Here is a 57,671-nt window from a genome sequence, read left to right as displayed (position 1 = left end):
CGCTCGATGGCGATGCTGGGCCAGGTGCAGGCGATGATCCTGCCCGCCGCGCCGCCTGCCGAGCAGATTCTCGCCCGTCAGGCCGAGAAAATCGTGGAAAACAAGCCGATCCTCGACGAAATCGCCAAGGATCCCTTCGGCGAAATCCCCGGAAACATCGTGGAACTGCTGGGCAAGATGAAGCCGGTGCCGGTGGTGCTCGACGGTTTCGTCGGTGCCCGTTTTTCGCAAAGCCCGGTGGGTGATGCAGTCTATCTCGACAAGCCGATGATCGTTGCCCTGCACAATGAGTTGGCCCGCGATCGCAACACAGGCGATTTCACGACACAGGCTGCGCTCGATATCGTCTCGAGCGGCGTCGCCGTCGATGCTCTCTCCGGCGTCGAGCCCTTCAAGGCGCGACTGGTTCAGGGTGTCCACGACACGCTGACCGAGGCGCTGGCTTTGGGCGGTGGCGGTCCGGATGTGATCAATGCGGCGATTGCCTTCGAACAGGACCAATACGGGTGGACGCTCATCCGCGATAAGGCCGATCCGCAGCTTGCGAGCCTTGATCCGGATTTTGCAGCACGCCTTGAGGCCGATCTCTCTTCCGGTGCCTTGGTGCTCGTGCCGCCCAAGGCCGAAAAGGGCAGGGAGGTGTGGTGGAAGATCGATCCGCGCACCGGCGAAACACTGGGTTATGGTCCCAAGGGATGGGGCACGTCGCTGGTGGAATATGCCTTCGTGCTGGTGATCAAGACGCTTTTGTCGCAAATCGCCTGCATGGCTTCGACAGCCGCCATCGATGCCGGCATGAATGCCTTCGAGACGGGCAATCCGAACCTTCCGAAGAACTGGAACGAGGTGAAGGAGGGGGCCAAGAAATATGCGAAGACCTGTGTCTCCCAAGCCATGCTGGCGCAGTTGACCGGCATTTCCACGACCTTCCTGATGAATGGTGCCTCCAGTCTCAATAGGGCCATCGAAGGCGGCTTGCGCAGCCGGTACGGCACCGATCCCTATTGGGAGGCACGCAAAGGTGGCGGCCAAGGCCTCGGCGGTGTTGGTCCGCCGCCTCCTGCTGGTGGTGCAGGTGGACCTCCAGCGGGCCCACCGGGTGGTCCTCCGCCGGGCAACGGTGGGAAAGAACCGCCCGGTGGGCCGCCTCCAGGTTCTGGTCCTCCCGAAGAGCCTGCGCCGGGCAGCGGACGCGTCTCCGAAGCCGAGGCTCAAGCTGCACATGAAAGGGCTGTCGACGCGCAGAAGCGGGCCTATGACGCGAAGGCTCGAATGGACGCAAACCCGTCGCCCGAAAACAGACAGGCATATGAAGATGCAATGCGCAACTATGATGCCGCCATGCAAGAGCGCCTGAATGCCTGGTCACGCTCCGGCAGCGATGGCTATCCGCCGCAAATGCCAACGCCCTCCAATGGGATCAGCCCCAAGGCACAAACCGGCATCAACCCGGCTGCAAACGACGGAAAGGGGCAGGAGGCAAAGGCACCCGGCGATCCGGCATCCGGTGCGCGTCCTGACGTCGGCCCGGATATTCCGCGCGGCTTGCCACCCAAGCCGGATGGCTATCAGTATGGGCAGAAGGACATCGACGAATGGACGGCCAGGGCAGCCGAGGCGAACAGGCGTGCGGCGGAGGCTGGTAGCCGCTATGAAGCGAACCCAACGCCCGAGAACCAGGCGGCGTATGAGCAGGCCCTGAATAACCTTGGCAATGCCGAGCAAAATCGCCTCGAAGCCTGGTCGAAGGGCGGAAGAAAAGGCGATCTGTCGAGCGCCCCGCCGCCGAGCCCTGCGCCTTCGAGTTCTGGCAGCAGCGGTGTCGATCCGTTTGGAAAAACCGGTGTGCAAAGCACGCAGCCCGATGGCAAACCGAACCCCGCGGTTCAGCCGACGGCACCGATGCCCGCAACCGGCAATTCTGCATCCGGTGCGGGTCCTGACGTTGGTCCGGATATTCCGCGCGGCTTGCCACCCAAGCCGGACGGCTATCAGTACGGGCAGAAGGACATCGACGAATGGACGGCCAGGGCCGCCGAGGCGAACAGGCGGGCGGCTGAGGCTGGTAGCCGCTACGAAGCGAACCCAACGCCCGAGAACCAGGCGGCGTATGAGCAGGCTTTGAACAACCTGGGCAATGCCGAGCAAAATCGCCTCGAAGCCTGGTCGAAGGGCGGAAGAAAGGGCGATCTGTCGAGCGCCCCGCCGCCGAGCCCTGCGCCTTCGAGTTCTGGCAGCAGTGGTGTCGATCCGTTTGAAAAAACCGGTGTGCAAAGCACGCAGCCCGATGGCAAACCGAACCCTGCGGTCCAGCCGACGCTGCCACTGCCCGCGACCGGCGGGTCGGGTGGTGCGTCCACCGTTGATCCACTCGGCCAGACCGGTGTGCAGACCACGCAGCCCGACGGCCGCCCGAACCCCGCACTGCAGCCAACACTTCCCCTTCCGGCCAGCGGTAGCGGAGAAGTTGGGTCCTCCATGGTCGACCCACTCGGCCAGACAGGCCTGCAGCAAAAGTTGCCGGATGGCCGCCCCAATCCGGCGCTTGCCAACACTGTTCCCGGAACAGCCGGCGGGTTCGGCGGGGCCGGTGCCGGCGCGGGTGATGTCCTGTCTCCAGCGGCCAATTCCGTGCCGCCGGCGGGCTTGCCGCAACCGGCTCCATCAAGCGGAAAGACGAATCCCGGCCTCGGGCTGGGTGCGACGCAGGGCTACAACAATCTGCTTCTCGGTCTCTCCGGTCTTGGTTCGGCCGTCAAGCCTTAGGCCTTGCGTCTTGGGAATACAGTCGGCTTGCCTTCGACAGGTCGCCCACTGACCCGATTGCAGATTTCCTCTGCAATCGGGTCCTAGAGGATTTCAGGCGAAAACGGAGTCGCCTTCAATGCCCTATGTCTTTGTTTTCACGCAATTCCGGACGCAAAACCGCTTCGCACTTTTGCTGGATTTGCTCTAGTGGTTCGGGTGGACTGATGGCTGGAGCAGGCGGTGGACGTGCTCGGATGGTCGACGGGCGAACGCCTGAGGTTTCCAGCGAAAACCTGGCGATCGAAAAGGACTATTTGTCCAGGACTTCCGATGTTTATCTCGATCTGGTCTTTCGTGGCAGGTCGTAGGGACGCAATTCCTGCGGATTATCTCGGAGGTATTGAAGCAGGTGCCGGCGTTTCTCCTGCCCTCGAACACCCTGGCTATCACGCGGTTCCGCCAGGGAGCCGAATATCAGGGGGGCGGCAGACAGGGCGCGATCAAAGATCACTCTCCAACTGCGCTTCAGGGTATGAGGCGAAATCGACAACTCCGATGCCAGATCGCCATCCGACAACCCCTCCAGGGCAAGGTGCAGGATGCGGCGCTCGGAAGGGGAGAACCCGATCTGCGGCGGGACGAATTGAAACAGCATGGTGGCTGGGGAATTCGGAAAGAGCGGCATCGTCTCCGAGCGCTCCATGACCATCGCCACACGCCCCACATCCTGGCCTGGCTCCGGATCGAAGTGGGCAAGGGCGCGCATTCCCGAGCGCAGGAACATTTCAGCAATCGGTGCCGGATCCTCCCGCATCAAACGCAGCAATTTGTACCCTTGGTGGCAGGAAACGAAATGGCCGATAGCCCGCGTCAGAAGCGGCGGGAGCAAGGGTGACTGCGGTGAAAGCGAGTAGGAAAAGCCGAGAATGAACAGATTGAGGCCATCGCCAGCATTGGCTCGGCCAATCTCGGACGGTGTCAGAAACGCGGTTGATCCCGTCAATGCGCGTTGAAGAAGAAGTGCGGGAAAGTTTGCCCGAGGTTCAGCGAGCCAAGAACGCGTGGTTGCTTCGTCGATAAAGGCGGATAGGCCAGTTGCGCCTAACAGCCAGCCGCCATCCGGTTGTTGGAGCTCGATACAGCCGGTTCGGATCGCTTCTGCATCAATCAACCGCGCGAAAGTCGCTGTATTGGAAGCTGCCAGCGCCCCGAAGATGGGATCCGTCGATGCGAGCAATGCTGCAATTGCGGCCGCATCCTGCGGCTTTCCCATGCGGGCGCGTATATTGACCTGCAAAGCGTGATCTGTGCGTTCCAGTCCCAAGGTCGTTTCCTCTTCCGTGAGCCAGGCGCGATGGTGCGCGAGTGCTGTCACTTGCGCGTCCGAATTTTGACAGATGCACATCCGGTTTTTGATATTTGAAACGCCAAAATCAATTTTTACGGAGCGCTTCCGTCGGACTGCAGCCATAGGCGGTGCGAAACGCGGAATAGAAAGCGGACATGCTTTCAAATCCACAATCGGCCGCGACATCCACCACTCGACGCGGCATCGCGGTCGGATCAGAGAGCATGGCATAGGCGCGCGCCAGACGCGCCTCGCGAATGAAGCGCCCGATCGACGAGCCACGTCGGCCGAACAATTGACGCACGGCGCTCGGCGAAATGCACAGCGCCCGCGCAACATGGGTCTCGTTCAGTCCAGGTTCCGTCAAATTCCGTTTGATGAACTGTTGCGCCTGGTGGAACCGCGCGTCCTGCAGGGCCGTTCCTTCGCGGATTTGCTCATGGCCCGGGCGACTCGCCCCGATCGCGAGTGCTGCGAGTTCTGCCAACTGGTCGCCAATTCGGTCTGCAAGTCGAAAATCCGGATCATTCTCAAGTGTCAGCAGCGACTGGGCATAGCAGCGAAACAGTCGGCAGGCGGGATCGTCCATGGTCAGTTTGCGGATATGTCCCAGCGCGTCGGGTCCCACCAGCGCCATGAGTTTGCGGCGCGGCAAGGCCACCGCCAGGACTTCCCCAACCTGCGTCGAATGGGAGATCAGGCGTTCTGCGGTTGAATGCAAAATCGCATCCCCGCCGCGTGCGGTGATGCAGATGCCCCGCTGTTCATAGATCAATTCGGAGCCGGGGGCCGGCATCGATATCATGACGAGATCGAGGCCGTTGCGGTTGTCGGACATGGAAAAGCGGGACAGTCCCTGATCGAAGAGGGTGGCACATGCCTCCGGCAGGGAAATATTGGAAAAGCTTCGCACCCGGTTGGCATCTTCGATGGTCAGGTCCGAGTAGTCATGGCCTATCATGCGGCCATAGGCGTCGCACAGTTCATGGAAGCCCAGTCCCGCCTCTTTGGCGTCCATGGCGGTCTTGGCGCGGAATGGCAGAACCATGCACACATCTCCGGATGTCCGACCATGACGGGCCGCCGAGGCGCCGCCAAAGACCATCCGGAAAGTATAGACAATGCAGATACACTTGCAACGGCGTCAAAGGCGAGGCGGAGGCCGTCACTCTTCCATAAGGAGCAGGCGATACCGTTGCATTTCGTCGTTATTCAGAAGAACGTCATCGGCGCAACGGTTCGACTTCAGCGCCCGCCATCTGCCGTGCCGTCGTTCCAGGAGGGCTTCGACAACGCCGTCGCGGGGATCCTGCTCGCATTCGCCCCAATCGGTGGCAGAAACCGGACCGCCTCCATTACGCATGCGGACCTGGCCGCGAAAGAACGCGTGTTCGCCATCCGACCGCAGCAATTCGACCACGAAGACGATCGGAATGCGATCATTGAGATCGGCATTGGCTTCGCGTACTGCATCAAGGATGGCCCGACGTTCGGCCCCCTTTCCGACATCGTGGACATTGCCGCGTTCGGCGGCGGACAATCGGCCGAATTGCGGCGGATCGGCAAAATCGGCGATATCCTGTGCGGTCCAATAATTTCGGGTTTCGCAGATCTCCGACGGAATGGTCGCGCCGCGGCTGTCGAGGTCGAACCAGCGCTGCGTGTCCTTGTCATAGGTGAACTGGATCTGCATGTCGGCGGCAGCGTTCGGTCGCTCGCAGACCCGCAGATCCGGCCCGAAGCCATGTCCGCCGGGGGGCAGCAGGCGGAACTCGACGACTGCTTCGGGCGATCCGTCGTCTGGATTGCGATATCGATGATAGCCGACAATCTCGAACCCGTATTCCTGTGGCGGTGGTTGTCGCGCGAAAAAGGTTGCAAGCAGTGCTGCAGGGCAGGGGCGTTCGCCCAGTCGATCCTCCACGGGGCCAGGGCGATAGGGTGGCATGCGGGGTTCGCATTCCATTGCAGCCTGCGCGGCGCCACAGCCGACAAGAAGACATACAACTGCAATCATTCCAGCCAATTTCATGACGTATCTCGCAGATGGATTACAGGCACTGGGCGCAAGACACTCAGTGTGATGGACGACGGACAAGCAGAACGACAATCAGACAGAGCAGGGAGGAACCTGCGGCAATCAGGCAGAGAGAAAGCGGATATAGGCCTCGCACGAGACCGGCAGCATAAAGGGGCGCCAACAGGGCAAGCGCGCAAGCGGCGCCACCGAACGCGGCGGCCAGCAAACGACCCGCCGGTTTCACTCCTTGCCGCATGAGCCACGTGTCCAGTGATGCCACCAGCAAGGCGGGACCGAGACCGAGGACATAGGCGGGCGCAAGCGTGGCGAGCAGCAAGGGCAAGGTCCAGGGCGCCGCGCCGGCCAGCCACAACGTGGCAATGCCACCGATTGGTGGTCCGAGGATTGCGAAGATCCAGGCGCTGGATCGCGACGGTCGCAAAGAGATGCCTTTCCATGAGGCCCGGGGCCTTCCAACGGGTTCGGGCATTGGCAAATTCATCTTGCGTGTCAGCCAATACAGACAGGCGTCGCGGAACCGGATTGGCCGATTGCCCAGACCGGGACGAACCGCGAGGTTCTGAACGTCGCACCCCATCCGAATTATCCTCAGCCTCTCCTGGGCAAAAGGCTAGGGCGGCTCAGTGTTCGTCGCAACACCTCTTTTAGGGCACATATGCGGGGTGTCGAACGCGCGCCGCAGCCGATGTCGCAGGCACGTTCGGACGGCAGCGTCTTCGGTTGACGCGTCAGCCCTGTCCCGGTTGCGGTTCTTGCTGGTTCTCGTTCAGTTCATATCGCCGTGGTTGCGTCGAGATGGCTCGTGAGGCGAGTGCGACGGCGCGGCCAAGGCTTACAGCGGGGGAGTGGCCGAGGCTGCGGCCGGAGAGATAGCCGGCATTGAAGACGTCACCCGCACCGATGGTGTCGATGACATCGACCTTCGGAGCGTTGACCCAGCGAAGGCCGCCGCCAACGTCGAGGACCAGTGCTCCGCGGCTGCCGCACTTCACCACGGTCTCGGCGTCCGGCGGCTGCAGGGCATGGATCGCGCGGGCGGCCGCTTCCGGGGTGTCGGCGCCGCTCAGATGCATGGCCTCGGTCTCGTTGAGGAGGACGCAGCGGCTCTTTGAGGCGAGATTTTGGAGAAACGAGCGGGTCTGGGCGCTGAACCCGCCGGTCGGCCAGCCTGGGTCGACGGCAATTGTCGCGCCACGGGCGTTTGCTGCCCGGATCAAGAGATCATAGTCGGCCATCAGACGCTCGGTCTGAAAGGCACCGGAGAGGAGCACTGTGCCTCCGTCGATATCGACCGTGTCCAATTGGCCAATGACGTCGTCGGCGGAAAGGTGCGGCAGATGTCCGCGTGTCGTGAAGAAGGTGCGCTCGCTGTCCGGATGGGTGATGCCGACGGTCAGCGTGGTCCGGGCGGGGCATTTGATCAGTCGGCAGGTCTCCGGCGCAAAGGCCTGTTCCAGTATCGTGCCGAAGGTATCCGACCCGACCGAGCCGATGAATGTGTGCGGATGCCCTAGCGTCTGCAATGCCAGCGCCGTGTTGCCGGCGGATCCGCCGACACGTACCTCGTCCTGATCGACAAAGACCTCCGTGCCGACTTCGGGCCAGGTTGCCGGGCCAATGATGATGTCGATGTTGAGATTGCCGATCACAACGAGGGGCTTCGGGGGAGGCGTCTGCATCGGATAACTCAGTTTCGTGCCGCCTCGATGATGGCCTTGAAGAGGGCGAGATCGGGCGCCGATTCCGCCGGTGGCGTGCGGTTCTCGCCGCCTGCTGTAACGGCAGCGTGAAATGCGCGCAATTCCACGTCGAAGGGATCCTGATGGAATGGTCCGAGCCGCGTCAAGCTGTTTCCGTTTTCCGTCGATGTCTGGATGTCGAGCGTCATGGGCAGGTTGCGGATATACGGGGTCGGGTATTCGAAGGCGATGCGCTTCCAGCGTGTGTTGATTTCGAAGCCCGCCTCGAAGCGCACGACATCGCCGATCATGCATTCATAAAGAGCGGTGAAATGGCCATAGTCGAGAAGGGCCGTAATCTGCGTTCCCCCCTGCTTGATGCTGACCGCACGCACGGCTTTCGGCGGACCGAACAGATCACGCATGGCCGAGAGCGAGTGGGAGGACAGCCCCGTCAGCACGGTATAGGCTGTTCTTAGTTCCGCCGGAGTGTCGGGGCCGAGGACGCTGTCCAGCATCTGCTTGCGCAGTGCTCCGCCCGCCGCCAGCATCTCCTGGGGCAGGTCGTTCTCAGGCGTCACGACGCCGTCGGTCTGGCGGAAATACCAGGGACCCTCGCAGATGACGTCGCGGACACGCACATAGGTGATTTCGTCCAGCGCCGGCAGGTTTGCTTTCGCCTCGAGGAAGGCTGGTGCGAAGCGACGCATATAGCCGACCATCGCCACCTTGCCGGATGCTTCGGCGGTTTCGCTGAGCGATTGAAGGTCGCCGAGTTCCAGGCAGCAGGGTTTTTCAATCAGGACATGCTTGCCGGCTTTCAGCGCTGCGCGTGCGTCGCGCCCGTGAAACTGATCCGGGCTAAGCACCATCACCGCGTCAATGTCGGAGGCGGCGAACATGGCCTCCGCCGTGTCATACACTGTCTCGATGCCCCAGCGGGCACTGATCGCCTTGCTGACGGAAGGAGAGGGATCATAGGCGCCCGCCAGCGTATAGAGGTCGCCGAGCCGCTGCAAAATGGGAAGATGGATGAGCTGCGCGACTTCGCCGAGCCCAAGCAGGCCTAACCTGATCATGATCGAAATTTCCTATTCCTGAAGACGGTTGGGAAGCGGGTCGGACCGCTTTCACCTCGTGAGCCTCAAATAAATACGTAAGAAGGATTTTATCAAGATAAATTTCGGATTCATGGCCCCACTTTTCATGTTTTAGAATTCTCTTTTGATCTCGTTGACGTGTGGATTTCGTTCGAATTGCAAGAAAATTCATCGAAATCAGGGGTATGCAGTCGAAGAAGCGTTTTCGCTCTTTAAACCGTCCGACGGATCGAATATGGTAACAGCCGGTAATTAAAATCTCGGAGATGATGATGAAACTGGCAACGGCACCGGATGCGTGGGGTGTGTGGTATGCGGATGATCCACGACAGACGCCGTGGGAGCGGTACCTGGACGAGGTTCGGGATTCCGGCTTCACCGCCACCGAAACAGGCCCGTGGGGCTATCTGCCGACAGACCCTGCGCGTTTGACCGATGCCCTGTCGGCGCGGGGTCTCAGCATCTGCGGTTCGGCCTTGGTTCACCTTCTGGCGCCGACCGATGCCATGCAGAGTTTGCGCCCGAGACTGGAGCAGACCTGCGGCCTGCTGAAGGCTGTCGGTGCGGAATGGGTGGTGCTGATGGATGACAGCGACCTGCCCCCGCCGGGCAAGGACAGGGCGCTGTCGGCGGAGAACTGGCGGACCATGATTGCCAACGTTACCGAGGCGGCTCGTTATGTCACGGAAGAGCACGGCCTCTCGTTCGTCTTTCATCCTCATGTTGGTTCTGGCGTTGAAACCGAAGCCGAGGTGGTTCGCCTGCTGGATGAGACCCCTGCGGAACTGGTTGGTCTCTGCTTCGATTTTGGCCATCATGCATATACGGGTGCCGATGCCGTGTCGTTCATGAAGCGCTATGCCGATCGGATTCCCTATTACCATTTCAAGAATGTCGATCCGGTTCTCTTGGAGAAGATCCACCGGGAGAACATCGATTTCATCACGGGTTTCCAGTCTGGCGTGATGTGTGAGCTGGACAAGGGTATGGTTGATTTCCGCACGGTTGTGGATTTTCTCAGATCACGCGACTATGGGGGCTATGTGGTGTATGAGCAGGACATGTATCCTTGCCCGCCGGATAAGCCTTTGCCGATCGCCAAGCGCAATCGGGAAGCCTTGAAGGCTCTGGGGCTTTGATCGGCGGGAAGCGGTTGATATGGCGAATTTGAATCAGACCGGGGCAAGCTCCGGTCCGAGTTCGGACGAAGGCGAGGCACGTATTGCAGGCAGCCGTATCGAGGATGCCCGCATTCACAACCGGCGCCTCGTCTTCGAGACGATTTTTCAACGCGGCCCGATCAGCCGGGTCGAGATCGCCTCGATCATCGGGTTGAAACCGCAGACCATTTCGTCGATCACCCGCGAACTGCTCGAGCAGGGCCTGATCGTGGAAGCCGGGCGGTCGTCCGGCATGCGCGGCCAGCCGCAGATCTACCTGGAGCCGAATGCGGAAGCCGGTTTCTCGATCGGCGTCCATCTCGACCAGAATTTTTGTAACATCCTGGTGTTCGACCTGACCCGCAAGGAGCGGGCCCGGCGCATCGCGCGTGTCGATACCAGCGATCCGGCTGCTGCCGTTCGTGAGCTTGCGACGGTATTGCCGAACCTGCTCGCCGAACATGGCCTGCCGGCGCAGCATGTCTGGGGTGTCGGGTTGGTGTTGCCGACCTTCGGATCGGCTGGGGACGAATTCGATTTCTCCATGCGGCACTGGCAGGCGTGGCGGGACTTTCCCTTTGCGGACGAACTTCAGCGGCTGACGGGATTTCCGGTGCTCGTGGAGAATGATGCGACGGCCGCGGCCATTGGTGAACGCATTCACAGGCCGGACACGCAGGAAGCAACCTTCGTATACTACTACATAGGCCACGGCTCCGGCGCCGGCCTGATCATTGACGGTTACCCCTACAAGGGCGTGGGGGGCGCTGCCGGTGAGATCGGTCTGCTTCCTTTTGCCGGCCTCGGTGGATCGCAGACCTGGCCGGAAACGCCGGATGAAACGACGGCGCAGGGCGGGTTGATTTCCATCGGCGGGCTTGGCCTCGCCTGCGGGCTTGGCCTCAATCCGGAGCCGGAGCAAATACTCAATCTGCTTGCCATCAGGGACCACAGATTGATGGACTGGCTCGCCTCGGCTGCGCGGCTGATGCGTGATGTCGTCGCGATCATTGAAGTCATGTATGATCCGGCCTTCATCGCTGTCGGTGGTGCTTTGCCGCAACCGCTGATCGAGCGGTTGGTTGACCGTGCCTATCCGCTTCGCCCGACTCCGGCGGCCCGGCACGATCGTGTCCATCCGCGCCTTGTGACGGCAAGGCTCAGCGAAGATGCCGCCGTCACGGGGGCTGCCATGCTGCCGATCTTCGTCAACACCAGCCACAATTTCCGCCATCTCTATATTCGGCAAAATCTCGCAGACGTGCGGCCGTTCGAGATTTCCAGCGGGGGCGTGTGACGAGACGGACTTCTGCGCGCCTGCGGATTGCGACCGCGCGCAGGTCGGCCTTCATGTCGGCCTGACTGTGACGTCTGGGGAATCTGCGCAGATGTGCCGGGTCAGGCGTCGTCAGACCGGAATACGACCCGATCATCGCGGAAAATCTGGTAGCGGACAACGGACAGCGACAGGGTGGCGCCCTCCGCAATCGACGCCGTCTTCGGGGCTTGTACCTTCCATTGAAGGCCGTTCAAGGACGCGGTCACCTTGATGAACGAGCCATAGTTGACGATGCGGATAATGTTTGCCGCCGCTGCCGTATCGGCTTTGCCCAGAACGATATCTTCCGGTCGTACGGCCAATGTCGCAGGTCCCTCCGGCAAAGGGGCCGGCAGTGAAATGCCGCCGATGTCAACGAAACCGTTCGAAACGGTCACCGGCACCATGTTCATGTCACCGATAAAACCAGCGACGAAGGGGGTCGCCGGCGTGGCGTAGATCTCGCCCGGCGTGCCGACCTGTTCGATGCGCCCCATGCTCATCACCACGATGCGGTCGGCGACGGACAGCGCTTCATCCTGACCGTGGGTGACAAAGACGGTGGTGATGCCGAGGGTCTTCTGGATCTGGCGCACTTCCTCGCGCAACCGGTCGCGGAGATGTTGGTCGAGGCTGGCGAAGGGCTCGTCCATCAGCAGGATCTTCGGCTCCAGAACGACGCAACGGGCAATGGCGACGCGTTGGCGCTGGCCGCCCGAAAGCTGGCTCGGCCGACGGTTGGCATAGTCCTGAAGACCGACAAGGGAGAGCCCTGCTTCCACCTTGCGGCGGATATCCGCCTTGCTGAAGCCGCGCAGCTTGAGGCCGAAGGCAATGTTCTCGAAAACGCTCATATGCTGCCAAAGGGCGTGGCTCTGGAACACCATGGCCGTTGGCCGCTTCTCTGGCGGGTCGAAGGCGACATCGACGCCATCGATCAAGACCTTGCCCGCAGTCGGCGTCTCGAAGCCGCCGATGATCCTCAGCAAGGTTGACTTGCCGGAGCCGGACGGACCGAGAAGGCAGACCAGTTCGCCATCACCGATCTTGAGCGACAGCGGCTCGATGGCGGTCACGATGCTGTAGGTCTTCGTGACGTCGATGAGATCAAGCGTGGACATGGATCATGAGCCTTGAGAGGAAAGAATGAACATCAGCCACCGAGGCCCTTGGCAAAGGCGTCGCCGCCGATCACGCGCCGGGCCAGAAGGATGGCGACCAGCGAGGGAACCCATAACATCACAGAGAGCACTGCGCCGTATTGCACGACGAGTTGGTTGTTGATCATCGACATCATCAGCAGCGGCATGGTGCGGATGCGCGGCGCGCCAACCAGCCAGGCGCCTTCTGTTTCGTAGAAGGTCCAGACGAAGGTCATCAGAAGGGCGGCTGCGATCGTCGGAAACGCCTGGGGAAGCGTGATGTGCCAGAAGACACGCAAGGGCGAAGCACCGACATCCCGCGCGGCTTCCTCCGTTTCGCGCGGTATGGCGCGGAAGGCGGCGCTCGGCAGCCAGATCATCAGCAGCAGGGTGTTGAGAAACTGGATGATGACGACGCCCTGGAAGGTACCGACCAGGTCGAGGGTCAGGAATAAGACGGCGATCGAGACGATGAGCGCGAAACGCGGAAACGCATTGGCCATCAGGAAGGACATCATGAAGGCCGACTTGCCGGGGAAGTCCATGCGCGCAAAGGCGTAGGCAGCGGGCAGGCAGATCACCGCAGACAGCACTGTCACCGTCGTCGATAGCTGGATCGAGGTGACAAAGGCCTGCCAGACCTCCGGACGGGACACAAGCTGCTCCCAGAACCGCAATCCCCATCGTGTCGGAAGCACCGAGGGGTAGAACCATTGCTCGGCGAATGCCCAGAGGAAGACGGTTGCGACCGGCAGCACGATAAAGAAGACGAGAAAGATCAGAATCAACGGTCCGAAGACGTCATTGCGCCGGTTCGTGAACATATCAGCGCTCCTCTTTGCGCGCGGCCAGCGAGCGTATGTAGACCAGACCGGCGAGCGAGCAGATCAGAAAAGTGATCGTCGCCTGAGTTGCCGCCTGCAGGGGATCTCGGACCGAAACGAAGGTGCGCAGCATGAACGGGCCCATCATTTCCGGGTTGGTCGGTCCGAGCATGAAAGGCATCAGGACCTGGCCGAAGAAGCCCAGGAAATTGAGGGCCGAGACGATCAGGATCGAATGGCTGATCTGAGGCAGGATAATCGAGCGGAAGAGCCGCAGCCTGCTCGCGCCGACATCCTTGGCCGCCTCAATCGAGGCATCCGAAATCGTTGACAGTCCGGAAATCAGGATCAGCAGCGTCATCGGCATGCCGTCCCAGATCAGCCCGATCACCGGCCCCCAGGGGGTCGTGATCGGGGAGGCATAGTGGGTGAAGCCGATAGAGGCGAGCAGGCTCTGCAGCCATCCATTCGGCCCGAGATAGCGGATGAGCGCGTAGCAGATAATGATGCCGGGCACGAACATCGGAAAGAGTGCGAGGCCCTGGATCAAAGCTGCGAGCCAGCCCTTGGTGAAGCGCATGTAAAGAGCGATCGGCAGGTTCACGGCGATGATCAAGACCAGAGCCGCAACTGTCGTCCACAGCGTGCGAAACAGGTTTGCAAGGCTGTAGGGGTCGGTGAAGAAAAAGACATAACTCGAGAAGTCCAGTCCCACCCCACCTTCGGGACGCTGGTGAAAGAGCGTCCCGAAAATAGCAAGGGCGGCGGGATAGAACAGAAAGATGACGATCGCCATCACGGGAATGGCGATGAAGCCGTAACCCAGCCAGTCGATCTTGTCCGTCTTGTTCGTCCCGGCCATGACCAGTCCTTATCGCGCAATGTCGGAGGCGACGTTGCGATACCAGCCTTCGAAAAGCTTTGGCTCCCAGGTGCCGGGGAAGACCGGGATGGACTTTGGAGCCACCTTCGAGAACTTCTCCTGGAGTTCCTTGGACAGGTTTTCCCAGCCGATGGAGGGGAAGCCGCCAAGATCGGTGACGACCTTTTCCTGGACTTCGGCCGAAATGATGTAATCGCAGAGCTTGATCGCAGTGTCCTTGTTCAGGGCGACGCTCGGCACGACGACGCCGGAGAAGCCGCCGGTGAAGGCCAGATCCTGCAATTGCGCAACGGCGGTCGTTTCCGGAACCACGCCCTGGCTCATCGCCTGCAACGCCATGTCCGACCACGCAACCGTCATCGAAATCGCGCCGGAAGCGAGAAGCTGGATGGAAGCGGTGTTCCCGGATGTGTATTCGCCACCGTTGAACAAGGCCGGCTTGATCTCCTGGAGGAGCGGCCAGAGCTTCTCGAACATCGGGTTGGCGTATTCATCCGTGTAGTTTTCCGGGAGGAAGAGTTCCGGCTTCTTGCCGGTGACTTCCTGCAGGGCGCGTTCCACGAAGCAGGCACCGGAATCGCCGAGGTCGGGGCGAGCATAGGCGAATTTGCCGGGATTGGCCTTGATCCACTCGATAAGCGCCGGGAAGGAGGTGGGCACGTCCTTCACCAGGTCTGCATTGTACATCAGCACGACCTGCGAACCGCGATAGGGCAGCAGGAAGGGCGACTGCATGGTGACCGGATTGACCTTGGCATAATTGGACAGGCCAGCGGTTTCGAAGTTTACCCAAAGACCGGCTTCGATGGATCCGGCCGGATAGAAGGGGGAGGTTGCCTCAAGCAGGTCGACCTGAGGATCCTTCTTGGCCTGGAACGCGGCCATGGCGCGATCGGCCAGAGCGTTGACGCCGGAGCCGCCGCCGCCTGGCACCAGGTTCAGCGTTACGCCGCTGTTGGCGGCCTCGAAGCCGGGCTTGATGACGTTCGTCCAGAAGTCAATGATATTGGTGTCCGAGTTGAAGAAGATATCGAGGACACCCTCGGCAGCCTCTGCGACGGTCACCTTGAAGCCGCCGGCGGCAGCGATGGCGACGCCCGCTGCGGAAAATTTCAGGAAGTCGCGTCTGTCCATGCTGGTCGGTAAAGTCATGAAAATCCTCCTTTTGTACCGGCCATCTGCAGTTTTTCTTGCAGCATGGCCTCGTTCCCACACTCCAGGGAATGTGACGTTACCGCCTTTTCCCCCGTTCCCTTTTAAATACTTATTGTGAATTATATTGGAGCTGTCAAGCAGGCCATCTGTTCGTGGCGGATGCCGCAAAAGGGTGATGTGGTGGGGTGCCGGCTTTGAGAAGATGCGGCGATATCGCAGGGCAGGAGGTCGGATTTCACGCTACACGCAGTTCTGAAAGCTTGCTTTCTCTGGCATTAAACGTATGAATAAAAACAGACTTTTCGAAATATCCTGCTTTCATCTTCTGCGGTGGGAAGCACAAGGATGGCATGGTCGGCCGCGTGGGAGAGCTTGCACCACGGCGAGCGACGTGTTTAATCATCGAAAGGGATTAAATAATCCGGCGCTATGCCGGCCCACGGAGACATCTTGATGAAATCCTATCGCGATCGCCAGCGCAACCTTGAGCAGCTTTCCCGCCACATGGAGGTCTGGGCCGACGAATTGGGGGCCTTCGAAACTCGCGCCTTTCAGCCGCTGGGGCCTATAAGAGAAGTCTCCCCCGCGGGTGGCGAGGCTGTGGTTGCGACCGGCGATGGTTGGGCGGATCGGTTTGGTGTGCATCGTTTCCTTCTCGATGGGCCGGTTACCTTGCCCGAGGGGCCGGGTGTGGAGCTGCGCCTCGATTTCGGGGGTGAAACGCTCATCCGCCTGCTGGATGGTGAGGGGCGGGTGATCGACAGCTTTGCCGGGAACGAGCGCCACAAGCGTTTCGACGCCCCCCGGGGTGTGGCCTTTACGATTGAAGCGCAGTCTGTCGCGCGCGGTCTGTTCGGTGTGCCAAACCGTCTGCCGGTGCTCCGGGAGGCGGCGGTGCATTTCTTCCATCCAGAGGTGAGGGCATTGCGGCGCCGGATCGAGGTGTTGCGCAATACAGCCGATACCGTACGCGACAAGGCACTGGCGCGCGCCCTTTTCGAAGCGGGGGAGATTGCGCTTGCGGGCTTGCGGCTGCCGACCGCCACATCAGAGGTCGGTCCGCGTCTCGCCAGCCGTAACTGGACGCTCGACATCTGGGAAAGGAGCTTTGAGCCGACGGATCAGCCGGCCCCCGTCGGTGAGGCGGCTCTGGCGACGGTGGTCGCCGCAACCGTCAAGCTCGATGCTTTGCTGGCGGATCTGCGTCGCGCCTATCCCAAGCAGGGCAAGGTGCTTGCCACCGGTCATGCCCATATCGACTATGCCTGGCTTTGGCCTCAACCGGAGACCGTGCGCAAGATCAATCGCACCTTCGCCAGCGTCAATTCGCTGATGGAGAAGCACCCGGATTTCCGCTTCCTTCAATCCTCGGCGCTATATTATCGTCATATCGAGGAAGAGGACCCTGCGCTCTTCGAGCAGGTCCGCGCCCGGATCGCCGAAGGGCGGTGGGAGGTGATCGGCGGCATGTGGGTGGAGTGTGACACCAACATGCCTTCCGCCGAGGCTTTCCTGCGGCAGTTCATCCACGGGCGGCGGTATTTTCGCGACAGGTTTTCGATCGAAAGCAAGGTAGCGTGGTTGCCCGACACCTTCGGCTTCACGGCGGCCATGCCGCAGATCATGCTCCATGCCGGTGTCGACAAGATGGTGACCATCAAGGTCTCCTGGAACGAGACCAACAAGCTGGATGACAGCCTGTTCCATTGGCAGGGCAATGACGGTTCGCGTGTTCTGGTCCACACGTTCGATGCCTATGACAATGACGGCTACAACATGCTGATGACGCCTGCAGCCCTTCAGGAGGTCTGGGACAAACATTCCGCCAAGGACATGACGGATGCGGTGATCGCCTCCTATGGATGGGGGGATGGCGGCGGCGGCCCTGATCCCGACCAGATCGAGAGCATCCCGATCATCAATTCGATGCCGGCCATCCCACACATCGAGCACGCGGCCATCGAGCCTTATATCGAAATGCTTGCCGAGCAGGCGAAGTCGCTGGCCGTGCCGGTCTGGGCCGGCGAATTGTACCTTGAATATCATCGTGCGACTTTGACGACCCAGGGGCGCACGAAGCAGCTCAACCGTCTTGCCGAATATGGTCTGGTTGCTGCAGAGGCCGCAAGCGTGATCGACCGGCTCGACGGGGGAGATGCGGCCATGCCGGATCTGTCGGCGGACTGGCAAATGATGTTGCGGAACCAGTTCCATGACATCCTGCCCGGTTCGTCCATCCGGGAGGTCTATGAGCAGACTGAACCGGAACTGGAGGCGGTTGTCGCCCGTGCCGCAGCGGTGGTGACGGATCGCCTTTCGGCGATGGCGGCGCGACGCTCTGGAGCGGATGAAGGCCTGCTTGTCGCCAATCTCTCCGGGTCTTCAAAGTCGGGATTCCAGATCGCAAGCGCCGATACGCTTCCGGCATCGCTGGCACCCCAGGCAACGGAGGACGGGTTCGTTGCCGCGATAGACCAGTCGCTGTCGCCGCTTTCCCTTGGTTTCGTCTCGAAGCCTTCCGCGCGCACGGCCAAAGCCAGTGTCGAGGGCGATTGTTTCCGACTGGAAAATGACTTCGTCACCGTCCGGCTCGACGCACATGGGCGCATCGAAAGCCTTTTCGACAAGGCGTCCGGACGTGAACTCATGGCGGGGCCGGGCAATCGGCTTCTGCTCTACCGGAACGACCTGCCGCGCAACTTCGATGCCTGGGACATCGAGCCGGGTTTTGAACTCGGGGAAGAAGAATGGTTGTCGCTGGATGGCATGACCATCAGCGCTGATGGTCCTCATCTGGCCGAGATCAAGATCACCCGGAGTCATTCGGCCAGCCGTATCGTCCAGCGCCTGCGTCTCTGGTCCAACGCGCCGCGGCTCGAGATCGTCACGGATCTCGACTGGCACGACCGGCGCACCTATTTGCGGACTGCATTCCCGGTGACAGTTCATGCCGACGAAGCCGTGTATGATCAGGCTGTCGGTGTCACTCGCAGACCGACCCACGCCAACACGAGTTGGCAACGGGCGCAGTTCGAGGGAAGTGCCCATCGATTTGTTTCAATGTCCGAAACGGATTGGGGGGCGGCGCTGCTTTCCGCCGACAAGTATGGGTTCTCGGCACGCAACAATGTGTTGACGCTGAGCCTCGTGCGCGGACCAACCTATCCCGACATGCTCGCCGACGAGGGGCATCACCGCTTCACCTATGCCATCATGCCCCATGATGGCCGGTGGTGGAGCGAAACCGTGCAGGCGCAGGCGGATCTGGTGGCAGACCCACTGCGCTTCGTGCCTGCGAGCAGCGATGGTCCATACGAAATCCGCCCCGTGACCTTTGCCGGCCAGCAGGCCCGGTTCCACGCGCTGAAACCGTCTGACGAGGGCGAGAATTATGTTCTCAGACTTTCCGAGGCCGCTGGACGGCGCGGGCCTTTCCGGCTTGAGGCTCCCGGCACGCCGATCGCCGTCGATGCAATGGAAGAACCTCTGGAAAATGGTCGCCCGGCGATCGAACGTCCGTTTGGCCTCTCCAGCTTCCGCTTCGGTTGACGGAGGTCAGGTCCGACAGGAGCGCTCGAAGGCGCATTCGTGAGGCTCTTCGCCACAACGAGCCTGGATCGCCCGCGTTGATGGGGCGGTCCAGACAATATGGAAATACCTGAATATGGCAAACCATTACTATGATCTTCGCTCCGAGGGTGAGGGCTGAGTTAGTATAGCTGTTGGCCTCGCCCGGTGCTCGTCCAGAGCAGACAAGCGTCCTGAACAATCAATCTTGCCCGATGGGTCACTGGCTGGATCTGAAGTCGATCACTTCAGTCGGATCGCTTCCGCGCGCGCGAACGCCGTTTTGTTCAGTCTGGAAATCGCCCCCGGAAACTACGGCAGAAACCTAAGTAATCAGATGCCCCTCAAGACTATCATCCAGGTCTCGTTGGAGGTTGTCATGCCGGAATTGGCTCGCTTTCCAGACTTTGGTGCCGAACGGGGTGGCTGCCCGCCAGCGATCCGACTGGCTGGTCATCCGTCCCGGGCTCTCCTCCTCCAGATCATCTGCGCACCGCGTCCGCTTGGCATTGTTCGTGCTGCCGTGGGGCGTCTGCAGCCTTTTCTTTCAAAAATGGAGGGAAGTCTTTCTCAGTGATGGCGCGGCCCGATAGGGAAAAGTCGGGGGGATTCCGCGTGCAAAGAACGAACGCCGCAAGAATAAGTGGTGTCGATGCATAACAAATATCCAAGCAAGTGCAGGTCAGCCGACAGCTTGACGGTCTGATACTGCGCGTAACAAAAAGGGGAATATCAATGAAAAGATCCTTCGTCACGGCGCTCGGTACGTCCATGCTTGTCTTGATGGCAGGTGTTGCGAATGCCGCCACCATCGCGCCGCCAGCCAATCTGACAACCAGTGGCAAGCTGACCTTCTGCGCAGAATTCGGCAATCCGCCGCTCGGCTTCTACGATGACCAGCAAAAGCTGACGGGCTTCGAAATCGAACTGGGTAGTGAACTCGCCAAGCGGATGGGGCTTGAAGCCTCCTGGAAGGAAGTTGCCTTCAGCGCCATCATTCCCGCCCTTATGGCGAAACAGTGCGACGCTATCCTGTCGCAGCTCTTCGACAAGCCGGAGCGCCGGGAAGTCGTCGATTTCATCAACTACATGTATTCCAGCCAGTCGCTGCTGGTTTCCAAGGGCAATCCCAAGAACGTCAAGGGACTGGCTGATCTTTCGGGTCTGAAGGTGGCCGTCGGGAACGGCACCACGATCCAGAGCCTGCTCGATGAACAGAACAAGCAGTTCAAGGATGCCGGCAAGCCTGAAATCAACGTCGTCGTTTTCCCGAAGGATGCGGATGCCCGGCAGGCACTGCAGATCGGACAGGTCGACGTCTACGGCACGACACTGGAGACGGCCGCCTTCTTCTTCCATACGGCCGGACAGGTCTTTGATGTGGCGGGCGAGCCCTTCAACAAGATCAAAACCGGCATGGCGTTCCGCAAGGGTGAGGCCGACACTCTCGACCCGATCCAGAAGGCGTTCTCCTCGATGAAGGAGGACGGCAGCTACGTCAAACTGCTCGAGAAATGGGAGCTGGGTGGCGACGTGATCGAATAGGACGTTGCCATGAATTTCGACCTGAGCATCTTCTGGGAATATCTCCTGAGGCCGAGTTCGGTTTATCTGCACGGTCTCTGGTTGACCTTGAGCGTCAGCGTCATTGCTCAGGCTTTCGGCACGGCGCTGGGCTTGTTCATCGCACTGGCGCAGATTTCCAAGTTCAGCGCGCTGCGCGTGCCCGCACGAGTTTTCGTGTGGGCATTCCGCGGCACGCCTTTGCTGGTCCAGATCGTCTTCATCTATACGGGCCTTGCTGCCGCAAACCTGTTTCGCTTCGAAGATATCGATCTCGGCCTGTTCATCCTGCCTGGAAACATCCAGGCAGGCATTCTTGCCCTGACCCTCAATGAAGCGGCCTATATGGCTGAGATCATCCGTGCCGGTATCGGATCGGTGGGGGTCGGTCAGACCGAAGCGTCGAAGTCGCTCGGGATGACCTATCCGCTCTACATGCGTCGCATCATCCTGCCTCAGGCGGCGCGGGTGGTCATTCCCCCGCTCGGAAACGAGTTCAATGCCATGCTGAAGAACACGACTCTTCTCAGCGTCATCGGGGTGCCTGAACTTCTTCTTGCGACACAGATGGTCACTTCGGTCACCTTCCGGGTGTTCGAGCTGTATCTGGTCGTCGCCTGCTACTTCCTGACCCTGACCACGCTTTGGGGTTTCGTCCAGCAACGCATCGAGCGCAGGTTCGGTGATCCAGCGGCGCGGGTTGTGGCCCAGCAGTCACCATCCATCTTCCGCAAGATGTTCGGACTTGGCGAGGGAAGGGAAACACGATGACGGATCAGGTTACCAATAAACAGGCGCCTATCGTGCGGGTCAGCGGTGTCGAGAAACGCTTCGGGGACCTTCAGGTGCTGAAAGGCATCGATCTCGATGTCTACAAAGGTGAGGTCATCGTGATCGTGGGCTCGTCCGGGTCGGGCAAAACCACGTTCATTCGCTGCATAAACCATCTGGAGAAGATCCAGGGCGGCCGCATCGAGGTGAATGGTCATCTGATCGGATATCGCGAACGCAATGGCCGGTTGGTGGAGGACGCCGAGAGCAACATCGCGCGTCAACGCTGTGAAATCGGCATGGTTTTTCAGCTCTTTCACCTGTTTCCGCACCTGACGGCGCTGGAGAATATCATCGAAGCGCCGGTTCATGTTCGTAAGGTGCCGCGGACCGAAGCGATCGAGACAGCGCGTACCCTGCTCGCCCGCGTGGGTCTTGCCGACAAGGCAAATGCCTATCCCGCGCAGTTGTCCGGTGGCCAGCAGCAACGTGTTGCCATTGCGCGGGCGCTCGCAATGCGCCCGTCGGTCATGCTGTTCGACGAGCCGACGAGCGCACTCGATCCGGAGATGATCGGCGAAGTTCTCGATGTGATGAAGGAACTGGCCCGGGAAGGCATGACGATGATTGTCGTCAGCCATGAGATGGGGTTTGCGAGGGAGGTCGCAAACCGTGTGATCATGATGCACGAAGGACGCATCATCGAAGACGCGCCGCCGGAGACGTTCTTCACCGCGCCAAAGCATGAGCGGACGGCGGCCTTCCTGTCGCGCGTCATCGGCAAAAGAGACCATTGAGGGCGCTGCGGTCGTTCTTGGTCTGCAGTGTCCGGGGCTTTACCCCGGGCGCTGCGGCCGGGACGGCTGGCCCATCATGAAACGACAGACGCGCTTGGGCGCCGGACCGGAACGCGGTCGGCCTCAAGGGCAATAAGGATATCATCATGAGAGATTTACAACTTCCCGGCCGATCTCCCGCCATGGCGATGAACGGCATGGCTGCCACACACAACCCGCATGCCACGCGCGTTGCCATCGAGGTCCTGCGCAGTGGCGGGGCTGCGATCGACGCTGCCGTTGCCGCTGCTGCGGTGCTCGCCGTGGTGGAGCCGCAGCAGACCGGGATCGGTGGGGACTGCTTCGTCCTCATGGCCAAGAACGGGACGGGCGACATAATCGGCTACAACGGTTCCGGTCGAACGCCGCGCGGCCTGCCGACGACGGGACTTGCTCCCGAAGGGGCGACACAGATCGAGGATTGCAGCCCGCATTCCGTGACCATCCCTGGTGCCATCGATGCCTGGACCCGGCTCGTGGCCGATCACGGCCGCAAGGAGATCGGCGAACTCCTTCAGCCTGCCATTGATTTTGCCCGCAATGGGTTCCCCGTTCATCCGCGGGTTGCCCATGACTGGGTCGAGGATGCGCCCCGGCTTCGGCGCGATCCCAATGCCGCCCGCATCTTTCTGCCGAATGATCGTCCACTGCGGGCCGGCGAGGTTTTCCGCAATCCGGGTCTCGCCGATGCGCTGAGCCTGATTGCGAAAAATGGGCGTGACGGGTTCTACAAGGGCCCGGTGGCCAAGGAGATCGTGAATTACCTGAGAGGCCTCGGTGGCTACCACACTCTGGAGGATTTCGAGACGGCGGAAGGCGAGTATGTCACGCCCGTGCGCACGACCTATCGGGACATGGAGGTTTGCCAGATTCCTCCGAACAACCAAGGTATCACGGCACTGTTGATGCTGAATATCCTGGAAGGTTTCGATCTTTCCGCGATGGAGCCTATGAGTGCCGAGCGGCTGCATCTCGAAGTCGAGGCGGGGCGGCTGGCTTACCGGGACCGTGACGCCTTCGTCTGCGACACGCGGCATGCCGCGTATCCCTTCGACGAGATTTTGTCGAAGGACTATGCAGCGCGGCTGCGTGCCGAGATTAGCCCCGACCGTTTTGCGACGCATCTGCCTCCGCCACTGATGCGCAAATCGGACACCGTTTATCTCACCGTCGTCGACAAGGATCGAAACTGCGTGAGCTTCATCAATTCAGTCTATTGGGGATTTGGCTCAACCAGGGTTGCTCCGACCTTCGGGATCACGCTGCAAAACCGGGGCATGGGCTTCTCGCTCGATCCCAGCCATCCGAATGCCGTTGGTCCCGGCAAGCGCCCCTTGCACACCATCATGCCGGGCATGGCCCTGAAAAACGGACGGCCCTGGCTCGTCTACGGCGTCATGGGTGGCGACTACCAACCGTTTGGCCACACGCATGTGCTGACCGGGGTTGCCGATTTCGGTCTCGATCCGCAGGCGGCGATCGACCAGGCGCGCATCTTCCACACAATGGGGGAGACAGTGGTCGAGCGCGGCATTCCCAAAGACACTGTCGAGCAGTTGCGACAGATGGGGCACACGATCGTGGAGGCGCCGGAGCCTCACGGCGGTGGGCAGATGATCATGATCGACTGGGACCAAGGCGTTTTGATCGGCGGGTCTGACAGTCGCATGGATGGTTGTGCCCTGGGCTACTAAGGCCGCGATCCGCAAAGCGAGGTTATGGCGCGGCCATCCGGGCCATCGCATCTCCAACATTGTTCCTGGCGGTGGCTCAGAGGGTTCGCCAGGAGCAGCGCATCCGGGCGGACCGGCATGTTCAGCAGAACGGGGATGAACACACACCCGTGCAGGTATCCGTTCCCATCTGTCGTAGCGTGCGCGGTCTTTTCGATCCGCCTCCGTGGTTATTCCGTGTCACAGAAGCGCCTGCTCATGGCGCAGCTGTTATCATACTATCTCATTTTAATTACAAACTTCCGGTTCCTTGTGTCTTCAATTGACGGAAGCCGCACCAGAATTCCTCAATTGCGGCGAATTTGAACTATGTCTTCGCATTCATCCTTCCGTTTCGCGGCGTATTTATTGATAGATTTGTGATTGACAATTGTGTGTGTTGCATATGAAATGTTTTTCGACAGCTCGGACGTGAGGCAAGCATCCTGGATGTGGCAATTGCTGCATTTGCCGGCCGACATGGGGCGTCTTGACGGATTTCAGTTTTCGAACGGTCGAGGGAATGATGCCCAAAACGACTCCCCCGCATTGGTGGACTGCCACCGAAACAATGGCTGAGCTGCGCAGCCGCCGCATTGGTGCCGTAGAATTGCTGGCTCACATGGCTGGGCGGTTCGAGGCACTTGGGCCGAAGGTCAACGCCGTAGTCGAGGCACAGCTCGAGCTTGCGCAAGTGACGGCAAAGGCCGTGGACAACGGAGCCATTACCGGTCCGTTTGCCGGTCTTCCGATGACCATCAAGGATACGTTCGAAGTGGACGGCTTCGGCTGCACGGCGGGCATTCCGGAGCTGAAGGACTATCGATCGGCTCGGGATGCCGATGCGGTCGCGCGGCTGCGCGCTGCCGGTGCGGTTATGTGGGGCAAAACCAATGTCCCGCTCGCTGCGGCCGACCACCAGAGCTACAATCCGATCTACGGTGTCACGAACAATCCTTGGGACCTCGGTCGCACGCCAGGGGGATCTTCAGGTGGCTCGGCCGCCTCGTTGGCCGCCGGATTCACCGGTCTGGAGCTGGGCAGCGACATTGGCGGCTCCATTCGCGTTCCCTCGCATTTCTGTGGCGTCTGGGGCCATAAGCCGAGCTACGGGGTCGTGTCGCAGCGGGGCCAGATCCCGCCCAATCCCGGCGCGCTCGTTCAGTCGCCACTGTCGGTTTGCGGTCCGCTGGCCCGAAGCTCCGCCGACCTCCTCGCCGCGATGGATGTTTTGGCCGGTGCGGCACCTGGCGAAGCCTGGACGTTGAACCTTCCGCAGGCTCGCGCCACTTCGCTTCGCGATTTCCGGGTGGCCATCTGGTGCGGGAGCTTCCCGGTCGACCCAGACTATCATCAGGCCATTTCAGCCTTCGGTCGCGCGCTTGCGCAGGAGGGCGTCAACGTCGTCGAGCTTGTCGAGGCCCCGAACCCGCTGCCGGGGGACGAAGATCTCTACATCTCCCTTCTGTTTGCGGTGATTGGCGGCGAACTGGGTGGCGCCGATCTTTCGGATTATGACACGGCAGCTGCGACCTATCCGGCCGACAGCGTTGCCGGGCGTGCTGCCCGTGGCGTTCGATCCAGCACGTCGGAATATTTCGCGTTGCGTGAGCGGCAGGCACACCATATCGCCAAGTGGAACAGCTGGTTCGAAAGCTTCGACATTCTCATTTGCCCCGTGGCAATGACGACAGCGTTTCCCCATCAGAACCAGGATGGCGATGGTCCGATCCCGAGCATGGCACGGGTTCTCCGCGTCGGCGATCGGGACGTCCCTTATCTCGAAAACCTGCTCTGGCCGGGTCTTGCGACGCTGGCGCATCTGCCGGTCACGGTGCGGCCTCTTCCCTTCAAGGTGGGCTCAATGCCTGCCGGTGTTCAGTTCATCGGACCGTCCTACGGGGACCGAACGACGTTGGCGTTCTCCGCCCTTTGTGACGAGATCTTCGGCGGCTACACGCTGCCGCCCGGTTTCGAGTAGGCCGGCCTTCCTCGATTTTCGAGAAGGCAGGCGCGCTCGGATCAACTGCATCTCATAAACTAAAAAGGGGAATTCGCATGAGTGCCAAGAGACTTTTGACACTGGTGGGCCTAACAGCCCTCACGGTGGTTCCGGCCTCGGCCTTCGCTGCCGGCAAGCCGCAATCGGATGATCCTGTCCGGCTCGCGGTCTTTAACATTCCGGATGCCGACTTCATAACCAATGTTCTTGGGCAGGTGTTGTCCAAGGCCGGTTACCAAGTGGAATACGTGAAGACGGACTACAGCGCGCACTTCACGGCGCTTGAGTTCGGCGACATCGATGCGTCACCGGCCGCGTGGAGCTCCGTGAAGGAACAGATCGACAAGGCGCTGGCCTCCGGCGAGGTCGAAAAGCTCGGTGAGGTGGGCGTGCGCGTCAAGGAAGGGCTTTGGTATCCCAGCTATGTGGCTGACCTCTGCCCGGGCTTGCCGAACTGGGAAGCCTTGACCAAGCCTGATTGCGTCAAGGCTCTTTCCACACCGGAGACCGCAGGCAAGATCAATTTTCTCGGGGTACCCGCAGATATCATCGGACCGGTCGAAACGGCCCAGGCGCTCAAGCTCGATATCCATGTCACTCCGCCGGGTTCGCTCGGCACGATGATCGCGACCATGCAGGGCGACATCCAGAAGAAGGTGCCGGTGATCGGCTACGGCTTTGTTCCTCATTGGCTTTACGGAAGCGATACGGGCTCGTTCATCGAACTGCCGGCCTTCGAGCAGGCGTGTTACGATGATCCAGCCTGGGGTTCAAATCCGGACGCCACCCGCGATTGTGCGCCGCCCGAGGGCTCTGTCTTCAAGCTGGTGAACAAAGGCTTCGAGACGAAGGAACCCTACGCGACCGAAATCATGAAGAAGCTGTCGCTCAACACCGACGAGGTGGCGGCGGCCATCAAGCTTCAAGAAGTCGATGGCCAGGCCGCCGATGCTGTCGCGTCCGATTGGGTGGCGAAGAACGAGTCCGTCTGGGCGGGCTGGATCAACTGATCTTGAATCTTGCGCTACAGGTTTCCTTCTCTCTGGGGGACACTTCACCTTGTCTGGTACATCGCGAAGCGTAATTTCGTGATGCGCGACTGCGGAGGGAGCCGGCAACCCCTCCGCAACGACTTTCCTGTCGCCGATTCCGCGCGAAGCTTGTGCCCGACGAGGCCAATCCATTCGCTTTCCATTGAAGCGGCGTGAAGATTGTGCTTTCGCTGTCACGCCGTGAAAATTCGGAACGGGACGGGATGAAGCAAAGTCAGCCTCTGGTGGGGAAAGAGACGATCGCGGATCGGGTGTACAACTCCATCCGCAAGGATCTTATGGAATGTCGTTGGCCTGCGGGCTACACGCTGAAGATCAGAAATCTGGCGGCGGAGTTCGGCGTGAGCCCCATGCCGGTGCGTCTGGCTCTCAAGCGATTGGGGGATGAAGGTGCGTTGACCGTCGAAGAGAACCGGTCTGCACGCGTTCCGATCATCTCGCAGCGACGCTTCTCCGAATTCTTCGAAATCACGGTTCGGCTCGAGACGCTTGCGCTGGAAAAGGCTTTCAAGAGCATCACCGCGCCGCAGCTGGACAAGTTGATCTCCGAGGCCGAGGACATCCAGCGCGCAATTGATGAAGGGCAGACGACCGGTTACGCCCAGCGCTTCAATGCGATCCTGATGGAGCTCTACCGGATTGGAGGTTCGAGCGCGCTCATCGAGATGATCGAATATGTCTGGGTTAATGTCGCTCCACCCTCCAACGCCATTTTCGAAGCGCCGATCTTTGTCGGCAAGATCCACGCCCATCTCCTTGCAGTTCTTCTTGCACTCCGAGCCAGGGATCTGCAGTCGGCCGAAGACGCCCTTGTCGCGGCCTTGAGTTACGCGGAACGGGCGATGAACCTCCTGATGGACATGGACCGGACACCTGCTCCGACAAGGGGGCGAAGGCGCAAGTCACAGCGCGCCGACGATGACAACGAGGTGTCGGTCCAGGAATAAGGCCCTGCTCGCCCTGTTTCCTCCAGTGCATCCGATGGGCCTGGGCTATGCCTGATGTCTCTGCCGCTTACGCCTGTAAGGTCTGCAGGCCTTTCAGCGTTGCTGTCAGCATATCGGCAAGAGCGTCGATCAGGTTTGCATGCATGTCCGTGGGGGAATGCATGATGACGATGACGTTTGCCTGCAGGGCTTCGAGGATGACCATCATCAGCATGGGGATCCGCTCTTCGCGTAGGTCGGGGGCGACCCAGCGCAGGTAGGGCTCCAGCGCCCGGGCGTTCGTGGCGGTATCTTCCATGTCCAGCTGGCGCAGCTCCGGACTCGATCTCAGACTGTCCCAGATCGTTGCCGATGCCGGCGTGCGCAGCAGATGGTCGAGCACGGTGCGCACCAGGCTGTCGGCTGTGTAAGCGCGCCGGTCGATCGGCATCGAGGGATCGACGACCTTTTCGAGTTCTCTGCCCAGCACGGCCCGCACGTCATCCAGGTGGCGGATGGCCATCGCGCGCACGATGCTGCTGCTCGACGGAAAGTAGTGGTAGAGCGATGCGATCGGAAGCCTTGCGCGTCGGGCGAGTTCGCGCATCTTCAATCCTTCGATACCCGTTTCGACAACGAGCGCTTCTGCTGCCGCCAGGATCTGCTCCACACGTTCACGGCTGCGGTTTTGCAGCCCCGCGCTCCGCATGTTCAGGCGGTCTTCGCTCGCTATCTCCTGTTGCTGGTTCACGTCATCCACTCGGTCGAATCCTGTTTTTTTGAAATTCGAGCATCGCTCGATATTGACAGCTTTGCAAACTCGATCAATGCTCGGGTTTGAAATGACGGTCGTCACGATAATCGACCGCAGCAGGGGAACTCATAGATGGATGTAAATCGCCGAAACTCGGCCGCCTATCCGGCTGGCCAATCGAAGAAACGTGCGCTGACAACGGCAGGCGTCATCGTGCTCGTCATCGCGGCTGCCGCTCCGCTTGCCGCGATGATCGGGAATACGCCGCTGGCCTTTGAAACGGGTGCCGGTCTCTCCATGCCTGCAGGTTTCGTTCTTGTGGGGCTGACGCTTCTGTGTTTTGCCTTCGGCTACACGGCGCTCAGCCGCGAGATCGTCAGCAAAGGCGCCTTCTATACCCAAGTGGGGCAGGGGCTCGGCCGGCCGGCCGGCGTCATTGCGGCTTATGCCGCAGCACTGGCTTACTGTGCCTATTCGCTCGGCATGGCCGCCGCCTTCGGCTATTTCACCTCGCTTTTGACCAAGGAACTCGGTTACGAACTGCCATGGATGGGATGTGCCGCCTTTGGCATTCTCACCGTTGCTTTCCTCGGTTACCGCTCCCTAGATCTGTCGGCGCGGGTTCTCACCTATTTCATGATTGCCGAGTTCTCGGTTCTGCTGGTCTTCGATGCTCTGGTTCTAGCGAAGCTCGGCCTTTCGGCCCTGCCGCTCGACGTCTGGTCGGCAAGTCAGGTGTTTAATCCGTCGATCGGTGCAATCATCCCCTTCGTAATCGTATCCTTCCTCGGTTTTGAAGCCGCAGCTCTCTATGGCGAGGAGACCAAGAACCCGCGGCGTTCCATTCCGGTCGCGACCTATATCTCGCTCGCGGTGGTGGTCGCCTTCTACATGGTCTCCGTCTGGATCATCATCGGTTCGATCGGGACAAGTGAGGTTCAGCCTCTGGCGGCTCGCGAATCCGGCAATCTGCTCTTTGCCTTGTCCAATCGCTATGGCGGCGAGGTGCTGACGGCCGTCATGGGGCTGCTGCTCGTTGCCAGCATGCTGGCAAGCTTTCTCGCGGTCCACAACGCCGCCAGCCGCTATCTTTTTGCGCTGGCCAGCGACCACCTTCTTCCAAGCGCGCTTGCGAATTTTCACCCGAACTTTCACTCGCCGCATGTCGCCAGCGTCTTCATGACGTCTCTGCAGTTGATCGTCGTCTTCGGGCTCGGAATGTACGGCGTATCACCCTATCTCGGGATTGCGTCCTCGATGATCGGTCTGGGTACGATCGGCATCCTGGCGATGCAGATTGCATGCTCGCTGGCAGTGGTTGGTTTCTTCGTCAAGGCGAAACGTGGAAACCGTGTCACGACACGCGTGTTGCCGACAATCGGCGCGCTGGGACTGACGGTGTGCCTTGTTCTTGTCGTCAACAGCTATCAAAAGCTGACCGGCAGCGACAATCCGCTGATCAATGGTCTGCCCTGGGTCTTCCTGCCGCTCTCTCTCTTTGCCCTCGTCTATGCGCGGTGGCTGAAGATCAACCGTCCGAATGTCTATGCCCAGATCGCCGGCGCCCAGTATCGACCGGTTTCCGAGCGTCTTGCTGTCGAGACCAATTACGAAAACCAATACTGCATCATCGGTGCCGGACCGTCGGGACTGGTCATGGCACGGGCCTTCATCAAGGAGGGCGTGCCCTTCGACTGCTTCGAGCGGCACTCGGATGTTGGCGGGCTCTGGGATCCCCAGAATCCGGGAACGCCGATCTATGAAAGCGCGCATTTCATTTCTTCGAAATGGACCTCCTATTTCTACGGGTTTCCGATGCCGGATCATTTTCCGGACTACCCCTCCTATAAGCAGATCCTGGACTATATCCGGTCCTTCGCCCGCGCCTTCGGTCTCTACGACTACATCACCTTCAACGTGGAGGTCGTTTCCGCTGTGCCCGTGGATGGGAAGTGGAAGGTCATGCTTTCCACCGGTGAGATCCGCACCTATGCGGGGGTGGTTGCCTGCCCCGGGGTCACCTGGCATGCTTCCATCCCGAGGATACCGGGCGCCGATAGCTTCAAAGGCGAGATCCGCCATTCGGTTTCGTACATGAAGCCCGAGGAGTTCACGGGCAAGCGCGTGCTTGTCGTGGGCGCCGGCAATTCCGGCGTCGATATCGCCTGCGATGCGGCGAAGTTCGCAGACAAGGCCTTCTTCAGCGTGCGCCGAGGCTATCGCTTCGTTCCAAAACATCTGTTCGGCATTCCGACCGACGTCCTGATGAGCGGGCAGGTTCTGCCACCAAAGGGCGTGGCGGTGTCGACAGACGTCGGCAAGATGCTCGATACCCTGAATGGCGATCTTACACGTCTCGGGCTGCCGAAACCCGATCACGATGCGCTGTCCAGCCATCCGATCATGAACACGCAGATCCTGCATTATCTTGGACATGGGGATTTGATCGCCAAGCCCGATATCAAGGAGTTGCGCGGAAACTCGGTCATCTTCAAGGACGGCTCGGAAGAAGAGGTCGACCTGATCATGCTGGCGACGGGATACGAGTACAAGATGCCATTCTTCGATCCGGCGATGTTCGAATGGAAGGACGGTCGACCGCAGCTCTACATGAATGTCATCCACCGGTCGGAGCGGGGTCTGTATGTCCTGGGTTTCACCGAATTTGCCGATGCCGCCTACCGCCGCTTCGACGAAATGGCGCAACTCATTATCGCCGACGTGCATGCGACAGAGACCAATGTGGCTCGGGCCTGGCTCGATGAGCAACGCCGGACGCACTTTCCGGATCTGCGCGGCGGCAAGGTCTACATCGACTCGCCGCGTCACGCCAACTACGTGCACACCGACACCTATAAGCGCCTGATGGCCGAATTCCGTCGCAAGCTCGGCTGGCCGGATCTCGATGACGGGTCCTACGCGGATCTGAGGCGCCCCGAGGACGGAGTTCACCGACAACGTGGATCGCAGAAGACGTTCACTGTCCAATCCGCAGACAAACAACACAGCACGCTGGAGGCTGGTCAATGAGCACGCGCAAGATCCTCAACGGCAAAGGCAAGTTCGCTCTCGTGACAGGGGCTGCCGGCGGAATTGGCCAACCGCTGACCCGGCGTCTGCTCGATGCGGGCTTCCATGTGCTGATGCTCGACATCAATGCAGACGGGCTTGATGCGGCCCGGCAAAAGCTCGGCGGCGCGACCACCGGCATCGTCTGCGACCTGACCGATTCCGCGTCTGTGGCCGCTGCCGCAGCGACCGTCCAAGCCATGACGCGGCGGGTCGACGTCATCGTCAACAATGCCGGCCTCATCAAGCCTGGCCCGTTCCTCAGTCTTCAGGAGCAGGATATCGACCTTCAGGTTCAGATCAATCTGCTCGGGCCGCTCCGGGTGCTGCACCATTTCCTGCCAGCCGTTCCGGCCGGTGGCTCCGTGGTCAACATCGTGTCCATGGCGGGAATTCTGCCGCTTGCCGACAGCACGGTCTACACCGCGGGCAAGTTCGGGTTGCGCGGTTTCTCCAGTTCGCTGTCGCTCGAAGTGCGCAGCCGGGGCATTCGCGTGTCGAGTATCTTCCCGTCCGGCGTTGATACCCCGATGCTGCGCATGGAGGCCCAAAGCGGAGGTTCTCCCCTGAACTTCGTCTCCGATCCACTATCCGCAGAGCAGGTGGCCGATCTCGCCATCCGGGCGGTTCGCGAGGGACGTCTCGAATATTACCTGCCGTACGGAGACGGGGTGTTGTCGCGGATCTTCGGATGCATTCCGTGGATCCTGCCGCGCCTTCTGCAGATCTTCCTCAAGAAGGGGATCGTGGGTCACAAGCGCTACCTTGCCAAGATCGGGGCGGCGCCTTCCGATGGAGGAACCAAGGCCAGCCAGTAAAGCCGTTGTGATTGGTGGCAGCCGGCGCCAAGGCCTATCCATCCGAGCCGCGGGCTGTCGCCATTTTGGCAGCTTCTGCAGGCGCGCATCATCGAACCATGGTGCCGCCGATTTCGCATTCGTGTCGCGGCATAGAGGGGTGTACCTGATGGAAATTCTCAAGACGTCCCGCCTGGTTTTGAGAAATTTCCGGTCCGACGATGCAGGCGATCTCTTTGACTATCTGCGGGATCCGAAAGTCAGTTGTTTTCTGTCGCTGAAGCTTGAAAACATGGACGAAGCGAAGGCGGAGGCTGAAAAGCGAAGCACGAGCGACGAATATGTCGCCGTCTGCCTCAAGGAGACGGACCGGCTCGTAGGCGACCTCTTCGCCATCGCGGAGGAGGACACCTATTCCGTGGGGTGGAATTTCAATCCAGACTTTGGCGGCTCAGGTCTTGCCTCGGAAGCCGTGCACGCCCTCTTCGCCTATCTGTTTCAAGTCAAGGGCGCGCGCCGGCTGTACGCCTATGTTGAGGACGACAATCTCCCATCGCAGCGGCTGTGCGAAAGAATGCATATGCGCCGGGAAGGACTGTTCGTGGAGTTCGTGTCCTTCAGAAACGGCGATGATGGTCTGCCGATCTACGAGAATACCATGCAATATGCGATCTTGCGGAAGGAATGGGAGGCTTTGCCCTTCGCTTCCGAGCGGTGAAAACCCGAATGGTCCCGATGTCGATCGGGCCAAGCTTCCGGCACTTCGATCCAAAGGCGGTGTGAACCAAAGGGCGGCGCGGCTAAGCCCGATGGTTGGGTATCATGCTGCCTTGCCCGCGTGCGTTGAGCGTGCCGGCATGAGTGGTGCGCGATGGGCAGATTTTCATCTTATTCAACGGTCGTTTACCTCCGCACTGTAAAAATTAGCAATATTTTATGGACCTGCTGTCAGATTTGCGGGGAAATCATCGGCCATTTCTTCTGGGAAAGGTCGTTGCGGATAGGGATCAAGGACCGATCATGACCAGGACTCTCGCATTCAAGCTGCTCAGCGTTAGCGCAACCGCCATCTTGCTGTGTCTGGCAGTGACCTTCGTAGCCGTCATTTATCAGGTTCGCGAACGCACTGTTTCGATGACGCTCGACCAAGCCCGCACGGATGCCAAGGCAACGGCTGCCGGGGTTGCATCGCAGCTGAACAATCTGGCGGGTTCCGTCAAGGCGATGGCTTCCGTCGTTGAACGGACCGAGGTCGACAGGGCCGGCGTGACCGAAATGCTGCCTGCGCTGATCGAGAAATTCGACCTGGTCTTCGGCTCCTGGATGCTGGAAGACGTGAATGGCTTCGATGGCAAGAAGGCTGCACCGGGCACGGCAACCGGCGTCAACGGCAGTGGCGAATTCACGCCATACTGGACACGTGGCGCGAATGGCCTCGAGCTGCTCGTTCCTGAAGTCATCAATCGTGAAGAAGGTTATTTCTCCTTGCCCTCGTCGACCCGTGCGGGTGTTGCGACGGAGCCCTATGTCGAGGATGAAGCCGGCGGCATGCTGATGATGAGCATCGTTTATCCGGTCATCAGCGCTGAAAAGCTCCGTGGTGTACTCGGTGTCGACGTTGGCCTCGACACACTTTCCGCCGCCCTGAAAGATCAGCGTCCCTTCGGTGTCGGGCGTGTCTATCTCCAGACCGGCCAGGGGCTCTGGCTTACCGCCCCCGACAAGGGCGAAATCATGAAGCCCTATGAATTCGAAGGTGATGCGGCCGTGAAGGCTGCGGCGTTGAAGGGTGAGACCGTCATCCTCAAGAATGTGATCGGGGTGGACCAGCAACCGGTGTTCCGCGTCGTCATGCCTTTCGATCTGCCAGGCTTGAATACACGCTGGATGATCGTCGAAGACGTTCCTGTTGCCGTGGTATCCGCCATCGTCAACCAGCAGACGCTGATCCTGATTGCCGGTGGTCTGGTCATCATGGCCGCCGTGATCATCTCTCTTCTGGCCGCCGTGCGCATGTTCATCCAGAAACCCATTGGCGCCCTGCTGAAAGAGGTCTCACGCCTTTCCCGTGGCGATTACGAACAGCCGGTGGGCGGGCAGGACCGCAAGGACGAAGTGGGCGCTCTTGCAACGTCGCTCGATAGCTTCCGCAATCAGCTGGCCGAAGGTCGCAGCATCGAGGCCGTGGCCGAGCGGCAGCGCCTTGCTGCGGAAGAACAGCGCAGCCAGACCGAGGCTGAGCGCCATGCGGTCACGGAAACCCAGCGCAAGGTTGTGATGGCGCTCGGAAAGGGACTTCAGCAGCTCGCGGACGGCAATCTTTCTCACCGGATCTCGGAAGAATTCCCGGGCTCCTATGCAGAACTTCGCGATCACTACAATTCTGCGGTCGATAGCCTCGAAAACACGGTCCTGCGCCTCAATGTAACGGTCGATACGCTCAATGCCGGAACCCGCGAGATCAGCCGCAGTTCCGACCACCTGTCCAAGCGCACCGAACAGCAGGCCGCGAGCCTCGAAGAAACGACGGCAGCGCTCGGCGAGATCGCCGACAAGCTCAACGAAAGTGCTGGCAATGCCCAACTGGCCGCCAGCAAGGTCAAGACGGCCTGCACCGAGGCAGAACGCTCCGGTGAGGTCGTCCAGAAGGCCATCTCCGCGATGGAGGGTATCGAGGACAGCTCGCGCAAGGTCAGCCAGATCATCGGCGTGATCGACGAGATCGCCTTCCAGACCAACCTTCTGGCGCTCAATGCGGGGGTCGAGGCAGCCCGTGCGGGTGAGGCTGGCAAGGGCTTTGCGGTCGTTGCTCAGGAAGTCCGAGAACTTGCCCAGCGCTCGGCACAGGCCGCACGGGAAATCAAGGCGCTCATCTCCGCCTCGAACGATCAGGTCGGCCAGGGCGTTACGCTCGTCGCGGAAACCGGCGAGTCCCTCGATCGGATTGCGGAACAGGTGCAGGCGATCGACTCGCTGATGCAACAGATTTCGCGCGCCACCGGCGAACAGGCGTCCGGCCTGCGCGAGATCAACACCGCCGTGAACCACATGGACCAGGCAACGCAGCAGAATGCGGCCATGGTCGAAGAAACGACTGCGGCTTCGGCCGTGCTGAACGGCGAGGCAAACACCCTCAGCCAGATGATCTCGCGCTTCGTCGTCGGACGTGGCCAGATCAGCAAGGCCGCCTGAGGCCAGACAAAAAAAGCGGAGGGAGACGATATCTCCTTCCGCTTCTTCGGGGAGCTAACTCCCTCTTCCGTCCAGTGAAGTCAGCCCGTCGTCCAAGTCCCCGGTGTCGACAGAATTGCACACCGGCACGACTGGCTTTCGGGTCTGGCGTTTATGCCTTTCAGGCGTCCGTCTCCTGATCCACCATCAGGCACAGGATCGTATGCAGCACCTGAGCTGCGATCTGCGCCGTATTGCTGGTCGGATCGTATTGCGGTGCGACTTCCACGACATCGCCACCGATGATGTTCAGGCCGGACAGACCGCGCAGGATCTGCAGCACTTCGCGCGGCTGAAGGCCGCCCACTTCGGGTGTGCCGGTTCCCGGCGCAAAACCCGGATCAACGCTGTCGATATCGAAGGAGATGTAGGTCGGGCCGTCTCCGACGATCTGGCGCGCCTTTTCGATGATGCGCGGGAGGCTGTTTTCGCTCACCTCTTCGGCATGCACGACGGTCATGCCGCTCTCATAGGAGAACTCCCAGAGATATTCGGCCGGGCCGCGGATGCCGATCTGGATGGTGCGCTTCGGGTCGAGAACGCCGTCGAGCACCGCCAGTCTGAAGGGGCCGCCGTGTTGGAACTTCGTCCCTTCGTAAGGGCCGGCAGTGTCGCAATGGGCGTCGATGTGGATGAGACCGACCGGTTCCTTCGCACCAACCGCCTTCAGGATGGATGAGGTGATCGAGTGATCGCCGCCCACGCTCAGCGGGCGAACACCGGCACCGATGAGGCGATGGTAGAAAGCCTCGATATCCGCATGGCATCGAGCCAGATCGTAACGGCTCTGCATCGGCACGTCGCCGATATCGGCAACCTTTGCCTTGGTCTGCGGAGAGACGCGCAGAACGTGATCGTAGGGGCCGATCCGTTCAACGCTGCGGATCGAACGTGGTCCGAAGCGGCTGCCGTTCCGGTTGGTGACGCCCAAATCCATGGGCACGCCGACGAGTGCGATATCAAGCCCGCCGAAATCGTCGAGCGCGGCTGCGTCCGGCATCGCCGGCGCATCGAGAAGGGTCGGAATCCCGGCGAAAGGCCATTTGCGTTTGTCGCCGCCCGTGAACTGGGCTTCGGCCACCTTTCGGAAATGCGGATCGAAAATGTCACCGCCGGCAGCATTACCGTATTTCTCGCGCAGGGCCTTCAGATGTTGCTGGTCCGTCATGACTTGGTCTCCTTGGAATCTGCAACGACAATAGAGGTCCCCGCGCGGGCCTTACTTCTGATTTTTCCGAAATGATGGGCGCGTGAATCTGATGTACTTCCAATGATCAATCGCCGACCCTGCTTGGAATGGATACAAAAATTCAAAGGGGATCTCCATGAGCGATAAGGTCATCAACATGTCCATGCCGCGCCGCCATGTTCTGGCGGGGCTTTCAACCCTCGGCGCCCTGGCTGCGACGGGTGGTTTTCCCTATATTGCGAGGGCGCAGGAGAAGAAGCTTCGCGTCGGCCTCTATGGTGGTTACTTTAAAGACACCTTCGATGCATCGATCTTTCCGGACTTTACCGCTGAAACCGGCATCGAAATCGAAAGCGTTGCGGAGCCGACCGGCGAAGTATGGCTGGTGCAGCTGGAGCAGGCCGGCAAGGCCGGTTCTGCGCCCGTCGATGTCTCGATGATGGCTGGTGTTCCGGTCATTCGCGGAACCAATTCCGGTCTCTGGGCACCGCTCGATCCGAAGAAGTTGCCGAACCTCAAGAACGTCAAGCCGAGCCTGGTGCATACCAACAGCGCCGGCGAAGTCGTGAGTGTCGGGGCGACCAGCTGGTACATCACCCTCGTCTCGAACACCGACGTCTACAAGGAGGCGCCGACATCCTGGAAGGACATATGGGACCCGAAATACAAGGACAGCCTCGGGCTGCTCGCGAATGTCGGAAACTCCTATCTGCTCGAAGTTGCTGCAAAATGCTATTTCGGTGGCATCAACCATCTCGATACGGATGACGGGATCCGCGAAGCTGCGGCAAAGGTTGCCGAGCTGAAGCCAAACGTTCGTCTCTGGTACCGCGACGAAGCGCAGTTCGAGCAGGCACTGAAGTCGGGCGAGATCCCGATGGGGCAGTATTTCCACGACGTGACGAGCATTGCGATCAAGGATGGCTTCCCCGTTCGTTCGACCATGCCGGTCGAAGGCGGCATCTACGACTATGGCTCCTGGGCAGTGACGAAGGCTGCGGCTTCATCGTTGGATCTGGCGCATGTCTATATCGATTACATGTCTCAGCCGTCGACCCAGGCCAAGCTCGCCCGCACGCTCGGAAGCGCGCCGATCGTCGACCGGTCGCTGATGGATCTGACCGATGAGGAGTTCAACGCAGTCTCCTCGACGATCGATCCGATCACGCCGCATTACGAAATGCAGGCGTTGAAGACGGACTTCATCAACCAGGTCTGGAGCGAGATGCAGCAGGGCTGATCCGCCCGCTCGTTTTCCAATGATCGTGAGGCGGGCCGAACGCCCGCCTCCAATGCCTGGAGGCAAAGACATGTCCGGATTGGCGATCCAAAATCTCAACAAGGCCTATGGCCCGGTCCATGCGCTGAGCGACATTTCGCTCAAGGTCGACAACGGCCAGTTCGTTTGTCTGCTGGGTCCGTCCGGCTGCGGCAAGTCCACGCTGCTGCGGATTATCGCGGGTCTGGAAGATGTCACCGCAGGGCATGTCATCCTCGATGATCGAAACATCACCGAAGTGCCTGCCCATTTGCGGGACTTCGGAATGGTTTTTCAATCGCTGGCCCTGTTTCCCCATCTGACGGTGGGCGAGAATATTGCCTATCCGTTGCGCATCCGCGGGGTTTCGAAAGAGGTGCAGAAGGCCGAGGTGGAGCGGCTCCTGAAGCTTGTGCATCTGCCGGGCGTTGCCGACCGCGCCATCACGCAGCTGTCCGGTGGTCAGCGCCAGCGCATCGCCATTGCACGAGCGCTTGCCCTGAAGCCGAAGCTGTTCCTGCTTGATGAACCGATGTCTGCACTCGACGCCAAACTGCGCGAAGCGATGCAGGTTGAGTTGAAGCGCCTGCAACAGGAACTGGGCATCACGACTTTCCTGGTTACGCATGACCAGAAGGAAGCCATGACGACGGCCGATGTCGTCGTCGTCATGTCGGGTGGCGTCATCCAGCAGGTGGCTCCTCCCCTGGAGATCTACCGCAATCCTGCAAATGCTTTCGTGGCCGACTTCATCGGAGTGGCAAACCTCATCGAGGGGCGTGTTGCAACACCGGGACGTGTGAGCGTCCCAGGTGGGGTCGTTGCCATGCCGCAAGCGCCGGCTTCGGGAAAGATCACATTCTCCGTGCGCCCCGAGGATCTGGAGCTTCGCGAGGTGCCCTGCGACAGCAGCGTGGTCGGCCGGATCGCGTTTACGCGCCATCTCGGTTCGTCCATCGAGGTCAGTGTTGCCGTTGATGGTCTTGCCAAGGACCTGATCGTCTCGCTTCCCTCACGGCAGGATGCTCGGCTGTCTCTCGGGCAGGAAGTCCATGTGCATGTTCCCAGTTCCGCCTGTGTCGTCCTGGGGGGAGCATGAACGTCGCGAAACCCTCATCCGTTTCGGGATATCTTCCGCTTCTGGTCCCGGCGGCGCTTCTGGTGCTCTTCTTTGTGGTACCTTTCGGATCGATGCTGCTTATCTCGTTCTACAAGAACGCGGGTGGTGGCCTCGTCGAGAACGTGGTGACCGTCGCGAATTATGAGCGTTTGTTCAGCCCGTTTTTTGCGCGTCTTCTCGGGGCGTCCTTCGGACTTGCTCTGGGCGTTGCGGTCATCTCGATCCTGATCGCCTTTCCCTTCTCCTATCTTCTGGTCAATGCGCCACGATCCACACAGGTCTGCTGGCTGATCTTCCTGCTTTCGATCCTCTCATTGTCGGAGTCGATCATCGGCTTTGCCTGGTCGACCATCCTGTCGCGCACCGCGGGCATCAGCAATCTGCTGGTATATCTGGGGCTGCTTGAGACGCCCGCCTCCTATGCACCGGGACTGGCAGCTCTCGTCGCCGGCGTCGTCTACACCGCCTTTCCCTATGCGGTCCTCGTCCTTTACCCGATCCTGTCACGCGTCGATCCGCATATCGAAGAAGCGGCCCGCACACTGGGAACGTCGCCGCTGCGGACCTTTTTCGCCGTCGTCCTGCCCATGCAGCGCAACACCATCATCACGACCTTCCTGATGATCATGGTCTTCACGCTCGGCACGTATCTGATGCCACAGATCCTTGGGAGACCGCAGCACTGGACGCTTTCCGTGGCGATCAGCGATCAGGCGCTGGTGCAGTCGAACATTCCCTTTGCGGCAGCTCTCTCGGTCTTCCTGGTCATCGTGACATTGCTGATTGTCGGTGCCGTTGTCCTCTTCGGTCGCAAGGAGCGTGCACAATGAGTCAGGTTCTGCTGCGCCGCGTGTTCTTCTCGGTGCTCGCCATCGTCATGGCCGCACCGTTCATCGTCGTCCTCGGTGTCTCGGTCAATGCGAAGAAGTCGCTGACCTTTCCACCGCAAGGCTTCAACCTGGGTTGGTATCTCGATCTCTTCAGAACACCAGACTGGTCGGCCGCCCTGTTCAACAGCAGCCTGATCGCGCTGTTGTCCGCAGCCTTCGCCGTCATGATCGCCTTTCCCCTGGCCTGGTTCAACTGGCGCTACCGCATGGGCATCGTGAAGGTGATCATCGCGGTCGGCCTGATGCCCTTCCTCCTTCCGCCCGTGATCACCGCGATGGGTTTCCTGTCTTTCTGGACGCAATCCGGCTTTTACGGACAAAGCTGGACGGTGGTGATCAGTCACGGGATTTTCCTCGTGTCGCTTCCACTCGTGTCGCTGACGCTCGGTTTCAGTTCGCTGGAAGCAAGTCTGCCTGAAGCGGCTGCGACGATGGGGGCCGACAATCGCACGATCCTCACGACCATCGTGCTGCCGCTTGTGCGGCCATACCTGATTTCGGGCTTTGCCTTCGCTTTCGTCGTGTCGCTCAACGAGTATCTCGTGGCCTATATGACGGTGGGTGCCGTTATCGAAACCCTTCCGATGAAGATCTTCAATTCGCTGCGCTACGGCTACACGCCCGTCATGGCGTCCGCTTCGGTCTTCTTCGTCTTCGTCACCGTCGTCATCTTCTCGCTCGTCGCTCGTTTCAGCGACCTTCCCAAATTGCTCGGGGCCCATTCCAAATGACTACTGTGCGCAGCGCGCTGGCAGAGGCCACGCTCTATCCGTTCTGGCTCGACAATCCGCTGGCTCCTGCCAGTGAAAAACATCTGGTTGGTCGTGCCGATGCCGATCTCGTCATCGTCGGCGGAGGCTTTACCGGCCTTTGGGCCGCGATCCTGGCCAAGCAGGCCAATCCCGGGCGGGATGTTGCCATCATCGAAGCCGGCAAGGTCGGTCATGGCGCTTCCGGCCGGCCGGGTGGGATCGTGTCGACGTCCGTCATGCACGGACTGTCCAATGCCAACCGGATCTTTCCCCAGGATCTGGCGGCGCTGGAACGGCTCGGGAAGGTGAATCTCGATGGATGGTCGAAGACGCTCGATGACCATGGCATCGACGCCGATGTCGAATGGTCCGGCGAAATGACGGTTGCCGTTGGAGCGGGTGGTCTGGACGAACTGCAAGAGGAATTCCAGCTTGCACAGCGCTACGGACACAATGTCGTCCTGCTCAACCGTGACGAGGTTCAGGCGGAAGTGGCCTCGCCGTTGTTCGATGGCGCGATGTGGTCGAAGGAACGCAGCGGCACGGTGCATCCGGCGAAACTCGCCTGGGGCCTCAAGCGCGTAGCGCTCAGCCTCGGTGTCCGGATCTACGAGCATACGCCGATGACCGGTGTGGAGGATGACGGAGGCACGCTGACGATCGTGACCCATGACGGTCGGATCAAGGCGCCTCGCGTCCTGTTTGCCACCAATGCCTGGAATGCGGGTCACAAGAAGATCAAGACCCGCATCGTGTCGGTTCGCGATCGTGTTCTGGCGACAGAACCTCTGACTGCGGAGCAGCTTTCCCGGCTCGGTTGGAAGAACCGCCAGGGCATCTACGATACGCGCACGCAGCTGAACTATATGCGGCTCACGCGCGACAACCGGATCATCTTCGGCGGGCGTGTTGGGTATTACTTCAACAACAATACGGACCCTGCGGGCGATCGCAAGATCGAAACCTACGAGCGCCTGGCTGGCTATTTCTTCAACACGTTCCCGCAACTCGCCGATGTGAAGTTCACCCATGCCTGGTCCGGGCCCATCGACCTGACGATGCGTCTGGCGGTGCATTTTCAACGTTATTACGGCGGGAAGGGGCTTTATGCCGGGGGCTATTCCGGCTTCGGCGTCACCACGACGCGCTTCGGCGCCTCGATCGGCCTCGACATTCTGGATGGGAAAACCAACCCCGATCTCGAGCTCGATTTTGCCCGGACGCTGCCGAACTGGATTCCGCCGGAACCATTCCGTTGGATCGGGGCAAAGACGACGATGTATGCGCTTGACGAGGTCGACCAGAAGGGTGGCTGGCGCAAACTCTGGATAAACATGGTCCACAAAATGGGGTTCCCGCTATGACGACATTCATCCGCCCGCCATACATGGAGGTTCCTGCCGCTCTGCTGGACCGCGCCCAGACCGTCTTCATTGCAGGACGTTGGGTCGACGCAGGCGAGAGCGCTGCGATCGAGGTCATCGACCCGTCGACAGGCAAGGCCTTTGCCGCGTTTCGGCCGGCCTCTGTCGCGCAGGTTGACGCTGCGGCCGCTGCCGCCACGCAGGCCTTCAATAGCTGGCGCCGCACGAGCGGAAAGGAGCGGGCAACATATCTGAGGGCGATCGCCGAGGGGCTCCGGACGCGGAAGGCCGACCTTGTGGCGCTGCAGATGCTCAACAGTGGCAAGCCCCGCTTCGAAGCCGAGATCGATGTCGATGATGCGGTCGCGACCTTCGACTATTATGGCGATCTCGCCGAAGGTCTGGATAGCCAGCAGGGGCAATCGGTCGAACTACCGATGGACGGCTTGGAGGGCGCCACCTATTTCGAGCCGCTCGGTCCCGTCGCGCTGATCGTCCCGTGGAATTTCCCGATGGTGACTACGGCATGGAAGCTTGCTCCAGCGCTTGCAGCAGGCTGCACGGCGGTCCTCAAGCCGTCGGAATTCACGACACTGACCGAACTTGTCTATGGCGATATCGCCATCGAAGCCGGCCTGCCGGCAGGTGTGCTCAATATTCTCCCGGGGGCCGGGGCGATCGGTAGTGCGCTCTGCGCCGACCGCCGCTTCCGCAAGATTTCGTTTACAGGGTCCAATGCCACCGGCTCACGGGTTATGGCTGCCGCGGCACAGCGTGTCGTGCCCGTCTCCCTGGAACTCGGCGGCAAATCGCCGATCGTCATCCTGGAGGATGCGGACATCGCGCAGGCTGTCGAGATTGCCGCTGCCGGCATCTTCTTCAATTGCGGTCAGATGTGCTCCGCCACCTCCCGCCTGCTGGTTTCGGAGAAGATCGCTGCGCGCTTCACCGAGGCTCTCGTCGAGAAGGCTGCGGGGCTGAAGGTCGGCGGTCACGAGACGCCGGATGCCGAGATGGGTCCTCTCACCACCTTCCCACAATATGCCAAGGTCAGGGACACGCTGGAGGCGGCGCGGGCGTCGGGCCTCGAGTGCCTGGCGGGCGGTCGTGTCGTGGAGGGCCGCGATGGTTTCTTCGTCGAGCCGACGATCTACCGCGACGTGCCATCCGATCACCCGGTCTGGCGTGACGAGATTTTTGGACCGGTTTTGGCGCTTAGAAGTTTTGCCAGCGTCGACGAAGCCATCGCCATCGCCAACGACACGGAATTCGGATTGGCGGCCACCGTGGTCGGCACCGATCCGGAGGCTGCAAATGCCGTGGCGAGCCGGCTTGATGCAGGTCATGTCTGGGTCAACTCCGCGCAGATCATTTTCCCCAATACCGCCTGGGGTGGTTTCAAGGCGAGTGGGATCGGTCGCGAGTTGGGGCCCTGGGGGCTCTCCTCCTATCGCGCTGTCAAACATGTGACGCGCGCAAGCTGACTCCTCGCAGAAAGGAAACACTCATGTCCAAACTCATTGCCCTGACCTCGGACGGACCGGACGGCCTTGCAGCCTGTAGCGTCGTGCCCGCTGAGAGCCTGCTGACCGCAGCCCCTACAGAACAGGGTGCGGTGATCTTCTCCGAGGGGTCGCAGACCTGCGGTATCTGGGAGGCGACGCCTTATGCCGAGCGGATGGACAACTATCCGTTCAACGAGATGGCCCACATCCTCGCAGGGCGGGTTGTCATCACGCCCGACGGTGGCGCACCTGCCACATTCGGTGCCGGCGACAGCTACGTCATGCGCAAGGGCTTCAGCGGTCGCTTCGAGGTGACTGAGACCTGCCGGAAATACTATTTCACCGTCGAATAACAAGAAAACGGCGTCGGTGACGGGACGCTTTGGAAGAGGGAATACCCATGGCAGTGTCAGCGGACCTGATCATCATCAACGGCCGGATCATCTCGATGGAGCCGGCGCAGCCGCAGGCGGAAGCGCTGGCAATTGCCGGCGGGCGGATCCTCGCCGTCGGCAGCAACAGCGAGATCTCCGGCTACAGGACCGGTGAGACGCGTGTGATCGATGCGGGGGGTGCCAGCGTCACGCCCGGCATCAACGAGAGTCACATCCATCTCTTCGGTGCATCTGCCGAACTCGACCAGCTGTCTCTGTTCGAGGTCAAGGGATATGAGGCGATGAAGGCCGCCATCCTTGGTTATGCGGAATCGCGACCGTCCGAGCCGTTGCTGATGGCCAATACCTGCGATTATACGATCCTCGGTGAGGGGCGCCCCATCGACAGGCACGTGCTCGATTCGATCCTGGCGGACCGTCCCCTTGCTCTGATGTCGCCGGACCACCACACGGTCTGGGCCAACACCATCGCGCTCACCAAGGCTGGCCTCCTCGAAGGCCGCAAGCTGCCACCTGGCAATGAGATCGTCATCGGCGAGGATGGGCTGGCCCAGGGTGAATTGCGCGAGCACTATGCGTTTGATGATGTCATCGCACTTGGCGCCAATGCTGGCCGCGACCTCCTGGGACTGAGCACCGGCGATGAACCGGCGAATGTGACGGCAGCGGACCGCGCCTATGATCGCACCCTCCTGAAGCGTGGTCTCCAGCATCTGGCGGCCAATGGCATCACCAGCTTCCAGAATATGGACGGCAATCGCTACCAGCTGGAACTGCTCTCTGAGATCCAGGCTGAAGGCGACCTGATCTGCCGTGGCCGGGTGCCGCTGCATTACGTCAGCGGCGATATCGTCGAGCAGATGGACAAGGCGGCTGCGTGGCATGCCGAGTTCCAGGGGGAGTGGCTGAATTCCGGCACTGTGAAAGTGTTCATGGATGGCGTGCTCGATTCCCACACGGCGCTGATGTACGACGACTATGCCGACCGGCCGGGCTGGAAGGGCGAAGCGCGCATCGACCAGGCGACCTTCGACCGGATCTGCATCGAGGCGGACAAACGTGGTCTGCAGATCGCCGTGCATGCGATCGGTGACGGCGCGGTATCGAGCGTCCTGGATGGCTATGGGGCGGCACGTGCCGCGAGTGGCCCTCGCGACAGCCGCCACCGCATCGAACATATCGAAGTGGTGCGCTGGGGCGATCTGACCCGGATGGCGGATCTGAAGGTCATTGCTTCGATGCAGCCGACCGTGCCGCCCGGTCAGTGCGGCTTGCCACTTGAGCCGACCTTGTCGCGCATCGGCGTGGACAACTGGGTTCGCTCCTACGCATGGCGAGCGATCCGTGATGCCGGCATCGACATGATCTTTTCGACAGACTGGCCGGTATCGCCCGTGTCTCCGATGCTGTCGATCCATTCCGCCATGACACGCAAGCCGTGGCGCGACGACCTTCCCGACAACCGTCAGACCCTGATGGAGGCTCTCGATGCCTATACGGTGCGAGGCGCCTATGCCGAATTTGCGGAAAGCTGGAAAGGTCAGCTGAAGTCGGGCTATGTCGCAGACATCGTGATCTGGAACGCGGATCTCGAGGCTCTGGACCCGGAGGCAATCGTCGGCGTGACACCGCGGCATACGATTTGCGGCGGCCGGATTACCTACGAAGCCTGACCTTGTCGCGCGGATCTGACCGCGTTGCCGATCTGCTGTGATCAAGCGATCCCGCGGCGATTGTCGAGGGATCGCTTGCCTAATATTGACCCGGGGAATATCGTTGTTGGTCAAATAGTTCCACTGTGTGGAACCGAGACGGGCCGACTTTTACGGGAAGCAGCCAAGATGCAGAAGACCGAGAGCGCCACGCGCAATCTGATCTCCGTCGACAACATGGACATCCGTCTCATCCGGATATTCATCAAGGTCGTGGAGGCGGGCGGTCTCTCAGCGGCACAGGCTGAATTGAACCTTTCCCTGTCGACGATCTCGGAGAAAGTCTCGGCGCTCGAGCAGCGTCTGGGCGTCACGCTCTGCAAACGTGGACGCGGCGGATTTCAGCTGACCGAGGTCGGGCGTCTGGTGTTCGAAGAATGCCAGAGGCTGTTCGGTTCGCTGGACCAGTTCCGGCGAAAGGTTGCCGGGTTGCGCTCCAATCTCAGCGGGAGCCTGTCCCTCGGGCTTGTCGACAATACGATCACGGATCCGGCTTCGCCGATCGCGTCGACCATCTCCGCCTTGTCTGAGGCGGCCCCCTCGCTGCAACTGGTCGTGGAGACCCGTTCGCCGGGTGAATTGCTCAGGGATGTCGTCGCGCGCAAGCTCGATCTCGCAGTCGGCAGTTTTCCCCGGATGGCGTTGGGGCTCACTTACTTCGATCTTTACGAAGAAACCCAGAACTTCTACTGCGGTGCCGGGCATCCTCTGTTCTCCACCCCTGATGATCAGATCGGTATCGACGAGGTTCGCACCTACCGCATCATCGGGCGCAGCTATTGGGCAGCGCGCGACATCAAGATCTTCGCCATCGCCAATCCGCACGCCACCGTCTCCAATATGGAGGCGGAGGCCTATCTCATCCTGTCGGGTGCCTATCTCGGATATCTTCCCGATCACTATGCCGCCTCCTTCGTGAAGGCGGGTCGCATGCGCCTGATCCGGCCCAACCTCTTTTCCTACAAGGCCAAATTTCAGCTTGCGACGCTCGACGACTGGAAGAGCAGGCCGATCTTGAAGACATTCATCGACATCATCAGCCGCACCGTGAAGGATGGTCCGGCGCGGTTGCTCCCCGTTCCCACGGCCTCTTGACCTCGATCTTCGAGCTTGCGCGCGCTGCCATCCGAAGTGCTTTCCGTTCGATCAACCCCGATCCAGAAGGGGTGGAGTGCTGAAACTTTGAAATTCGCCGAAGTGAACTCGGAGCATTCCTAATGTGTAGGCTTTGGGGGGCGTGAGACAACGCCTTATGGCCTGGATCAAGCGACGAGAACCTCTCGGACTGCTTCCGGGAGATCGGCGGTGGCTTCGGCTGCGGCATCGAGTTTACTAGACAGCGAAGGGTTCGACTGATGACGCTCATCATTCCGACACGTGAAGCCACCGAAGCGATGCTCGGAAGTATCCTGGCGCCCAATCTGCCTGTCCAGGTTATCGAAGAACGGGTTGCTGCCGTTTATGGTTTGGTCGGGACATGGCGCCGGTTGGGCGGCGAGCGGGAACAGAACTTTCGCCTCATCACAGATGCCGGTGCGGAGTTCGTTGTCAAAGTGGCGTCGCTGAACGAGCCGCAAGACAGTCTCGTCTTCCAGACGGAAGCGCTCGAACACATCCGCCGTGTGGATCCTCACGTGCCGGTCCCGCGCTTGCGTCGGACGCTCGATGGTCAGGCGTTCTCCACGGTATCCGATGAACTCGGACGTGCACACACGATGCGGGTTCTTTCCTTTGTTGCGGGCAAGACCCTGCTAGACCAACTGAGTGCATCCGGGACGGTTCTCGATGCTGGGGAACTCATGTTGCTGGGAGAGGTCAGTGGACGTCTCGCCCGCGCCCTTCAGGGCTTCCGCAGTGCCGGCGCGCCCGGCAACATGCCCTGGGATCTGGCAAACGGCTTGCTTTTCTCCGAACCGTTGCGCCGGGCCTTACCCGCCTCGCTCCGGCCGTTTGCGGAACGCTTTCTGCCTCATCTTTCGACGGTGCTTTCCGAGCGCCTGCCGAAGCTTCGGGCGCAGGTGATCTATCACGACTTCCATGAATCCAATGTTCTCGTGACGCTCGACCCGGAATTCCGTATCGACGGGATCATCGATTTCGGCGACATGATCTTCGGCCCGGTGGTTCAGGATCTCGCCGTCACCGTTGCGTCCCTCGTTCACTGGTCGAATGATCCCGTCCATGCGGCGCGCTGCCTCGTGCGTGGATATCAGCGCTATATGCCGCTGGAGACGGCCGATCTCGAAATCTTGAGGTCTCTGGTTCTCGCCCGGCTCCTGCTTCAGGTGTCACTCGTCTCGCACCAGTCCGGCCTCGACGAACCGCCGGAGTCCAAGCTTGGCGAGTTGCAGTCTCTCTACATCGAGGCCATCCATCGCTTCGAAACCATGTCCGATGCCGAATTCTCAGCGGGCATGATGCCGTCGGTCGTACCGTCCGTGAAGGTTGATGTCGTCGCCGGTGCCCAGCCGACGCCTGCGCTCCTCAAGCGTCGCGAGGCGGTGATGGGCAAGACCTATACGTTTTACAACGAGCCGGTGGAGCTTGTGCGCGGGCTGGGTTGCAAGGTCTATGATGCGACGGGCAAGGAGTATCTCGACTGTTACAACAATGTCGCGAATGTCGGTCACTGCCATCCCTATGTCGTCGAGGCGCTCGCCCGGCAGGCCAGCACGCTCAACACCAATTCGCGCTATCTGCATTCGGAGATCGTGCGGCTCGGAGAACGGCTTGGGGCGACGTTGCCCGACCATCTCGATACCTGGTTCTTCGTGTGCACAGGATCCGAGGCCAACGATCTTGCCGTTCGTCTGGCGCGCGCATCGACGGGGCGCGAAGGGATCGTCATCACCGAGAACAGCTATCACGGCAACACCACGGTCGTGACGCCGCTGTCGTTGATCGACTATAACATCGAGGACAAGCCAAGCTGGGTGGAAACCCTGCCGCCGCCCAATCTGTATCGCGGACTTTACCGCGAAGACGTACGGGATGCGGGCCAGAAATACGCCGCCCATGTCGATGAAGCCGCGTCGCGACTGTCCGAGCAGGGCTTTGGCATGGCTGGGCTCCTGATTGATTCCATCTTCGACGCCAACGGTGCGCTCGTGCCGCCGCAAGACTATCTGCCGCTTGCCTATCAGGCGGCGAAGCGTGCCGGGGCTCTGACGATCGCGGACGAGGTCCAGATGGGCTTTGGCCGATCTGGGACGCATATGTGGGGCTTCCAGGCCTTTGGCGTGGAGCCCGACATCGTCACGATGGGGAAGCCGATGGGCAATGGACATCCGATTGCAGCGCTTGCAACGCGGCGTGATATCGCCGAGCGCCTGCAGAAACATACGGGCTACTTCAACACCTTTGGTGGCAACACGGTTTCAGCGGTGGTCGGAAATGCCTGCCTTGACGTTCTTGTCGGCGAAGACCTGCAGGGGAATGCCGCCCGAAGCGGTTCGTTCCTGATGAGTGGCCTGCGAGCCCTGATGGAGCGCCACGAGATCATCGGGCATATTCAGGGACGGGGCCTCTTCCTCGGTGTCGAACTGGTGACTGATCGCGAGACAAGAGCGCCAGCGAAACTTGCCGCGCGCTGGGTGCGCGAGCGGATGAAGGCTCTCGGCGTTCTGGTGTCGTCGACAGGTCCGTTCGGCAATATCATCAAGATCCGGCCTCCTCTGGTCTTCAGCCTGGCTGACGGGGAACGATGCCTGGAAGCGCTGGACATCGCGCTGAAAGAGGTGCCTGCGGATCTCTGACCGGCTCCGTCCGAGTCGTCCAATCTTCGTTTCCCAAGCGCATGAAGGGGGCGGTCCCGTCTCGGGGCGCCGACCTCGGCATCAGCGGGAGGGCGTCAGACCGTTTGTCACGCGGTCGCGCACGAGACGGGTGAAGGCTGCGATCGTGTTGCGATCCGCACTTGGGGCCGCCACGAGAATGAATTCCACATCCTCGATCGTCGGCAGGGCCGATGGCGGTAACTCGCGCAGCCCCGGTGGTGCGAGGTTGCGCGGTTGCACCAGAACTCCCATGCCGGCCCGCGCTGCAGCTGTCAGGCCGCTCAGGCTCTGGCAGGAGCAGACAATGCGCCATGGATGACCAGTGCGTTCAAGCGCCTCCATCAACAAGGTCCGCGTCAGACTCGGGGGTGGAAACACGATGAGGGGCAGCACGGGATTGGCAAGAATGGCGTCGGGATCCGCGGCCAGCCAGACTAGCGGCTCCCGCAAAATGACCTCGCCACGTCGGTCTCCCAGCCTCCTCTTGGCAAAGACCAGATCCAGTTCCCCTTTGTCCTGCATGTCTGCCAGATCCTTCGACAGGGCGACGGTCAGATGCAGTTCCACGGCCGGATAGTCCGCGATGAAATCCTGAAGGAGGACCGGCAGCTGTCCCGAGACAAGATCTTCCGAGATGCCGAGCCGCAACCGGCCACTCGGCCGAGCGGCTTCAAACAGGGATGATGTCTGTCGTTCGAGCGAGAGCAACTGCCGGGCATGAGGAAGCAAGGCTTCCCCATCGGCAGTGAGCTGGACGCCGTGGGTGTCACGATCCAGAAGTCGGCGTCCGATGGCGGCTTCCAACCGTTGCAGGTGTTGACTGACGGTGGACTGCCCCAAGCCCAGCTTCTGACTGGCGGCGGTGAAGCTGCCGAGCTGCGAGATCGATACAAAGCTGCGCAAGTGAACGAGATCAAGCATATCACGATATCCGATGACTGTTATCTCTTGCATCGGAATTCACAATAACTAATCTCTGCGGACTGTCCAGCCATGCCGGAACGCTCAAATGAAACGCTTCATTCCCGATACTTTCACGCTGCTGCTCGTCGCCATGGTGGCACTGGCCTCGGTGTTCCCGATTTCAGGCGAGCCTGCAGAATGGTTCGGGATTGCAACCAATCTGGCCGTTGCCTTGCTGTTTTTCCTGCACGGTGCGCGTCTGTCGACCGATGTGGTGGTGGCCGGTTTCCTGCATTGGCGCCTGCAGAGCTTCATCCTGGCGGTCACCTTCGTCGTCTTTCCGCTGCTCGGCCTGTTGCTGGGTCTTCTCTCGCCCTGGCTGATCCCTCCGGCCCTCTATCTCGGGCTGCTTTATCTCTGCGTTCTGCCCTCAACAGTGCAGTCGTCGATCGCCTTCACATCGATCGCCGGAGGTAATGTGCCTGCTGCGATCTGTGCGGCGTCCGCCTCCAACATCCTCGGCATGTTTCTGACGCCGGCGCTCGTTGCCGTTCTCTTCTCGGCGGGCGGTCATGTCGGCGTGTCGCTCGACATGATCTGGAAAATCCTGCTGCAACTTTTCCTGCCCTTCGTGCTCGGCCAGGTGCTGCAGCCCTTCATTGGCAACTGGATCCGGGCACGCAAATCGCTGCTCGCGCCTGTTGATCGGGGGTCGATCCTGATGGTCGTCTATCTTGCATTCTCCAATGCGGTGATTGAGGGGATCTGGTCCGAGTTTTCGGCGGCGGATCTGTCTCTGGTGATTGGCCTCGACGTTCTTCTTCTCGCTGTGGTGCTGACGATCACCTTCTTCGGTTCCAAGCTTTTCGGCTTCAGCCGGGAAGATCGCATCGCGGCCGTTTTTTGCGGCTCCAAGAAAAGCCTCGCCAGTGGTGTGCCGATGGCCGGCGTCATATTCGCTGGGCAGTCGGTCGGCGCGATCGTCCTGCCGCTCATGCTCTTCCACCAGATTCAGCTTATGGTCTGTGCGTGGCTCGCGCGTCGATTTGCCGTTTCTGACATCGCGACGAAGCCGATCCCGGTGGACAGTGGCGCGGGGGCCGTTTCGAAGGCACCGTAGGTCGATCCGATCCTGCCACGAAACGCGCACGCATTCCGCGTATTTCGCTCCCGGTTTACCGATGGTTAAGCATGATTGCGTCATGCTGGATTTCATTCGGATAGATTGATGCAGGCTTCGGCCATGCCAGCCTGGGAACGGACGCTCATATGCCTGTTGTGACTTTCGCCAACACGAAGGGCGGTGCCGGCAAGACGACGGCAGTGCTTCTCATCGCGACCGAACTGGCGCGAATGGGGTTGCGGATCGCGGTGCTCGATGCTGATCCGCAGCACTGGATTTCGCGGTGGCACCAGCAACTGGGTCCGAATTGCCCGGAGCGGCTGCAGGTGGTCCCTTATGTCTCCGCCGCCAGCCTCGAGCGCGAGATCAAGCGTTACCAGCATGTCGTCGACCTTGTGGTCGTTGACCTGCCGGGCCATCGCAGTCCCTTGATTGCCCAGGCGCTCGGATATTCGAACTACGTGCTGATCCCGGCCCAGGGATCGGCGATGGACGCGCAAGGAGCAGCCAATGTCATCGACCTGCTCTACTATCTGCAGGACAAGACGGGCATCCGCGTTCCGCACTCGGTCGTGCTGACGCGCATCAACCCGATCATCACCACCCGTGCCCTGCAGGGCGTCAAGGCTCTGATGGCGGAGAAACGGGTGCATCTGCTGGCAACGCCGATCGTCGAGCGGGCGGCCTTCCGCGACGTCTTTTCCTGCGGCGAGACGCTCTACACGATGGATCCCCGCCATGTGAGCAATCTCGACCGAGCCCAGGAAAACGCCCAGATGCTGGGACGCGAGGTGATGGAGCGTCTGATGCGCTTTTGCACCATCGGTGCGGCCGCGGTTTCTGAACCGCAAACCGTCAGAATGGTCGCCTGACCTTCGCCACCGCCCGCTCCCTTTACAAGGAGCTCAGAACAGGGCGTCGTCGAAAAGTTCGTCGTCCGTAAGCGCCTGCGCCGGGGCAGCCTCGACCATTTCACCCTTGTCCGCTGCCGCGCCGAATATGGCGGAATGCACGTCGCGTTCCGACTTCATCGTATAGGTCGCATAGATTTCACCGGCGATGCCCGAAATGAATGTTTCGAGGCCGTCACAGGTCGGCTCCATGTCGATGGCGTCGGCCGCCAAGGTGCAGCAGTCGTTGAGGATCGCCGTCAGGTCGTGATGGAAGTCCAGCCCGGCTGTTGCCTTGGCCACCCGGATGGAGATTTCCTGCCCCTGCTGCTGCAGGTCATTCAGCTTGTCGTCCAGAGTGTTGCCTGCCAGCGTGACATGGGCGAGGGCCACCTCAATGCGGGCCACAAGGTCGGGTTCCCCTTCGCCGTCCTGGCTGGTTTCCGTCTGACTGAGGCCGGTTGCCTGATCGTCCAGCAGACGCAGATGGTCCAGTGCGCGGTCGGTGACATCATCCAGGCGGCCGGAGAAGGTGCGCAGTTCATTGGTCACGACGTTGATGGCGCGGCTCTCTTCGCCGAGCTTGCTACAGCGCAGGTTGGTGTTCAGAGCCATATACTGGATGTCGGTTCGAACGATCTGGATGGTTTCGACGCTTTCGACGAGATCTTTGACCATGCTGCTGACGGCGGCACTCAGTCGCTGGGCTTCTCCGGCGGACTGCTGGATGCCACCGACGACGGCACGGGCTGTCTCCAGGCTTTCGCGGACAAGGCCCATGGCAGAGCGTGAAGAGGCGTTGTCAGCGGCCGGCAGCATCGAGTGCTGCAGATCCATCAGCGCGGTTACATCCTGGGAGAAGGCACCGATATTGCTCACGATCGTGGAGCATTCGGCGCGGAAATCCTCCGACATGGCGATGAGCTGGTCTCGGACCAGGCGGATGATGAGGAGGACAACCCGTTCGCGTTCTGCCGGCGCTAACTCATGTCCTTCCGAGCGGGCCAGATGGGTTTGCGCGATATCGAAGGCTGCCTGACAATGCTCCAGGCGTTGGCGTGTCACGTCGCCGATCTGCAACGACGACAGAGTGCTGGCCAGCCGACCCTGAACCTTCATCGCCAGGCTCGTCACCTGGGACGCGAGATCAGCAAGCGAGCTGCGCTGGGTCTGGATTGCATTGGCATTTCGGCCGAGATCTCCAACGATTGCGGGGATAGACTGGTCGTGTTGGGCAATACCGTCACTTCCTGTCCGGGCATGGGTGATCAGATCCTGCAGTGCGACGATGCGCTCGCCGAAGGATTTGACTTCCTGGCTGGCGAACTGGATGCGCTCGACGATCTCCTCCGCGAAGCCTGCAAAATCGGCGATGCCCGCACCTGTGATCTTTGCCGTGACAGCGAAGGTGCGCAGGTAGCGCAATGTGTCTTCCATCGCCAGGACTTCACTGGTGAGAGCCTGACTGTAGTCGCCGATCCGTTCAAAACGAAGGTGCAGATCCTTCTGCTGGGCAGGCAGCGCCGCAATCAGGGCTGCGGTGTGCTCCAGTTCCGCCGTGGCTTCGGCCGCCTCGTCCTCGCGCAAGGCATCGGAAATGCTGCCAAGCGAGGTTAACAGGCCGCTGAAGACTTCGAGCACGGCGACCAGCACGGTGCCACCGTCGAGAAAACGCTGCTCGATTTGTGCAAGGGCCTCGTTCAATCTCCTGCCGATGACGATCTCTGGCCCGGTGATCTCTGTTGGCGACGAGTAACGTTCGGACTGACGCGCTCTCTTGGTATTCATCTCAAGTCCTCGTTTCTCGTGTTCATTGGTCTCGTCTTCATGTGCTGCACGGTGATGGTTTTCATCCCAGGTGCCTGCGGTCGGCTGCCAGTATCTCGCGGGCGATCTGCTCCAGCGGCACGATGCGGTCCACGCCGCCGCGGGCAATCGCCTCCTTGGGCATGCCGAACACGATCGATGTTGCCTCGTCCTGCGCCACCGTATAGGCGCCGGCCTTGTGCATTTCGTCCATGCCGCGCGCGCCGTCGTCGCCCATACCCGTCATGATCACGCCCATCGCATTGGACCCGGCCGCGCGCGCGGCGGAGCGAAAGAGGACATCGACCGAGGGACGGTGGCGAGAGACCAGAGGACCCTCCTTGATCGCCACCTGATAGCGCGCGCCCTGACGCTCGAGCAAAAGGTGATGGCCTCCCGGCGCGATCAGAACGTGACCGCGCAGAACCGGATCTCCATGGGCCGCCTCCTTCACCTCGACCTGGCACAGCGTATTGAGCCGAGAGGCGAAGGCGCTGGTGAATTTTTCCGGCATGTGCTGGACGATCACGATTCCAGGCGCATTGGCGGGGAGGGCGACCAGCAGTTCGCGCAGCGCCTCCGTTCCTCCTGTCGACGCGCCAACGCAAACCACCATTTCGGTGGTTTTTGCCATGGCCCGACCGGTCGGTGGCGGCAGGACTGCATCGGCGGTCAGTTTGGCTTCCGTCGCACCGGCAAATGCCACGCGGCGGCGGTCTGACTTGACGCGGGCGAGGGCTGCACCTTTGACCGTCTGGCGAATGGTGGCTCCGGCCTCCGCCAGATGGTCGGCTGCGCCGATCTTGGGCTTCAAGATCACGTCGACGGCGCCGGCCTCCAGCGCTTGCATCAAGGTCTGCGATCCCGCTTCGGTCAGCGACGAGCACATGACGACGGGGATCGGATGCTGTGCCATCAGCTTGCGCAAGAAGGTGATGCCGTCCATCTTCGGCATTTCCACGTCCAGCGTCACTACATCAGGCACTTCCTCCTGGATGCGTCGTGCTGCAACAAAGGGGTCGGACGCTACACCCATGACTTCGATGTCACCATCGGCTTCCAGAACCTGGGTGAGCGCCTGTCGAACGCTGGCCGAGTCGTCGACGATGAGTACGCGTATCTTCTTGCCCATCGCCAAATTCACACCTTCTGAAAAACCGTATTGGCCACTTGCCGGACAGGCAGGGCGAAGCCGGTGATGGTTTCGGAATGGCCGACATAGAGATAACCGCCTGGCACGAGACGGTCGCAGAGCCGGGTCAGCACCTTCTCCTGGGTCTTCTTGTCGAAGTAGATCAGGACGTTTCGGCAGAAGATGACCTGCATGGGGTCGCCTACGCCGTAGGACGCATCCATCAGGTTCAGCCGGGCAAAGCCGACCTTGGCACGCAGCTTGGGATGGATCCGGACTTCGCCGCGGCCGGGGTCGCGAGGCTCCATGACATAGCGCTTGCGTCTTTCCCGATCGACCGGTTCGATCATTGCCGTCGAGAAGATGCCGCGCTTTGCCACGCGCAGCACGTCCGTGGACAGATCCGTGGCAAGGATTGCATAATCGGGGCCGCCGTTTGCCTGAACGAAATCTTCGATCACCATGGCAAGCGTATACGGTTCGGCTCCGATCGAGCAGGCCGAACTCCAGACCCTCAGCCGTCGATGCCCCTGCGCCAAGAGGTCGGGGAGAGCCTTGCGGCTCAGGTGGTCGAAATGCGTCGGCTCGCGGAAAAAGTCGGTCTTGTTGGTGGTCACGACATCGATGAGGTGAATGGCCTCGCTCTCGATCCCGCCATGCTGGAAGAGGTAATCGCAATACTGGTTCAGTCCGTCGACGCCGACGAAGCGCAGGCGACGACGCAGCCGTCCCTCCAGCATCGTCTTCTTCGTGATCGGCATCTTGATGCCGCTGTAGTCATAGATGTAGCGCGCCAAGAGGTCGAAATTGCGCGGGCTCAGGCCGTCGCCAAGGGCCGATGCCATCATCCGCCCTTCCTGACCCGCTGTCGCATATGTCTTCGAGGCTAAAGCGTTCATGCGTGTTCCAGACTGCTGGCGGCGACAGAGCCGAGGGACCGCACGTCCGTGCCTGAGAAGAGCTTGGCCAGATTGACGATGACGACGAAACCTTCGGTGCGGCGAACGACGCCTGCGATGTAATCGGAGGGCCAGCGGATACCGATATCGGGGGCTGCCTCGATCGCGTCATGGCGGAAGGAGGTGACCTCAAAGACGCGGTCGGCGACAAGGCCGAGCGACAGAGACCGGCCATCAATCGGCACGTCTATCACGAGGATTCGCGTGTGCGGTGTCTTCTCCGTCCGTGACATTCCCAACCGCAGACGCAGGTCGATGACGGGCACGCCGTGGCCGCGAACATCGCGCAGTCCCAGGAGATAACTCGGGCCGTGAGGTATGCGGAAGGGATCCTCGTGGTCGAGAATTTCCCGGACGACCTCGACAGGAACGGCAAAGCATTCGTTTTCTAGGCTGAAGGTCACATATTGCGATTCAGTTGCTGCAATGGCCATAGGGCACACTCCTTGATTTCGGCACCGCATCAGATCCTTGGGACATGGAGAACAGCGATCGGGATCGGCGAGGGGCACCGGCCCGCATGTCCGATGGAAGCGGGCCGATGACGTGGTTTCTTCTAAGGTTTCCGATCAGGCCGTCTGACGGAAATCTTCGTCATCACCGTCTGGACCGCCCATGCTCATGTCGAGGGCAAAACCATTCGGCCTGGCCTGGGGACGGCTTGCGACCACCGGGCGCTTGGCCGGCACGTCCGCTGCCATCTTCCGGGCGACCGACTGGAGCTGTTTTGCCTGCTGCATCACAGCCTTGCTTGATGCTCCGTCCACCTTGAAGAAGGCGATGGAGGCCTGCAGTTCTTCGGCCTGGGCTGCAAGTTCCTCCGAGGTGGCGGACATCTCTTCCGAGGCGCCGGCATTCTGCTGGGTGACCTTGTCGAGCTGCTGGATCGCCTCGTTGATCTGGCTCGAGCCGATGTCCTGCTCGCGGCAGGCGGCCGAGATTTCCGAGACCAGTTCGGCGGTCTTGCGGATATCGGGCACCAGGCGGGTCAGCATCTCGCCGGCCTGGGTGGCGACCGAGACGGTTTCGCTCGACAGACCGGAGATTTCGGCCGCCGCCGCCTGGCTGCGTTCGGCGAGCTTGCGCACTTCCGAGGCGACGACGGCAAAGCCACGACCGTGTTCACCGGCACGGGCCGCTTCGACGGCTGCATTGAGTGCCAGCAGGTCGGTCTGGCGGGCGATTTCCTGGACGATCGAGATCTTCTCGGCGATCGTGC

The 57,671-nt window shown here is 60.7% G+C and carries 45 protein-coding genes (1 of these 45 running past the window's edge); 27 read left to right on the top strand and 18 right to left on the bottom strand.

Features of this window, described 5'->3' with window-relative positions; translation table 11 throughout:
• Positions 1–2,766, top strand: partial view of a hypothetical protein gene (locus DMY87_RS22985; RefSeq protein WP_110793975.1) — the 3' portion only. Its footprint begins 1,443 nt before the window's first position; the window shows 2,766 of its 4,209 coding nt (coding positions 1,444–4,209); the start codon falls outside the window, past its left edge; its stop codon occupies positions 2,764–2,766.
• 316 nt (positions 2,767–3,082) lie between these two features.
• Here DMY87_RS22985 and DMY87_RS22980 read toward each other — a convergent pair whose 3' ends face one another.
• The 6 genes from DMY87_RS22980 to DMY87_RS22955 form a co-directional block, all read right to left on the bottom strand.
• Entirely contained in the window at positions 3,083–4,282 is a 1,200-nt protein-coding gene (locus DMY87_RS22980; RefSeq protein ID WP_133253054.1) for a helix-turn-helix transcriptional regulator, read from the bottom strand.
• Entirely contained in the window at positions 4,182–5,144 is a 963-nt protein-coding gene (locus DMY87_RS22975; protein ID WP_165826435.1) for an AraC family transcriptional regulator, read from the bottom strand. Before DMY87_RS22975 ends, DMY87_RS22980 begins: the two co-directional genes overlap by 101 nt.
• A gap of 117 nt (positions 5,145–5,261) precedes the next feature.
• Positions 5,262–6,062: a hypothetical protein gene (locus DMY87_RS22970; RefSeq protein WP_133253053.1), complete on the bottom strand. Its 801-nt coding sequence runs from the start codon at positions 6,060–6,062 to the stop codon at positions 5,262–5,264.
• 109 nt (positions 6,063–6,171) lie between these two features.
• Complete coding sequence (locus tag DMY87_RS24315; RefSeq protein ID WP_165826433.1) at positions 6,172–6,558, bottom strand: hypothetical protein; 387 nt, start codon at positions 6,556–6,558, stop codon at positions 6,172–6,174.
• Positions 6,559–6,865: 307 nt separating this feature from the next.
• A complete protein-coding gene (locus tag DMY87_RS22960; RefSeq protein WP_110793970.1) occupies positions 6,866–7,816 on the bottom strand; it encodes a carbohydrate kinase family protein in 951 nt (316 codons plus the stop codon).
• 8 nt (positions 7,817–7,824) lie between these two features.
• A complete protein-coding gene (locus DMY87_RS22955; protein ID WP_110793969.1) occupies positions 7,825–8,895 on the bottom strand; it encodes a Gfo/Idh/MocA family protein in 1,071 nt (356 codons plus the stop codon).
• A gap of 293 nt (positions 8,896–9,188) precedes the next feature.
• Here DMY87_RS22955 and DMY87_RS22950 point away from each other — a divergent pair, with 293 nt between their 5' ends.
• Together DMY87_RS22950 and DMY87_RS22945 are read left to right on the top strand one after the other, a co-directional pair.
• On the top strand, positions 9,189–10,055 hold the full coding sequence (locus DMY87_RS22950; RefSeq protein WP_245409023.1) for a sugar phosphate isomerase/epimerase family protein: 867 nt from the start codon (positions 9,189–9,191) through the stop codon (positions 10,053–10,055).
• Between the two features lie 19 nt (positions 10,056–10,074).
• On the top strand, positions 10,075–11,373 hold the full coding sequence (locus DMY87_RS22945) for an ROK family protein (RefSeq protein ID WP_110793967.1): 1,299 nt from the start codon (positions 10,075–10,077) through the stop codon (positions 11,371–11,373).
• 101 nt (positions 11,374–11,474) lie between these two features.
• Here DMY87_RS22945 and DMY87_RS22940 read toward each other — a convergent pair whose 3' ends face one another.
• Genes DMY87_RS22940 through DMY87_RS22925 form a run of 4 tightly spaced genes read right to left on the bottom strand, consistent with a single transcriptional unit; the run spans position 11,475 to position 15,395 of the window.
• Positions 11,475–12,515, bottom strand: coding sequence for an ABC transporter ATP-binding protein (locus DMY87_RS22940; RefSeq protein ID WP_110793966.1), 1,041 nt, complete (start codon positions 12,513–12,515; stop codon positions 11,475–11,477).
• A 32-nt stretch (positions 12,516–12,547) separates the two neighbouring features.
• Positions 12,548–13,360, bottom strand: a complete 813-nt coding sequence (locus tag DMY87_RS22935; RefSeq protein ID WP_110793965.1) for an ABC transporter permease — start codon at positions 13,358–13,360, stop codon at positions 12,548–12,550.
• A gap of 1 nt (position 13,361) precedes the next feature.
• On the bottom strand, positions 13,362–14,222 hold the full coding sequence (locus DMY87_RS22930; protein ID WP_110793964.1) for an ABC transporter permease: 861 nt from the start codon (positions 14,220–14,222) through the stop codon (positions 13,362–13,364).
• A 9-nt stretch (positions 14,223–14,231) separates the two neighbouring features.
• Positions 14,232–15,395, bottom strand: coding sequence for an extracellular solute-binding protein (locus DMY87_RS22925; protein WP_245409022.1), 1,164 nt, complete (start codon positions 15,393–15,395; stop codon positions 14,232–14,234).
• A 456-nt stretch (positions 15,396–15,851) separates the two neighbouring features.
• Between DMY87_RS22925 and DMY87_RS22920 the strand changes: the two genes are divergently transcribed.
• The 8 genes from DMY87_RS22920 (at position 15,852) to DMY87_RS22885 (ending at position 27,848) form a co-directional block, all read left to right on the top strand.
• Positions 15,852–18,947 (top strand): alpha-mannosidase, encoded by a 3,096-nt coding sequence (locus DMY87_RS22920; RefSeq protein WP_110793962.1) that lies wholly within the window; start codon positions 15,852–15,854, stop codon positions 18,945–18,947.
• Positions 18,948–19,700: 753 nt separating this feature from the next.
• Positions 19,701–20,510: an ABC transporter substrate-binding protein gene (locus DMY87_RS22915; protein WP_110793961.1), complete on the top strand. Its 810-nt coding sequence runs from the start codon at positions 19,701–19,703 to the stop codon at positions 20,508–20,510.
• A gap of 9 nt (positions 20,511–20,519) precedes the next feature.
• Positions 20,520–21,299 (top strand): amino acid ABC transporter permease, encoded by a 780-nt coding sequence (locus DMY87_RS22910; protein ID WP_110793960.1) that lies wholly within the window; start codon positions 20,520–20,522, stop codon positions 21,297–21,299.
• Positions 21,296–22,096, top strand: coding sequence for an amino acid ABC transporter ATP-binding protein (locus DMY87_RS22905; RefSeq protein WP_110793959.1), 801 nt, complete (start codon positions 21,296–21,298; stop codon positions 22,094–22,096). The genes DMY87_RS22910 and DMY87_RS22905 overlap by 4 nt, the downstream gene beginning before the upstream one ends.
• A 146-nt stretch (positions 22,097–22,242) precedes the next feature.
• The gene (gene ggt / locus DMY87_RS22900) at positions 22,243–23,829 is read left to right on the top strand and encodes a gamma-glutamyltransferase (RefSeq protein ID WP_110793958.1); all 1,587 of its coding nucleotides are present in this window, start codon (positions 22,243–22,245) and stop codon (positions 23,827–23,829) included.
• 589 nt (positions 23,830–24,418) lie between these two features.
• Positions 24,419–25,828, top strand: a complete 1,410-nt coding sequence (locus DMY87_RS22895; protein ID WP_245409021.1) for an amidase family protein — start codon at positions 24,419–24,421, stop codon at positions 25,826–25,828.
• Between the two features lie 77 nt (positions 25,829–25,905).
• Positions 25,906–26,859 carry an ABC transporter substrate-binding protein gene (locus tag DMY87_RS22890; protein WP_110793956.1) on the top strand — a complete coding sequence of 318 codons (954 nt, stop codon included), beginning with the start codon at positions 25,906–25,908 and terminating at the stop codon, positions 26,857–26,859.
• Between the two features lie 245 nt (positions 26,860–27,104).
• Positions 27,105–27,848, top strand: a complete 744-nt coding sequence (locus DMY87_RS22885) for a GntR family transcriptional regulator (RefSeq protein ID WP_133253052.1) — start codon at positions 27,105–27,107, stop codon at positions 27,846–27,848.
• Positions 27,849–27,915: 67 nt separating this feature from the next.
• Here DMY87_RS22885 and DMY87_RS22880 read toward each other — a convergent pair whose 3' ends face one another.
• Entirely contained in the window at positions 27,916–28,587 is a 672-nt protein-coding gene (locus DMY87_RS22880; protein WP_110793954.1) for a TetR/AcrR family transcriptional regulator, read from the bottom strand.
• A 126-nt stretch (positions 28,588–28,713) separates the two neighbouring features.
• Here DMY87_RS22880 and DMY87_RS22875 point away from each other — a divergent pair, with 126 nt between their 5' ends.
• From DMY87_RS22875 to DMY87_RS22860, 4 genes are all read left to right on the top strand, one after another.
• Entirely contained in the window at positions 28,714–31,611 is a 2,898-nt protein-coding gene (locus DMY87_RS22875) for an amino acid permease (RefSeq protein WP_110793953.1), read from the top strand.
• The gene (locus DMY87_RS22870; RefSeq protein ID WP_110793952.1) at positions 31,608–32,468 is read left to right on the top strand and encodes an SDR family NAD(P)-dependent oxidoreductase; all 861 of its coding nucleotides are present in this window, start codon (positions 31,608–31,610) and stop codon (positions 32,466–32,468) included. Before DMY87_RS22875 ends, DMY87_RS22870 begins: the two co-directional genes overlap by 4 nt.
• Before the next feature lie 148 nt (positions 32,469–32,616).
• Positions 32,617–33,165, top strand: a complete 549-nt coding sequence (locus DMY87_RS22865) for a GNAT family N-acetyltransferase (protein ID WP_110793951.1) — start codon at positions 32,617–32,619, stop codon at positions 33,163–33,165.
• A gap of 302 nt (positions 33,166–33,467) precedes the next feature.
• Positions 33,468–35,639 (top strand): methyl-accepting chemotaxis protein, encoded by a 2,172-nt coding sequence (locus tag DMY87_RS22860; RefSeq protein WP_165826431.1) that lies wholly within the window; start codon positions 33,468–33,470, stop codon positions 35,637–35,639.
• A 160-nt stretch (positions 35,640–35,799) separates the two neighbouring features.
• Here the strand turns inward: DMY87_RS22860 and speB are convergent, their stop codons facing one another.
• Positions 35,800–36,846, bottom strand: coding sequence for an agmatinase (gene speB / locus DMY87_RS22855; RefSeq protein WP_110793949.1), 1,047 nt, complete (start codon positions 36,844–36,846; stop codon positions 35,800–35,802).
• Between the two features lie 157 nt (positions 36,847–37,003).
• On the opposite strand from speB, the gene DMY87_RS22850 reads away from it, so the two are divergent.
• The 10 genes from DMY87_RS22850 (at position 37,004) to DMY87_RS22805 (ending at position 49,618) form a co-directional block, all read left to right on the top strand.
• Positions 37,004–38,107: an ABC transporter substrate-binding protein gene (locus DMY87_RS22850; RefSeq protein ID WP_110793948.1), complete on the top strand. Its 1,104-nt coding sequence runs from the start codon at positions 37,004–37,006 to the stop codon at positions 38,105–38,107.
• 70 nt (positions 38,108–38,177) lie between these two features.
• Positions 38,178–39,224 carry an ABC transporter ATP-binding protein gene (locus DMY87_RS22845; RefSeq protein WP_110793947.1) on the top strand — a complete coding sequence of 349 codons (1,047 nt, stop codon included), beginning with the start codon at positions 38,178–38,180 and terminating at the stop codon, positions 39,222–39,224.
• Positions 39,221–40,075 carry an ABC transporter permease gene (locus DMY87_RS22840; RefSeq protein WP_110793946.1) on the top strand — a complete coding sequence of 285 codons (855 nt, stop codon included), beginning with the start codon at positions 39,221–39,223 and terminating at the stop codon, positions 40,073–40,075. The genes DMY87_RS22845 and DMY87_RS22840 overlap by 4 nt, the downstream gene beginning before the upstream one ends.
• Complete coding sequence (locus DMY87_RS22835; RefSeq protein WP_110793945.1) at positions 40,072–40,866, top strand: ABC transporter permease; 795 nt, start codon at positions 40,072–40,074, stop codon at positions 40,864–40,866. Before DMY87_RS22840 ends, DMY87_RS22835 begins: the two co-directional genes overlap by 4 nt.
• Positions 40,863–42,251, top strand: a complete 1,389-nt coding sequence (locus tag DMY87_RS22830; protein WP_110793944.1) for an NAD(P)/FAD-dependent oxidoreductase — start codon at positions 40,863–40,865, stop codon at positions 42,249–42,251. The genes DMY87_RS22835 and DMY87_RS22830 overlap by 4 nt, the downstream gene beginning before the upstream one ends.
• Entirely contained in the window at positions 42,248–43,735 is a 1,488-nt protein-coding gene (locus DMY87_RS22825) for an aldehyde dehydrogenase family protein (RefSeq protein WP_205908212.1), read from the top strand. Before DMY87_RS22830 ends, DMY87_RS22825 begins: the two co-directional genes overlap by 4 nt.
• A 23-nt stretch (positions 43,736–43,758) precedes the next feature.
• On the top strand, positions 43,759–44,109 hold the full coding sequence (locus DMY87_RS22820) for a cupin domain-containing protein (protein ID WP_110793943.1): 351 nt from the start codon (positions 43,759–43,761) through the stop codon (positions 44,107–44,109).
• Between the two features lie 47 nt (positions 44,110–44,156).
• The gene (locus DMY87_RS22815) at positions 44,157–45,824 is read left to right on the top strand and encodes an amidohydrolase (RefSeq protein ID WP_110793942.1); all 1,668 of its coding nucleotides are present in this window, start codon (positions 44,157–44,159) and stop codon (positions 45,822–45,824) included.
• A 168-nt stretch (positions 45,825–45,992) separates the two neighbouring features.
• Positions 45,993–46,958: a LysR family transcriptional regulator gene (locus DMY87_RS22810; RefSeq protein ID WP_205908211.1), complete on the top strand. Its 966-nt coding sequence runs from the start codon at positions 45,993–45,995 to the stop codon at positions 46,956–46,958.
• 260 nt (positions 46,959–47,218) lie between these two features.
• Entirely contained in the window at positions 47,219–49,618 is a 2,400-nt protein-coding gene (locus tag DMY87_RS22805) for an aminotransferase class III-fold pyridoxal phosphate-dependent enzyme (protein WP_110793941.1), read from the top strand.
• A gap of 81 nt (positions 49,619–49,699) precedes the next feature.
• On the opposite strand, the gene DMY87_RS22800 is transcribed toward DMY87_RS22805, so the two are convergent.
• Entirely contained in the window at positions 49,700–50,560 is an 861-nt protein-coding gene (locus tag DMY87_RS22800) for a LysR family transcriptional regulator (RefSeq protein ID WP_110793940.1), read from the bottom strand.
• A gap of 88 nt (positions 50,561–50,648) precedes the next feature.
• Between DMY87_RS22800 and DMY87_RS22795 the strand changes: the two genes are divergently transcribed.
• Both DMY87_RS22795 and DMY87_RS22790 read left to right on the top strand, forming a co-directional pair.
• Positions 50,649–51,662, top strand: a complete 1,014-nt coding sequence (locus DMY87_RS22795; RefSeq protein WP_205908210.1) for a bile acid:sodium symporter family protein — start codon at positions 50,649–50,651, stop codon at positions 51,660–51,662.
• A 149-nt stretch (positions 51,663–51,811) separates the two neighbouring features.
• Positions 51,812–52,537, top strand: coding sequence for a ParA family protein (locus tag DMY87_RS22790; RefSeq protein ID WP_110793939.1), 726 nt, complete (start codon positions 51,812–51,814; stop codon positions 52,535–52,537).
• Between the two features lie 33 nt (positions 52,538–52,570).
• Here the strand turns inward: DMY87_RS22790 and DMY87_RS22785 are convergent, their stop codons facing one another.
• The 5 genes from DMY87_RS22785 to DMY87_RS22765 all read right to left on the bottom strand — a co-directional run.
• A complete protein-coding gene (locus DMY87_RS22785; protein WP_110793938.1) occupies positions 52,571–54,343 on the bottom strand; it encodes a hypothetical protein in 1,773 nt (590 codons plus the stop codon).
• Between the two features lie 61 nt (positions 54,344–54,404).
• Positions 54,405–55,493: a protein-glutamate methylesterase/protein-glutamine glutaminase gene (locus tag DMY87_RS22780; protein WP_110793937.1), complete on the bottom strand. Its 1,089-nt coding sequence runs from the start codon at positions 55,491–55,493 to the stop codon at positions 54,405–54,407.
• Between the two features lie 8 nt (positions 55,494–55,501).
• Complete coding sequence (locus DMY87_RS22775) at positions 55,502–56,341, bottom strand: CheR family methyltransferase (RefSeq protein WP_165826440.1); 840 nt, start codon at positions 56,339–56,341, stop codon at positions 55,502–55,504.
• Positions 56,342–56,388: 47 nt separating this feature from the next.
• Entirely contained in the window at positions 56,389–56,886 is a 498-nt protein-coding gene (locus DMY87_RS22770) for a chemotaxis protein CheW (protein WP_110793935.1), read from the bottom strand.
• 135 nt (positions 56,887–57,021) lie between these two features.
• Positions 57,022–57,671, bottom strand: a 650-nt coding sequence (locus DMY87_RS22765) for a methyl-accepting chemotaxis protein (RefSeq protein ID WP_245409020.1), incomplete at its 5' end; no start/stop codon positions are given.

The organism is Peteryoungia wuzhouensis (assembly GCF_003205195.1).
GTDB lineage: Bacteria > Pseudomonadota > Alphaproteobacteria > Rhizobiales > Rhizobiaceae > Allorhizobium > Allorhizobium wuzhouense.
The sequence above is the reverse complement of the archived record's forward strand: the minus strand, read 5'-3'. Positions and strand labels throughout refer to the sequence as shown.

Coding starts and splice junctions, on each gene's coding strand:
- DMY87_RS22980 (WP_133253054.1), bottom strand. CDS start 4,282: ATGTCGCGGCCGATTGTGGATTTGAAAGCATGTCCGCTTTCTATTCCG.
- DMY87_RS22975 (WP_165826435.1), bottom strand. CDS start 5,144: ATGGTTCTGCCATTCCGCGCCAAGACCGCCATGGACGCCAAAGAGGCG.
- DMY87_RS22970 (WP_133253053.1), bottom strand. CDS start 6,062: ATGGAATGCGAACCCCGCATGCCACCCTATCGCCCTGGCCCCGTGGAG.
- DMY87_RS22960 (WP_110793970.1), bottom strand. CDS start 7,816: ATGCAGACGCCTCCCCCGAAGCCCCTCGTTGTGATCGGCAATCTCAAC.
- DMY87_RS22955 (WP_110793969.1), bottom strand. CDS start 8,895: ATGATCAGGTTAGGCCTGCTTGGGCTCGGCGAAGTCGCGCAGCTCATC.
- DMY87_RS22950 (WP_245409023.1), top strand. CDS start 9,189: ATGAAACTGGCAACGGCACCGGATGCGTGGGGTGTGTGGTATGCGGAT.
- DMY87_RS22945 (WP_110793967.1), top strand. CDS start 10,075: ATGGCGAATTTGAATCAGACCGGGGCAAGCTCCGGTCCGAGTTCGGAC.
- DMY87_RS22940 (WP_110793966.1), bottom strand. CDS start 12,515: ATGTCCACGCTTGATCTCATCGACGTCACGAAGACCTACAGCATCGTG.
- DMY87_RS22935 (WP_110793965.1), bottom strand. CDS start 13,360: ATGTTCACGAACCGGCGCAATGACGTCTTCGGACCGTTGATTCTGATC.
- DMY87_RS22930 (WP_110793964.1), bottom strand. CDS start 14,222: ATGGCCGGGACGAACAAGACGGACAAGATCGACTGGCTGGGTTACGGC.
- DMY87_RS22925 (WP_245409022.1), bottom strand. CDS start 15,395: ATGACTTTACCGACCAGCATGGACAGACGCGACTTCCTGAAATTTTCC.
- DMY87_RS22920 (WP_110793962.1), top strand. CDS start 15,852: ATGAAATCCTATCGCGATCGCCAGCGCAACCTTGAGCAGCTTTCCCGC.
- DMY87_RS22915 (WP_110793961.1), top strand. CDS start 19,701: ATGAAAAGATCCTTCGTCACGGCGCTCGGTACGTCCATGCTTGTCTTG.
- DMY87_RS22910 (WP_110793960.1), top strand. CDS start 20,520: ATGAATTTCGACCTGAGCATCTTCTGGGAATATCTCCTGAGGCCGAGT.
- DMY87_RS22905 (WP_110793959.1), top strand. CDS start 21,296: ATGACGGATCAGGTTACCAATAAACAGGCGCCTATCGTGCGGGTCAGC.
- ggt (WP_110793958.1), top strand. CDS start 22,243: ATGAGAGATTTACAACTTCCCGGCCGATCTCCCGCCATGGCGATGAAC.
- DMY87_RS22895 (WP_245409021.1), top strand. CDS start 24,419: ATGGCTGAGCTGCGCAGCCGCCGCATTGGTGCCGTAGAATTGCTGGCT.
- DMY87_RS22890 (WP_110793956.1), top strand. CDS start 25,906: ATGAGTGCCAAGAGACTTTTGACACTGGTGGGCCTAACAGCCCTCACG.
- DMY87_RS22885 (WP_133253052.1), top strand. CDS start 27,105: ATGAAGCAAAGTCAGCCTCTGGTGGGGAAAGAGACGATCGCGGATCGG.
- DMY87_RS22875 (WP_110793953.1), top strand. CDS start 28,714: ATGGATGTAAATCGCCGAAACTCGGCCGCCTATCCGGCTGGCCAATCG.
- DMY87_RS22870 (WP_110793952.1), top strand. CDS start 31,608: ATGAGCACGCGCAAGATCCTCAACGGCAAAGGCAAGTTCGCTCTCGTG.
- DMY87_RS22865 (WP_110793951.1), top strand. CDS start 32,617: ATGGAAATTCTCAAGACGTCCCGCCTGGTTTTGAGAAATTTCCGGTCC.
- DMY87_RS22860 (WP_165826431.1), top strand. CDS start 33,468: ATGACCAGGACTCTCGCATTCAAGCTGCTCAGCGTTAGCGCAACCGCC.
- speB (WP_110793949.1), bottom strand. CDS start 36,846: ATGACGGACCAGCAACATCTGAAGGCCCTGCGCGAGAAATACGGTAAT.
- DMY87_RS22850 (WP_110793948.1), top strand. CDS start 37,004: ATGAGCGATAAGGTCATCAACATGTCCATGCCGCGCCGCCATGTTCTG.
- DMY87_RS22845 (WP_110793947.1), top strand. CDS start 38,178: ATGTCCGGATTGGCGATCCAAAATCTCAACAAGGCCTATGGCCCGGTC.
- DMY87_RS22840 (WP_110793946.1), top strand. CDS start 39,221: ATGAACGTCGCGAAACCCTCATCCGTTTCGGGATATCTTCCGCTTCTG.
- DMY87_RS22835 (WP_110793945.1), top strand. CDS start 40,072: ATGAGTCAGGTTCTGCTGCGCCGCGTGTTCTTCTCGGTGCTCGCCATC.
- DMY87_RS22830 (WP_110793944.1), top strand. CDS start 40,863: ATGACTACTGTGCGCAGCGCGCTGGCAGAGGCCACGCTCTATCCGTTC.
- DMY87_RS22825 (WP_205908212.1), top strand. CDS start 42,248: ATGACGACATTCATCCGCCCGCCATACATGGAGGTTCCTGCCGCTCTG.
- DMY87_RS22820 (WP_110793943.1), top strand. CDS start 43,759: ATGTCCAAACTCATTGCCCTGACCTCGGACGGACCGGACGGCCTTGCA.
- DMY87_RS22815 (WP_110793942.1), top strand. CDS start 44,157: ATGGCAGTGTCAGCGGACCTGATCATCATCAACGGCCGGATCATCTCG.
- DMY87_RS22810 (WP_205908211.1), top strand. CDS start 45,993: ATGCAGAAGACCGAGAGCGCCACGCGCAATCTGATCTCCGTCGACAAC.
- DMY87_RS22805 (WP_110793941.1), top strand. CDS start 47,219: ATGACGCTCATCATTCCGACACGTGAAGCCACCGAAGCGATGCTCGGA.
- DMY87_RS22800 (WP_110793940.1), bottom strand. CDS start 50,560: ATGCTTGATCTCGTTCACTTGCGCAGCTTTGTATCGATCTCGCAGCTC.
- DMY87_RS22795 (WP_205908210.1), top strand. CDS start 50,649: ATGAAACGCTTCATTCCCGATACTTTCACGCTGCTGCTCGTCGCCATG.
- DMY87_RS22790 (WP_110793939.1), top strand. CDS start 51,812: ATGCCTGTTGTGACTTTCGCCAACACGAAGGGCGGTGCCGGCAAGACG.
- DMY87_RS22785 (WP_110793938.1), bottom strand. CDS start 54,343: ATGAATACCAAGAGAGCGCGTCAGTCCGAACGTTACTCGTCGCCAACA.
- DMY87_RS22780 (WP_110793937.1), bottom strand. CDS start 55,493: ATGGGCAAGAAGATACGCGTACTCATCGTCGACGACTCGGCCAGCGTT.
- DMY87_RS22775 (WP_165826440.1), bottom strand. CDS start 56,341: ATGATGGCATCGGCCCTTGGCGACGGCCTGAGCCCGCGCAATTTCGAC.
- DMY87_RS22770 (WP_110793935.1), bottom strand. CDS start 56,886: ATGGCCATTGCAGCAACTGAATCGCAATATGTGACCTTCAGCCTAGAA.